Genomic DNA, 57,671 nt, shown 5'->3' with positions numbered 1-57,671 from the left:
ACGTAACCACCTGCGACCCAAATTACTAGGATGGTGGCGATGGTTAGCTCAAAGAATCCGAACTTGTGCAGCCAGTACCATTGTGGGTATTCCGCGCCGAAAAATGTGGTTAGACGATGCATGGCAATAGCGCTGATAACGGATGGGAAGGTGACGGCAGCAATTGAAGGTTGGAACTTCAAACGCATTAGGCGGATGTAACACAAGTAAATTAACAGAGTCATGGTGATGGCAATGCCCGACAATGCACCTGTTAGAATTGGGTCTGGGTTGTCGAAGTTAACCAAGTAAGCGGCTAAAGATAAGTTAACCGGAGCTGCCATGATAGCGAGTGTTGGTCTTGCTCGGCGAGGAAGATTGCCTTCGAACACCAAGCGGTACAACACCACTGGCAACATAAGGAAATAGATACCAATACAAGTGACAGCAAGTGTTTCTGAAAATACAGTGTGCCCGAACTGTGTGCCTGCTAAGGAGCTGCTGATCAAACCGACCGGATACAGAAACCAACTCGGTACAATGTTCGACATTTTGAAGTTGATGATCTGAAAACTAAAGAACAACACCATCATGGTAAAGTGCAGCAATAGCGCGCAGAACCAAACTGGATAGGCGATAGCTGGCGATATCTCGGCTAAATAGTCGCACAGAATCAATAAAGCCATGCTCATTGGTGCCATCAAGCTTCCACTTAACGGGTGGCGAATGTCATTAAGGAAGGTATTAAAGCTCGTTAAATAGCGCAGTAAAACAGGCAGCAATAATAGCGCGCCGAATGCAGCGAGGTAGGGACGAATTATCTCACCAATGCCCGGGATATATAACGCCCAAGCTTGTCCTAACCCAATAACGCCAAGTGCTAAAGACGCCTGAGATGGCGGCACATTTTTTACTTGGGTTAATCTTCTCCAGTTCAACGACTTACTCCGACTTAGTTAATTAAAGACTTTTAGAATATTTGCTTTAGTTAGAGTGTGTAGGCCTTTCATCAATAGATTTTGAGGGCACTCAACTAATTTTGAGTGGATGATACCAAGTTTAACGTTTGCTTTTTTGATTTTGATACGGAATCGGGAGATTAAGCACGTTGAATGTGTGCTTTTGTTTCATGAGTCATTTGTAATTAACATACTTCCTCTTGCTGAGGGAGGTCTTGTTGTCTTAGCTTCTCGTTTTTCAGCGTACGGTTAAGCAGCTGACTGTAAATTGGCTGCCCACCTAACATTTGAGCAATGATTACCGCACCTAAGCAGGTGATGATCAACGGCAGGATCAGGTAATAGTTATTGGTCATTTCAATAACCAACAGTATGCCAGTGATAGGCGCTCGAACAGTGGCAGCAAATAAGGCGCCCATGCCAGCAATGGCAAACATACCCGGTTCAATATTCAGTTCAGGAAAAAATGCCGCTGCGATAAGCCCGAACGCATAACCAAAGAGTGTTCCTAGCGCAAGCATTGGTGCAAAGATACCGCCTGGCGCACCAGAGCCGAAACAAAGCAGGGTAGTGAGGACTCGGCCTAAGAAAATCAGCAACAACACATTGGCGCTGTAGCTGCCATTAGTGATGTTAGGGATGATACCAATACCACCACCAGTTAATTCAGGTATATAGAGCAGCAACAAGCCAAAGCAACCGCCAAGTAGGGTGCCTGTCATCAAGTAGCGTTTACGGTCATTCTTGTGGATCGCCACAAACAGGTCTTGGGAAAGCGTTATCAGCTTATTGAAAATTACACCAAACAGGCCAAACAACACACCTAACAACAAGAACAACCAAAGTGCATCCAGTTCTGGCGGTTGGTATTGAGGCATTGTGATAACGGCAGATTGGCCATTGATAGAACGAAACACAATGTTGGCTGAAACCGCTGAGATGATGACGGCTTTGATTGATATGAGTGAGTAGCGAAACTGCGGTCTCATCTCCTCAACCACAAACATGATACCAGCCAGTGGTGCATTGAATGCGGCGGCTAAACCACCTGCGGCACCCGAAGCTAATAGTGAATGACGAGTGTCGTCATCTTTGACTCGAAAGATATCAGTGACCATACGACCGATACTGCCGCCCATTTGAACAGTTGGCCCTTCGCGGCCTAAAACCATACCAGAGCCTAACGCGCCCATGCCGCCAAAGAATTTTACGGGTAATACTCTCCACCATCGAACAGGGCGCATGCCGTCCATTGCACCTTCGATTTCAGGGATACCTGAACCGGCAGCTTCTGGAGCAAAACGGTGAACGAGAAAATAACCAATAAAGGCGAATGCCGCACTAATAAGGAAAGCAGCAAGCCACAGTGGTAAATGGCTACCGATTTCATCTTTCAGCCAATCGGTACGAGTTTCTGTGATGAAATGAACCGCAACTTCGAAATAGGTACCCACTACACCAGCAAGTACACCCACAATACAAGAAAGGAAGAGAACCGAAGCTGGGGTCTTATCTCTTGAGAGAAATTGATTAATAGCATCCCTTGGCATCTTGGCTAGTAAGGACTGCTTAATTTTCTCTCTTCTGGTCATAAAGATAAGTTTCCTGAATGAGTTAAGGCGGGGTTGCATTAAATTATACGCTTCCTCTGCATATCCTATAGCAGCAAAGATGAAAAGTTGAATTTCATTTATGGAATGTACGTGTTACATAAATGGAATCTATGGGCAATTGTGGAATCGCCGTCACAATTTTGATCGATTCTCTGGTGGTGGCTTGAATATCCCCAAAAATGAACCATAGTTAAATTGTAAAGCAACATAACGAACCGCAAGGAGAAGTGAGGTTTTACACACAATTTGGATGGATTCAGAAACAAAGTTTTAGTTCCTCGTTAAATGTTCAGGTCGATATTTAAGGCTTCCTGATTCGCGAACTCACGATTGAGTAACGAGGGTGAGGCGTACTGAGTAAGTACGCCTTTAGTTCGTCTGGAGCATTCATTTCCTCATTCCGCTTCTACTGCTTTATCTCTTCTGATTATTTTCGCGCCAACCTCTATTAACGAATCTCAGTGTAAACAATCGATTGGGGTCAACTTTTTGGTGATTGAGTATATACTCCCTTAAAAAGGAGAACTGATATGACTAAAAAAGTTCCTACAAACATCATTACGGGTTTCTTGGGTGTTGGTAAAACGACAGCCATCTTAAACCTGCTAAAAAATAAACCTGAGAATGAAAACTGGGCTGTTCTGGTTAATGAGTTCGGGGAAATCGGTATTGACGGTGCATTAATGACAGATCAAGGCGCTTTGATTAAAGAAGTGCCGGGTGGATGCATGTGCTGTACTGCGGGCGTGCCTATGTCAGTGGGTATTAATGCCTTACTTCGCCAAAAGCTAGACCGTTTATTGATTGAGCCGACAGGGCTTGGTCACCCTAAACAGGTTATAGCGACACTGACTTCCGATCAGTACACACCATATGTCGATTTAAAAGCGACGCTTGGTTTGGTTGACCCACGAAATCTGTCTAATGAAAAGTACACCTCGAATCAGAATTTTAATGATCAACTAAATAGTGCAGATGTGATTCTTGGTACTAAGGTTGACCTTGTTCATTCTGAAGACATCGATGTGTTCAATGATTGGGTGACGGATCAAACGCCAGCAAAAGTCTTCCATAAGCTAATTCACGATGGTGAAGTGCCATTGGAAGTGTTAGACATTGAAAGAGTATACGGCAGTGCTTCATCTCATATTGAAGCGCATCATCACGATCACGCTGAACAAGAGCCTCAATTCCAACTTCCTCCTGGTGAAGCTTTCATCCGTAAAGAGAATAAAGGACAGGGCTATTTCAGTTGTGGTTGGTTGTTTGGCGCAGAGCATAAGTTCGACTTCGATGCGCTATTCTCTATGTTGTCAGATCTAACGGCCGAGCGTGTAAAAGCTGTCGTGAACACCGACCAAGGTTGCTACGCATTCAATGTGGCGAATCAAGTCGTGTCTGTGAACGAAATTACGCTTGATGGCTTTGAATCTCGACTGGAAGTGATCGACTCGCAGCTCATGCCATGGGGCGATCTCGAGCAGATTCTACTCAAGCTGTGTGGCATCAAATAGCCCTGTTTTTGCTGTTTGAACCAAGGATCTTGGTGTTTACCTCGTTGAAGGCGGGATAAACACCAGATTAAATGAGAAAGTTTGCGTTATATCACGATAAATGTGAGATAAATCACTCTAATTACTTTATAGTGCTCGGCTGAAATAAGAATGTAGGCTGTCTGCTTAAGGAACCCGTAACAATGTCATTTTCCTCTCAAGGTTTTGCTCCTGAATTAGTCAAAGCGTTGACTGAGTGTGGTTATGAAAAACTCACTCCAATTCAACAAAAAGCGCTTCCAATGGCTCGTAAAGGCCATGATATTTTTGCTACTGCTCAAACCGGTACGGGTAAAACAGCGGCATTTTCATTGCCTGTTATCCAACACCTTTTGAACAGCGGTAAAAAGGCGTCTAGAGGAACGGCTCGCGGCCTTATTCTTGCTCCAACTCGTGAGCTTGCTGCGCAGATCGCTCAAAACATTAAAGACTACGTTAAATACACAGATCTAAGTGTTTCTGCGGTTTACGGTGGTAACAAGATGTCTTCACAAGTTCGTCAACTAGAACTGGGTGTGGATATTTTGGTTGCAACACCTGGCCGTTTAGAAGAGCACTTAGAAGCGGGTAACGTGTCTATTGCTAACCTAGAATTTCTAGTATTTGATGAAGCTGACCGTATCCTTGATATGGGCTTTATCAATGCCGTTCGTAAGATCATGTTGGATGTAGAAACATCACCGCAAATCATGATGTTCTCTGCAACGACTTCTACTCAGTTAAACCAACTGTCTGTTGATATTCTGCGTAAACCAAAACGTATTAGTGTTGAGCGCGAAAACTCAACGGCTGCTACTGTCGGCCACGTGGTTTACCCAGTGGATCAAGAGCGTAAAACAGAACTGCTTTCTGAGCTGATTGGTCGTAAAAACTGGCGCCAAGTGCTTGTTTTTGTTAACTACAAAGAAACAGCGAACGATGTAGTTAAAGAGCTTAAGCTAGACGGCATTAAAGCAGTATTGTGTCACGGTGATAAAGCGCAAAGTGCTCGTCGTCGTGCTCTAGACGATTTTAAAGAAGGTAAAGCGCGTGTAATGGTAGCAACCGACGTTGCGGCTCGTGGTCTTGATATCGAAGACTTACCACACGTAATTAACTACGACATGCCTTTCCTAGCGGAAGACTATGTTCACCGTATTGGCCGTACAGGTCGTGCAGGTAAGCAAGGTCACGCTGTCTCTTTCGTTAACCGCGAAGAAGAGCTGACTGTCGTTCAAGTTGAAAAACTGATTCAACAGCGCATTCGTCGTGTTGAACAACCGGGTTATGAACCGAAGAAACGTGATGCTTACATCGAGAAGCTGAACACTAAATCGGCTTACAAAAACCGCCAAGGTCGTAAGAACAACGCGAACGAAGAGACGCAAGATCAAGCAAGCGCTGAACGTCGTTTGACTATGATGAAGCGAATTAAAAACCGTCGTAAGTAAAATTACGGTTGGTAATGAAAAAGAGCCACTGTTATGTGGCTCTTTTTGTTTGTATTGATCGCAATATTGTTTATTGTCATTACTGCTTCGTTTCAACCTCGCTTCATTTCAAGCCCGATCAAGAAACAAGAACTAATAAATAAAAACAAGTCGATAAGGTAATAATATGGATAGCGCACTACTTTGGGCTTTTATTCCCACGTTTTTCTTCGTGTCAATCACGCCCGGTATGTGTATGACTTTGGCGTTGACACTTGGAATGAGTGTTGGATACAAGCGTACATTATGGATGATGATCGGTGAACTGGCTGGTGTCGCTGTGGTTTCTATTGCCGCGGTATTGGGTATCGCTTCGATCATGTTGAATTACCCATGGCTATTTACGGGCTTTAAATTTGTTGGTGCGGGTTACCTGTTTTATTTAGGCGTTCAGATGTGGCGTTCGAGAGGCAAACTGGCGATCAGTACTGACAACCAAACAACAAAAGTCAGCAATGATTGGGACTTGGTGGTTCAAGGTTTTGTCACTGCAATTGCGAACCCAAAAGGCTGGGCGTTTATGATTTCTTTGCTGCCTCCTTTTATTAACAGCAATAAAGACTTAGCACCGCAGTTGTTCATTCTCGTGTCAATCATTCTGGTTTCTGAGTTTGTTTGCATGACCTTATACGCGACAGGCGGAAAGAGCTTAAAGCATATGCTGGGCAAAGCCGACAATGTTAAGTTGATGAACCGCATTGCAGGTACGTTGATGATGGGCGTTGGTGTTTGGTTGTTCGTGAGCTAATTCTGGTTAGCCTGCAACGAGCAGAGATCCCCGACTCAGTCGTTCCTCCTTCTCGAGGGTGACGCGTACGTGGGATGATGACGACTTAGGATTACGGTGAGTTTTGAAAATTCGGATTCTTACTTAAACCGAAGAATGCATAGAATATAAAAAGAGCGATAGGGCATTTGGCCTTATCGCTCTTTTTGATTTTACTTAGCTAGCGAACAGAGACTAGATAACAGAAATGTTTCTGATCTTAGCCTGCATTGTATATTTAAACCGCGATTTCACCGCCGTCTTCTCGACGAATCACAACCGTAGATGCTCTTGGGCGGACTTTGCCTTGAGTTTGTGCGGTTGCATCTTCAGACGATGGCCAGTTTGCCGGGTGTTGAATGTTCACAAACAGTGACTTGAAATCTGGGCTGATGGTAAAGCCTGTTACTTCACATCCGTTTGGTCCCACAAAGAAACGCTTTAGCTGCGCTTGATTGTTTGCATCAATTACCGCGCTGTTGCCTTGGTCATCCGTTAATTGAGATGGAACCACTGCCAGCATTTGGTCATTGGTGTAGCCAGTGACTTCGTCTGCGCCATTATCTGTCTGAATCCATAAAATACCACGAGCATCAAACGCTAAGCCGTCAGGACTCGCGAACTGGTTCATGTCTGTTAGACCAGAGTGGTTAATAGACTTGTCTTCCACTGCTGGTGAACCAAATACGAAGATATCCCAATCGAACTCGCCTGCCGTTTTGCCTTCATCCCAACGGATAACATGACCGAACTTGTTGTCTACGCGAGGGTTTGCAGAGTTCGCTTCTTTACGCTTGTTGTTATTAGTCAGCGTTAGGTAAGCCGTACCTGTCATTGGGTCAACAGAGCACCATTCAGGGCGATCCATTGGCGTTGCACCAACAAGGTCGGCAGCGCCTGCTGTATTGATGATAAGCGCTGCTTGAGAGTCAAATGAATCACCTAGCTTACCGCCGTTTGTAGTCTTGCTGCCCAACGTTAGTGGTAGCCAAGTACCTGAACCATCATCGTTGAACTTAGCCACATACAGTGTGCCTTTGTCCATGTACTTATCACCTGCACTTAGGCGATTGCTCGGTTCTGCGTCACGCGGGTCCCAATTTGCTTCAGAAACGAATTTGTAAAGGTATTCAAAGCGAGAATCGTGACCAGAGTAGAATACGATTGGCTCGCCTTCGGTCAACTTACCAAACGTACAGCCTTCGTGACGGAAACAACCCAGTGCAGAACGTTTCTTAGCGCGAGAGTTTGCTGTGTATGGGTCGATTTCAACAATGTAGCCGTGACCGTGTGCTTCGTTACGGTAATCGTCCATTGCTGACTCACCTGTTGGTGTTACGTCAAAGCGAGCAAATTCGTCTAGGCGTTCTTGTTTGTCACCAGAAAGCGTGTCCCAACCGTAACGTGTTTTGTCGGTAGCGATACCAATACGTTCTTGCGCTGGTGTTGTCTCGCCTTTGTTAACGAAATAACCCGGCCAGTTTTCTTCACACGTTAGGTAAGTGCCCCATGGTGTGTAGCCATTACCACAGTTGTTCAACGTGCCACGAGCTTGGCTGCCTTCTTGTGAGAACTTGGTTTTGGTAAATTCACTGTGTGCAACAGGACCAGACAGATCCATTACGGTCGCGCCTGTGTAGCGGCGGTTCAGAGGATCGTTATCGACCATCACCCATTGGTTGCCTTCAAGTTTTACACGAACCACACTCACGCCGTGTGCGTTGATCTCTTTACGTACTTCATCAAGGCTAGGGCGGTTGCCTTCATCGTATGTAGGACCATTAGCGTGCAGTGCTTTTTGGTCGATGTATTCGTGATTAATCACCAACAAACCGTCGTTGCTGTTGCCATTAAGCGGGAAGAAGTGCATGCCGTCGTGGTGCATGCCCAGTGAGTTTGCTTGATCTTGTGCGTTGTTGGTTCCATCTTTTAACCAAGCATTGCCTTGCTTGTTAAGTGGAGTACCCCAAGGAACCAATACTTGTGCTGTATAGCCTTTTGGCACAACGACACTGTCTGTCAGTGAGCCTTTAACCGATTCGAATGCAAGTGTAGCAGTGCTTTTTTGCGGTGCGCTAGATGATGCTGTCGCCGCGTGCGCTGTGCTGTGGCCTGCTAAACCAAAAGCACCAAACGCCGTCATTGCACTGATGCCTAAACCGCCTTTGAGAACATTTCTTCTTGAAAGGTTCGCATCTAAAACTTCTTCGAAGGGTTTGTTTTTGCTCTTATTAAAACGAGTGCTATCAAATGTTTCCTTGCTCATCTTTACTGCTTCCTATTGGCTGATTTTATTATTCGTTATTCATGACTTACCCACCTACTAACTAATTGGTTAATAAGTTGGGTCAATGTGTGACTAATCGTGAAGCAGTTAAGTGACAGATTTTTATAGATTTGATTAAGGTTTTGTTTCTGTAGCACGATTTTTGCCATTAACACCCTTGTGTAATACAAAACTCTTGGGGATTGATGTGGAACTGTGTATAAATGCTTTATCAAACGAAAAGAGAGGCAGTTATGAAATTAGATAAAATCGAAAACAAAAATCGTCGCCTACGCAAAAAGCTATACCTAGGTGAATTCGCGATTCTGGGTTTTGAAGTAAGCTGCAAGACATCGATTACTGATTTTGATCAATACGATGTGTTCATTGATGAGTTCATTGATTTCATCGACAGCATCGGTCTGTGCTTTGGTGGCGGCGGCCTTGAGCTGTTTGAAGGTTTCTTATGCTCAATTGAGCGCTACCGTTCAGTAACAGAAGCAGAACAACTGCAAGTTGCTCAATGGCTTGAAGCTCGTGCTGAAGTAAGCAAAGTGGAAGTTAGCGAACTGATTGACGCAAACTACGCGTTCTAATTTGATGTTGTGTTGTTAGCTCGATTGAAAGGCCAAATACGGCTTAGGAAAGAGTAACAACAGTACGCTAGAATAAAGGCCGAATCGTTAAATCGATTCGGCCTTTTTGCGTTTTATTCGTTCCATTTCTATTCTTTATCTTCTTTTCTATCCCTTCTGACGTAAATGATAAATTGATATTTTTCGATTAAATATTAGTACTTTATCGCTATTTTTATTTGCAGTAATAAGTTTGGATAAACTTGTGAGAGTTTTATGAGAATTCAATGAAGTTGCTGATAGATTTGATCGTCATTCTTAGAGTCAACAACACCACAGTTCGTTCTGGCAAAGGTAACGGTATATCGCTGTTATTCGTTTTGTTGGCAACGATAGGACTCGATAAAGGATGGAATCAAAATGAATAAACGTACTCAAATCAGCTTAGTGATCAGCTCGGCTATGTTGGCCTTCGGAGCGGCTCAAGTTCAGGCTGCTGAGCTTGAAGTCACTGTCACTAATGCAACGAAAGGGATCTACTTTACGCCTATCTTAGCGGCGGCTCATGACTCAAGCTTGTTCATGTTTAGAACGGGTGAAACGGCTTCTTCGGAACTAGAGTCCATGGCCGAAGGTGGCGATATTTCAGGTTTATCTGGTGTCATTGCCAACGCGGGAGGCGTGGTGGTTGAGAACCCAGCGGCCGGCATCCTCAATCCAGGCGTCGCAACTACGTTTGATATCAGTACTGGTGATTTAGAGTACCTATCATTGGGTGCAATGTTGCTGCCGACAAACGACGGCTTTGTTGGTCTAGATAGCTGGAAGATCCCAACTCAAGCGGGCACCTACAAAGCGACTCTAAATGGTTATGACGCAGGCACAGAAGCGAATGATGAGCTGGCGGGCAGTATGCCGAACCCTCCATTCATTACCTTTGGCGTTGGTGGCACAGGTGTAGAAACGGCAGTATCAAACGCTAAGGTTCATATTCATCCAGGTAACATTGGTGATGGTGATGCGGCGGGCGGCATCAGTGACCTCGATAGCAGTAGCCATCGATGGTTAAACCCTGTTGCAACTATCACCATTGTTGTGAAGTAAGGGGGATGTATGAAAGCTAGAATTCTATTTATCGCTGCATCAGTAGCTGTGTTAGCGGGTTGTCCGGACGATGACGACGATTACTATCGCTATGATGTGAGTGTTACTAACCTCACCCACAATCAACCAATGTCACCACTCGCGGTGTTGACTCACAATACGAATTTTGATCTGTTTGAAGTTGGGCAAAGTGCCTCTGTCGATCTGGAATACTTGGCGGAAGGGGGTAGTAATGCACAATTGCTTGCGCTCAGTGACAGTGACGCCAATGTTTATCAAGGCATCTCAGGCAATGGACTGATTCTTTCAGGTGAGCAAGACACGGTGTCGATTCGTGTCGACCCAAATCAAGAAGGGTATATCTCAGTTGCTTCCATGTTGGTGAACACCAATGATGCGTTTGTCGGCGAATCCGGATTATCGCTCAAGTCATTAGCGGTGGGTGATACCTTTACCATGAACATGAATGTTTGGGATTCGGGAACTGAGCTGAACGATGAGCTTGCTGCAACCATTCCGGGACCAGCAGGCGGTGGTGAAGGTTTTAATACCACACGAGACGACACCGATATAGTGAGTTTTCACTCTGGCGTAATCAGCCAAGATGATGGCCTTACGACTTCTACTTTAAGTGCAAATCATCGTTTCCTTAACCCCGGTGCAAGAATCACCATTACTCGAACTCAGTAACAGGTTGAAAGCACGATGAAAGAATTCCTGCTCTGTTCCGGTCAATTGAAAGGTGGGCGGACTCAGAATAGAGCAGGGATCATGAATAGTGCTGCGGTAAATTTGATGGCAAACATATTGTTAGTCGAAGACGATGACGACTTGGCTGAGCTGGTGCAGATGCATCTCAAGTTCCAAGGACATGATGTTGTAAGGACCAACTTAATTGAAATGGCTCAAGCGCTATATCAGGGAAGCCAGTTTGATTTGATCGTGCTTGATCGAGGCTTACCTGACGGCGATGGTCTCGATTTTTGTCGATTGTTACGCCAGCAAGAAGACTGGACGCCTGTGCTAATGCTTACAGCAAGAGACACTGAGCTAGATAAGGTGTCGGGCTTAGAAGCTGGGGTTGATGACTATATTACCAAGCCTTTCAGCGTGCTCGAGTTTCAAGCTCGCGTGAGGAACGTATTGCGTCGCTTAAGTCACTCTGAAGCAACAGTGAAAGATTTGCAATCAATCGAATCTATAATGAGTTTTGGCGGGCTTACCATCCAACCTGAGCGTCATCAGGTTTCATTGAATAATCAAGATGTCCCACTGACAGCAACCGAGTTTACGTTACTTCACTTTTTAGCCACCCGACCGGGGCGCGTCTATAGCAAAGATGAGCTACTCAATCACGTTTGGAATACCGATCATTCTGGTTATCACCACACGGTGTGTAGCACGGTTAACCGCTTGAGAACAAAGTTGGCCATGCCGAATAGCGACGATGACTTCATCAAAACCGTTTGGGGTGTGGGCTATAAGTTCGAATCGAAAGTTTAGGCCTATGTGTCGCGTCCTAAGCTTAAGAGCCATCGAGGAAAGAACATGAGTTTCAAATCGCGTTTAGTGTTGTTTACCAGTTTGTGGTTTCTGCTCGTGAGTGTGGTGATTGCCTACACGTATCATTGGCAAAAAGAGACCATAGAACAAAGAACTAAGCAGAGCTTACACAAAGAGCTCGCGGTTCATATGCGCGATGATAACCCTCTGATGATAGGGACTGACTACAACCCCAAAGCCCTTAAATCCATATTTCATACCTTGATGTTGATTGGTCCCGATTTCGACATTTATTTTCTCGACAGCCAAGGAAATATCACGACGCACGCTGCGCCAGAAGGCACTGTGTTGGCAAGCCAGATAGACTTAGCACCCATTAGACAATTTTTAAATGACGAGCCTTATCCGATTCTTGGCGAAGACCCTATCAATCCTGATTCTCGTAAGGTGTTTTCCGTTGCTGCGATTGAAGAGTTGGGTTCAACAGTTGGGTATCTGTATGTGTTGATTGGCAGTAATCGCCATACCGTGATTGCTAATTCGCAAGTCGACACACCTTATATGGCGCTAGCAGGACTTATGCTGATCTCTATCTTAGGTTTTGCGATTGGGGCTTACCTGCTCGTGAAGCGCAGCCTCTTAAACCCTATCGAAGAAGTTACAAACAAGCTGCAACAACAAGCAGAGCAAGATTTTCGATTGGACCCGAACTTCATTCATCAAGTACCAGAATTGGTGCCGATTGCACGCTCGTATCAGTTGATGGCGAAGCACATTCAACAGCAATTTTTGCAACTTGAATATCAGTCGTCACATCGAAGACAAAGCTTATTACAGCTCAGTCATGATTTGAAAACGCCATTGTCGAGTGTATTGGGGTATCTAGAAACGTGGAGGATTCAAAACCCACATTCGGATCCACTCATAGATGTGGCATATCGCAATGGCAACAAGTTATCTGAACAGCTCCATTCGCTGTTAGATAGCGCCAAGAAAGATAACCCGGTACCCACATATCAATACGCTTCAATCGATTTCAATGGGCTGATGAGCGAATGCTTAGAAACGATACAAAGCAAATATCGCCATAAAAATGTTGAGTTGAACATTAATATGCCTATTGGAATCAAGGCTGTGGGTGACAGTGATCTGCTTGAGAGGTTGATTTTGAATCTGTTAGATAATGCATTGAGGCATAGCCCAAGTGGCACTGTGGTGTCGTTAGATGTTGGTTTTGAAGCGGATTCCAAACGGGTGAAGGTGGTGATTCATAATGAGGTTGAACTGGAAGCGCCGAATGGTTCTTTGGGAATAGGAACCAAGATCGCGCAGTCGATACTGATGTTACATCACAGCGTGCTAGAAACAACAAAGGCAGAGAACTCCTTTCAGCAAAGCTTTTATTTGCCTTCGGTATAGCTCTGTCTGCCTTCGTTTAGCTCGATGTATACTTACGTAGAACTAACGTTAAGCGTCTTTACTGTCTTCGTTGCCTTCGTTCACTTTCGCGTAGAAGTGAAGTAGCTCAGTTAATTCTTTAACCCAGCCAAACGCATCTTTAGGTGCGTTCTTTAAGATCTTTTCTACTTTCTCACAGTGCACTTCGATTGCGATTGCTTCTTCAAGGTTGAAAGAAATTGAGTAGAAGTGCCAAAGCAGTAGGCGAGTCATTCGCTCGATGTTCTGTTGCGAGTTATCCGACTCTGAGAAGGCTAGGTTTACTTCACCAAGCGCGATAGCTGTCATTCGAAGCATTGCGTCAAATTTCGCTGATTGCATGCGTTCTTCGCTGGTGACTTCTTCTTGCTCGAACGTAAACAATTCCGTCATTGCATCTTCAGGTACAAGGCGATGAATCATTCTTAAACTAAATTCTTCTAGTTCATGGCGAGGCATGGTGATTAAGCAATTTAAGGTGTAGTCGCGTTGCATGGTGTTCTCTTGGATCTGCAAAAAGGTCGGACAGTTTAATGGAGAAGCGAGTTTAGAAAAAGCAGATTTTAGATAAGCCTGCGTTGGCAGGCTTATCTGTGTACTACAAGCCCTAAAATCGATGCTTAGGGGAACTGTATTTAGGTTTGAACGCAGTATCAGGCCTTGCTATGGCTTGGCGGTTGGTACTGCATCGACTGGTCGTTTCTCATGAATATGTTGCTCGCGACCAAACTGCCGATGCAAATAGAACCAAGGGCGAGCCAAGTCATCGCATCAGGAATCTCGTTGAATAGTGGGATCGCCAACAAGGTCGCCACTGCGGGTGTTGCACTGCCAAAAGCGGCAGAGCGTTCAGCCCCTAAGGTATTAACCGCATAAAGGTAAGTGAACGCAGCGATTAAACCCGCCCCAACGCCTTGCACTGTTGAATGAACGGCAAGCTCCGTGAAGGGCCAATTAGCGATTGGTGTGTCCATTAGGTGGCTTGGGAGGGTTCCAGTCAGGATTAGGACGAGTAAAAGCAAAGTAGAACAGAGAGAAATAAAACCGGCACTGACTAACGCATTAAGATTAGCGACACGGGCTGAGATGGTGAACATCGCCCACATTAAGCTTCCGCATAAAAACAACAAATGACCTTTGGTGTATTCGAAGTTGAAGCTGCTTAAGCTACTCCCTAAAAACAACAGTATGCCGAGCAAAACCAAACCTAAACCAACAACACGATGTCGGCTGAGTGGCTGCTTAAAAAAGAGTACCGCAATTCCTGTAACGAACAGAGGAAGCGTGCCCGGAACAAGAGCACTGCCATGAGATACCGGAACAAACTGCATGGCCGTTCCGGCAACAAGCAGATAAGGTAATCCGCTACCTACGAACATACCCGTTAGATACCGTTTAGGGACGACGGCAATTGCGCTGCGTGCTTTCCACATCAAAGGCAATAACACCAAAGCCGGTATGAGAAATCTTGTGAGAGCGATATCGGCAGGTGTTAAATCTGAATTTGCGCCGCCTTTAAGAGAAAGAAAAAAGCTCGCCCAAATGAGTAGGGTGACAGTAATAGATAAGTAGCCAAGATTCATAATATAGAAGGAGAGTGGGTGATGACTCATTATGGAACAGTTGGTGTGCCACAGGTTGGCAAGTTTTGGCTAAACTTGAACTATCGTTGATGATTTCTGCTAATATTCACCAAATAATTAACGGATTTAACTAATGTTTGGCATTTACTATGGATAGAATTGATAGGCATCTTCTCGAACTGCTACAAAAAGATGGCAGGTTAACCACGGCTGAACTTGCTGATGAAGTGGGTTTATCACCTTCGCCTTGTGCAAGACGAGTCAAAAGGCTAGAAGAAAAGGGCATTATTGACGGTTATCGTGTGAGCTTGTCACGAGAACAAGTCGGCATCGCAATGAGTGTGTTTGTTGAGGTGAGCCTAAACAACCACCAAGAAGTGTCGATAGATAAGTTTGAGGCGGCTGTTGTAGAGATGGAAGAGGTGATCAGTTGCCACGTTGTATCTGGGGCTTATGACTATTTGCTAGAAGTGGTTAGCCCGAACTTGATGGCCTACGAGGCATTTACAAGAAAACTTCAAAGGCTCTCTAACGTGAAAGATATTCATACCCACCTTGCGATAAGACAAGTAAAAGGCAATGCACCACTGCCAATTTATACCGATTAAGCCAAACTCTGAGCAGTAACACGAAGGCAGAATGAGCTGAAAACGAAATGGTTTACTCCTGAAGTAGAAGCGCGGTCAATATCAAAAATCATCCATTAAGTGTCAGGCTTCAGGCAATAAAAAACGGAGCACCTCGTGAAAGGTACTCCGTATATGATAGGTGCAAAACTTAGTGATACTTAAAGTTAGAGATTGAACAATCCCCAGTTTGTGCATTAATTCTGAATGAAAAAGCATGTGAATGATAATCCACGCCGTCATTCCAAATTGTCTCTCCAAATATCTTACATAGCTCTAGCTCACTTACTGAACCGAACTCTTCCATGTGTTTAGCTACAGATAAAAGTTTACCTCTTATCTCTGCAGTCCATTCCGTGTTACTCAAGCAGTTGAAAGCCATAGTCTTTTGCATATTACCTAGCCAAAATGTTTCTTGTTATTAAGTTATATGAAGATTCATGATAACAATTTTCTGGCGTTTGTAAATCTATTTTGTGATGAATATCTCACATACTCGCTTGCATTGGTCGGAAATTGAACTTCATTGTTGATAGATAGCACATTACTTTTACAACCTATTGATAAAGCTTTGATTAACGAGTTCTTAGAATATTATGAATGGGATTGAGCATATTTATCGGAAAAGTCCAGTCGAACGAGTGAGAGAATCTAATGGTGATTTCAGTTTGATGCATCGTTTGCTGGTTGGTTTATGTGGCGCGCTTCATCAATCATCGTCGCTTCTCTGCGGTATTTTGAAGACAGCTGACGGAATTTTTCACTGAGTGTATGGAGATCTCGGGAGAGTGATTGTGAGCTTTGTACGTGCACCTTTGCGCTTTCTGCCTGGCGCGGGAGTCTTGCTTTGGTGCAGTGTTTGGCGACGGCTTGCCATGAATACGCTAGAGAGTCAGCGCCTTCAAGTTCACTAGACACAACATACGCCTGTTGTAGCAAAACCTCGGAGACGTCATACGCGGTATTCATATGACTATTGAGCTGCACATTAAACCTTTCTTCATACTTTGCCCAAAGCTCAATGATCTGCTTTTCATTAAAGTGTTTAGATAACAATGTCTGTGACTCATAGGTTGAAAGAACTTGGTTGAACTCTTTGGTGTACTGATTATAGCGACCTTCAAAAGAGAGCTGACGATCCAACAGTGTTTGCCAGTTTTCACGGTCACAATGATTCGCTAGAGCGACATTGGCACTAAAAGTTGCGCTTACAATGATAACTTTCCCCCAAAAACTCATGACTTTCCTCTACTTACCGTGCGCTCTATTGAGAGTATAGATGAGCAGCAGCATGAGTTGATGTACACTTGAGACATACCTATAACGGAAGAGCTGGTGGATTTGATGAAAAAAGCGCTGATCGCTTTACTTGTGTTGTTGATATTGGGCGGAGGGGGAGGAGCGGCATACTACTTCTTGGTCATGAATAAAGACCCAATCCCACAAGAGAAAACGGAAGAGCCGGCGTTAGAAGCTACCGAGCAATCTGAATCTGAGCTTGTACCCATCATGGATCTTCAGCCTGAACCCGAGCAGACGGAATTTTACGTTTTGGAGAGAAAGCTTGAAGTGGTCGAGCAACCTGAAATTGATGGCTTGATAACAGATTACCTCTATAAAGGGGAAAAGGTGGTGGTACTCGAGAAACAAGGCGAATGGGCACGTATCTCAGACTATATAGTCCTTAAAGAAGGCGGCCCACAGACGGCGGAATGGGTCTCTATGTCAGGCTTATCGAATGATGAAGTCATTATTTCGGAAAAAGAAAGCAAAGAGATATTGGATTCCTATTTGGTTAAGTCTGATGACCTCAAGATCCATCAAGAAAAATTCCGTAATTCGGTGGCTAAACTGATCTCTGAGGGGGAGTGTGCCCCAAGTGATTTTGAAGAATTAGGCGGATGGGTGAAATCTGTTAAGTACAGCAATCGAGATGTCTATTTTATTTATTGTGGTGGGTTGTCCCTTGAAAACAAAATTTATCTTGATGTAAATACAAATGAAATATTTACGAAGTAAGATCCCACGCTCAATTTATTAATGCTATTTACTTAAGCCCACTCATAGATTGAGTGGGCTTTTTTGTTTATTCATAATGCTCATCTTCCCCATTTAGAACGTTAATTATATTGAAGCTCATATAGAATCATTAGGAACCATTTGTTAATTTCTAATAAGAGTTTTGTTATTATTCTCGTGATCAATCATTTCAAATTCCCACATTGCATTATTCTTGAAACAAGCTGGGAGATATAGATTTATCTCGTATTAACAAAGGCTTATCTGCTTGTTGATAAAAGTAAAATTAAATAAACCTTATTAATATCAGAGCTTTGCGTTAATTTACATGTTCGTAACATTTCATTAATTTTGGGATGCAAGTCTAGTTTTTAATCATAATACGAAAATATTTTATATTTGTAATAATACTTTTTGATTTTGAGTTGTAGGGTTTAATTAAAGCAAAACGTAAAGTTTAATTATCAGCTAAGACATTATCTTATTAACATCATTGTTATTTAATTGCTTGTAAGGGATGGAACCATTAATGAAAAAGCTTGCTTTAATTACAGGGTCAAAAGGCGGTATCGGCTCAGCAATTTCCTCTAAATTAGTTGCAGACGGCTATCGTGTTATCGCGACTTATTTTACTGGAAATTACCAATGTGCCTTGGATTGGTTTAACGAAAAACAATTCACCGAAGATCAAGTGAGATTGTTTGAATTAGATGTTACCAATACTGCGGAATGTGCGCTGAGCTTAAGCAAGTTGTTAGAAGAAGAAGGCACGGTGGATGTACTAGTCAATAACGCAGGTATTACACGTGATAGCGTCTTTAAAAAGATGGATGCCGAAGCGTGGAAAGACGTGATTGAAACAAACCTAAACAGTCTGTTCAACGTGACTCAACCTTTGTTCGCTCCTATGTGTGAGAAAGGTAACTGCCGTGTCATCAACATCTCTTCCGTCAATGGTCTTAAAGGTCAATTTGGACAGACTAACTACTCAGCAGCGAAAGCTGGAATGATTGGTTTTTCTAAAGCTTTGGCTGCAGAAGGCGCTCGTAGCGGCGTAACCGTGAACGTGATTGCCCCTGGCTACACAGCAACTCCTATGGTTGAGCAAATGAAGCCTGAAGTACTGGATTCAATCAAGAACCAAATTCCGATGAAACGCTTAGCAACACCTGTTGAAATTGCAGACGCAGTGGGCTTTTTAGCGAGTGAATCTGGCGCGTACATTACAGGCGAAACATTGTCTGTGAATGGCGGCTTGTACATGCAGTAATTGGCGAAACTGAAGGGGTTGGAATGATGGAAAAAGTATTTATTGTTGCGGCTAAGCGCACTCCTATTGGTGCATTTACCGGGTCGCTAAAAAACGTATCTGCGGGTGAACTGGCTGGCGTTGCGATCAAAGGTGCACTTGAGTCTGTCGATCTTTCGTTAGATGCGATTGATGAAGTAATCGTCGGCAACGTGATTTCGGCAGGTCAAGGCATGGGGGTTGCTCGTCAGGCTTCCATCTATGCAGGGCTTCCTGAGGAAACACCAGCATACGGCGTGAACATGATTTGCGGCAGCGGAATGAAATCAGTGATGGACGCAGCGGCGCACATCAAAGCACAAGATGCTGAAGTGGTTATTGCTGCTGGCGTTGAAGTGATGTCACAAATTCCTTTTGTGGTACCAGCGAGCGTTCGTAATGGTCACAAAATGGGTGACATCTCAATGAAAGACTTACTGGTTGGTGATGGCTTAACCGATGCGTTTAATCATTACCACATGGGCATGACCGCTGAAAATATCGCGAACACGTTGAATATTTCGCGCCTAGCTCAAGATAACTATGCCTTAGAAAGCCAACAAAAAGCCGTTGCTGCGATTGAGGCGGGTAAGTTTAACGAGCAAATCGTGCCTGTAGAAGTTAAGCAGCGCAGACAAACCGTCACTTTTGATACCGATGAGTATCCGAAGTCAGACGCGACATTCGAAGGTCTGCAAAAGCTTCGTCCAGCTTTTGACCGTGAAGGGTCTGTTACGGCAGGTAACGCTTCGGGCATCAATGATGGCGCGAGTGCAATCATCTTAGCCTCAGAGAGTGCAGTAGCGAAATACGGACTGACACCACTGGTAGAGCTAACGAGCTACGCACAGTCTGGATTAGATCCAAAGATTATGGGTTTAGGCCCAGTAGAAGCCGTTTCTAAAACGCTTGATAAGGCGAATCTCACTCTAGAAGAAGTAGATTTGTTTGAATTGAATGAAGCGTTTGCAGCACAAGCTCTTGGCGTAATGTACCAATTGTCAGAGCAGCATGACTTACCGCTTGATGAGTTCAAGCCAAAGGTCAATGTGAATGGTGGTGGAATCGCGCTTGGCCATCCTTTAGGTGCTTCAGGCAATCGAATTATTGTTTCACTCATCCATGAAATGCTTGAACAGAAAACGACTTATGGCGTTGCTTCACTCTGTGTGGGTGGGGGAATGGGAACCGCTGTTTTGCTAAAAGGTATTGAAGGTTAGAGCCTGATATATCGGTAGCAAGCTTAAATATCGGATCAGCTTTTCAAAGCATCGCGAGTTAATCGATGAGCGTTGGCTGAAACGATAGTGACACAAATTTATTAAACTATGTATTCATCAGGAGTTACTTATGTACACGGATATTTTCAAAACAATTACTGACCAAACTGAAAAGCAATTTGAACCGTACTTAAAGTTCAACAAGTTGGTTGCAAAGAACGTCCAAACGATGACAGAACTGCAAATGAATGCAATGCAGACTTACACGAACATGGGTCTTGCGCAAATGAAAGCAGTGACTGAAATCAAAGACGTGACTAGCCTAACGGCGTTCAACAGCCAGCAACTAGCAGCGCTAACTCAATTGTCTCAACAGATGATGAGTGATAGCTCAAAAATGCAAGCTGCTGCAAAAGAGTTCAAAGAAGATGTTGAAACACTAACAACTGAAAACTTGAAAACAGTTACACCTGCATAAATAAAATCGCCATCGAGTCAGCACAGTGTTTACTGTGAGGCTCGGTGGCGATTTTCCGATTATTGGAGTCATGTTATGTTTCAACACTTCTTTTCGGACTACCTTGTTAAACTTCAACAAACAAACCAGCAATGGTGGGAAAACTTTGAACAAAACAAGGAAGCCGCGCAATCTCCCCTAAATCAAGCGATGCAAGAGTTGAATTTTGATGATGCGTCAAAAATCTTCGAGCAAGCCGCTAACCAACCCGCCGTTCTCCTTCAGTTACAATCCCAGTGGTGGGAACAGCAACTTAAGATTTGGCAAAATGCCGCACTGATGGGTAATACCGAAAGCGTCATTACTGAAGAGCGCAGTGATAAACGCTTTATTGATGAAGCGTGGAAAAATGACCCGTTTTACAGCTTTATCAAGCAGTCTTATTTGTTATTCAGCAAAAGCTATATAGACACCATTAATTCAATCGAAGGCATAGACGAGAAAACCAAGGAACGTGTGGCGTTCTTTTCACGTCAGGCTATCAATGCTCTTTCTCCTAGTAACTTCATTGCGACTAACCCAGAGTTGATGAAGCTAACGCTTGAGCGCAATGGTGAGAACTTGCTAGATGGGCTAGAGCAGCTAAAAGCTGACGTTGAAGCGAGCGCGGATATCCTCAAGATCCGTATGACCAACAATAATGCCTTCCGATTAGGTGTTGATGTTGCGAACACGGAAGGTGATGTCGTTTTTCAAAATGATCTGTTCGAGCTTATTCAATACTACCCAAAAACACCTCAGGTGAACGCCACGCCTTTGTTGATCGTTCCTCCATTCATCAATAAGTACTACATTCTCGACCTTCGTGAAAAGAACTCAATGGTTCGTTGGTTGCTTGAGCAAGGGCACAGCGTCTTCATGATGTCTTGGCGCAACCCAGGTGAAGCGCAAAAAGACTTAGAGTTCGGTGACTATGTCACGGAAGGCGTAGCGAAAGCCGTGACGGCAATTGAAGATATCACGGGTAAAGAGCAAATCAATGCTGCAGGTTACTGCATTGGTGGTACTGTTCTCGCTTCAACGGTCGCTTACTATGCTGCTAAAAGAATGAAGAAACGCATCAAAACTGCGACCTTTTTTACGACTCTATTAGACTTCTCTCAGCCGGGAGAGGTTGGCGCATATATCAATGAAACGATCATTAACGCCATTGAGAAACAGAACGATGCTAAAGGATTCATGGATGGTCGTTCATTAAGCGTGACATTCAGTTTGCTTCGTGAAAACAGCCTGTACTGGAACTACTACATTGATAACTACCTAAAAGGCAGCAGCCCAATGGAGTTTGATCTGTTGTACTGGAACAGTGACAGCACTAACGTTGCAGCTAAATGCCATAATTTCTTGCTGCGTGAGCTTTACCTTGAGAATAAACTTGTTCAAGACAAAGGCGTGAAAGTAGGCGGTGTCTGGATTGATCTCAATAAGATAAAAATACCAAGCTACTTCATTTCAGCGAAAGAAGATCATATCGCGCTTTGGCAGGGGACTTACCGTGGTGCCTTGAATACCGGTGGCAACAAGACGTTCGTGCTTGGTGAATCTGGTCATATCGCGGGTATTGTTAACCATCCAGATAAGAAGAAGTACGGGTTCTGGCTGAATGACAACCTAGACGACTCGGCGGATGAGTGGCTAACTAATGCGACTCATAATGAGGGGTCTTGGTGGACACACTGGAATCAGTGGCTACAAGGTTTTGAAACTGACGAAAAAATCGAACCTTTCAATCAAGGCTCAGAGCTTAATCCTGTGATTGGCAAAGCGCCAGGCAACTATGTAAAACAGGTGCTGCCGATTGTCGATCAAGAGCAGGTTGATAAAGAGACCGCAGAGAAAGAAGCGCCAGAAAACGAAGCTTAGGGCGTTAAGTCACATTCAATTATAAAGATACACAACGTCAGATAATAAAAAAGCCACTGAAATCAGTGGCTTTTTCGTATCAACTCATATCAGAATTATCTGGTAGAAGTTGATGGAATCTCGATTGTTAATCGATTTCTTTGTCTTTACCCATAGATAAAATCCAAAGAGATACGGCTGCAACACCTGCAAAGCCACCAAGAATGATAACTGGCATAGCGCTGTAACCTAGGATGTGCCAAATTACGCTTTCTAAAGTACTCATTCAATCGCTCCTTATTGCCAGCCTTCAACGCCGTGCATGTCTGGTAGTTTGTGTGCAATACCTTTGTGACAGTCTACACACGTTTTTTCACCAGAAGCTAGCGCAGTCGAGTGTTGTTTCGCACTACGGGGGCTCTGCTCTGAGAAGTCCATGTAATCGAACTGGTGACAGTTACGACACTCAAGTGAATCGTTCTTCTTCAATCGAGCCCATTCGCGTTCCGCTAGGTGAGCACGACGTGCTTTGAACTTTTCTTCAGTATTGATGGTTTTCGCAATAAAGTGTGCGTATAGCTCTTTAGATGCTTGAACCTTACGAACAATTTTATCTGTCCATTCATGAGGAACGTGACAGTCTGAACAGATAGCACGAACACCAGAACGGTTAGAGTAGTGAATTGTCTCTTGGATTTCAGCAACGATAGGTGCGTGACAGCCAGAACAGAATTCTTCCGTGTTGGTTGCCTCCATACCCGTGTTGAATGCACCCCAGAACAAAAGACCACCCGAGAAACCCAAGAACAAAACAACGCCTACGGCTGCTTTGCTTGGTGTCGCAAGTCTTTTCCAAAACGCTTTAAGTAATTTTATCATATATAGCCTCTCTTACAGTCCGGCTACGATTAACGCAGTGAATCTACAGGTTTGAACTCGTTCTCAACTAGTGGCTTAGCATTAGCTTGAGGTACGTGACACTGTAGACAGAAGTAACGACGAGGTGATACGTCTGCAAGTACCGCATCTTCACGGTTCATGTAGTGAGTTACACTCACTTTAGTAGCACCCATTTCTTTTGCGTTTTTCCAGCTGTGGCAAGAAAGACACTTGTTAGCGTTAAGAGAAACTTCATAGCTACGAATAGTATGAGGCACTAGAGGTGGTTGGTATACGTAGTCACTCTCAAGTACTTGGTCACGAGGGAACTTTTTGAAGTCATCTGCTGCGCGAGTTGCTTCAAGTTCACTTGCACCACGTAGAGATTCTACGCCACCAATGCCGCCTGGGTTATCCAGTTCAGCTTCAGCTTGAACTGCACCAGCTAGCAAAAGACCAGCTGATAGTAGGGCAGTAATCAGTTTTTTCATGGTTAATTTCTCCGCCTAAAGGCTAATTCTTTGAGTGGACTACTTCTTTCAAAAAGTAACGAAAAAAGCAGTCGCAATATTAAAAACGTCAGATCTACGAGCTAAGTGGTAAGAACATATTGTCCTTAAGCGACCTTAGTGATCTTAACTGGACACTTCTTGTAATCCGTCTGTTTAGATAGAGGATCCGTTGCATCCAAGATCAACTTGTTGATCAGAATTCTTGCATCAAAGAATGGTACGAATACCAAGCCTTGTGGTGGACGGTTACGACCACGAGTTTCAACACGAACGCGTACTTCACCACGTTTGTTTTCGATAAGAACTTCATCACCACGGCGAAGACCACGAGCTTTAGCATCAGCAGGGTGGATGTAACAAAGTGCATCCGGTACTGCTTTGTAAAGTTCTGGTACACGACGAGTCATAGTACCTGTGTGCCAGTGCTCAAGAACACGACCTGTACATAGCCACATATCGTATTCATCGTTTGGTACTTCAGGTGGCGCTTCGTATGGTGCATTGATGATCAGTGCTTTACCATCTGGTTTGCCGTAGAAGTCCCAATCAGAACCTTTCTTAGCATATGGATCTGAACCTTCTTTAAAGCGCCATAGTGTCTCTTTACCGTCAACAACAGGCCAACGTAGACCACGAACTTGGTGGTAGCGATCGTATGGTGCTAAATCGTGACCGTGGCCGCGACCAAAGGCTGCGTATTCTTCGAATAGACCTTTTTGAACGTAGAAACCTTGAGCTTGTGCATCGTCGTTAAGCTCTTGAGCTTCAGACAGTGGGAATGCATCAACGTTGCCGTTTTTGTAAAGCACGTCGTACATGGTTTTGCCACGGTACTCAGGCATTTTCGCAACCAGTTCTTCACCCCAAACTTCTTCAATAGTGAAGCGCTTAGAGAATTCCATGATTTGCCATAGGTCAGACTTAGCTTCACCTACAGTTTTCACTTGTTGGTACCATGCTTGTGTACGACGCTCTGCGTTACCGTAAGCGCCTTCTTTCTCAATCCACATTGCTGTTGGAAGGATGAGGTCAGCCGCTTGAGCTGTTGCCGTTGGGTACGGGTCAGAACATACAATGAAGTTATCTGGGTTACGGTAACCTGGCAGACGTTCAGTGTTGATGTTTGGACCCGCTTGCATGTTGTTGTTACACATTACCCAGTAAGCGTTGATTTTACCGTCTTTCAACATACGGTCTTGAAGAACAGCGTGAGCGCCGGGTACCGGTGGAATGGTGCCTTCTGGAAGTTTCCAGATATCTTCTGCAATTTTACGGTGTTTAGGGTTAGCAACCACCATATCGGCAGGTAAACGGTGAGCGAATGTACCAACTTCACGCGCTGTACCACACGCTGACGGTTGGCCAGTTAGTGAGAATGGGCTGTTACCTGGAGTAGAAATCTTACCTGTAAGAAGGTGGATGTTGTACACAAGGCTGTTCATCCATACGCCACGAGTATGTTGGTTCATACCCATAGTCCAAAGTGACATTACTTTGATGTTTGGATCGGCATATTGCTTAGCCAGCTTGATAAGGTCTTCTTGAGATACACCTGACATTTCAGACGCTTTCTCAACTGTGTATTCAGCAACAGACGCTTTGTAGTCTTCGAAAGAGATAGCAGTCATTTCGCCTGAGTTAGGGTTTGCGGCTGCTTTCTGTAGTGGATCATCGTCACGCAGACCGTAACCGATGTCTGTCGTTGCTTGCTTGAAGTTCGTGTGCTTGTTCACGAAGTCCCAGTTAACCGCATCGTTTTGGATGATGTAGTTTGCGATGAAGTTTGCGATCGCAAGGTCAGACTGAGGGTTGAAGATGTAACCCGTGTCTGCAAGCTCGAAAGAACGGTGGTAGTAAGTAGACAGTACGTTTACTTTAACGTGTGGGTGGCTTAGACGACGGTCTGTAATACGAGTCCATAGTACTGGGTGCATTTCTGCCATGTTTGAACCCCACAGTACGAATGCGTCTGCGTGTTCAAAGTCATCGTAACAACCCATTGGCTCATCAATACCGAAAGTGCGCATGAAGCCTACTACAGCAGAAGCCATACAGTGACGAGCGTTTGGATCTATGTTGTTTGAACGGAAACCCGCTTTCATCATCTTAACGGCTGCGTAGCCTTCCATTACTGTCCATTGGCCTGAACCGAACATACCAACACCTGTTGGACCGTTCTTCTTCAGTGAAGCTTTCCATTTCTCAGCCATCACGTCGAACGCTTTGTCCCAAGATACGGGTGCGAAATCACCATCTTTATGGAACTCACCGTCTTTCATGCGAAGTAGAGGAGTCTCAAGACGGTCTTTACCGTACATGATTTTTGAAAGGAAGTAGCCTTTAATACAGTTAAGGCCTTTGTTTACAGGAGCTTCTGGATCGCCTTGAGTCGCAACCACTTTACCGTTTTGAGTACCTACTAGTACTGAACAGCCCGTACCACAAAAACGACAAGGCGCTTTATCCCACGTGATTTTTGTTTGATCAGAGCTAGCAATCAGGTTGGTTGCTGTTGCCGGTAGAGTTACACCTGCAACGGCTGCCGCTGATGCAGCTGCGTTTGCTTTCACAAACGCACGTCTTGTCATTTTCATACTTCACCCTCAAGTTGAGAATTGTTGCTTCCAGTTTCTAAATCCGTTTCGTCCAGTCCAGTCTCGATTTGGTGATAAACCAAAGCTGTCCCTAAAACGTTCGTAATATTATTAATTTCTTCGATGGTGTCCGTTACAAAACCTTGGTTCTCGGTTTCTAGGACCACGATGATTTTGCCTTCAGGGCTGCTGCCGTAAATCTCTGCATTATCGAATTGCTCGATTTGTGCTTTGATCTCGTCTAGATGCTCTGGGCTCACATGCACGACTAAACTTGATATATGCACTTCATTTAGTGCCATAAATTGCTCTCGTTATTTTTGTTTTATGCATTACTCACAAGAATAGCCGAAGTAGGGCAAATTGCTACGCAGGCCCCACAACCGCTACACTCATCTAACTCGATTTTTGGTAGAGCAACACTGCCTGCTCTAAGTTCAAATTGAATGGCCATAGGTTCACACATGTCACCACAGCTTCGGCATTCAACATTTTGTTGCGCTAAACACTTATCAGAGATTTGTGCTTTTGCTTGCCAAGGCTCTCCTTGCTTTGGCTTAAAAATGGGTTCGGGACAAACATCTGCACATTGATAGCAGAACGTACACTCATCAATAGAGAAATCTACAGTGGGAAAACCACCATCGCCTACAATGATTATCTTAGTCTCACAACTCTCGATGCATTTACCGCAGCGAGTACAGTCATCTGTAAAGCTTTCTAGGCTGTCAATCCAAGGCAAACGAATCTGGCTTGAGTCAACTTTTCGTCTTGAAAAAAGACGGCGTTTTGATAGATCTACCACTAGATACCTATAGATGTTACTAAGATGTTGTAATTGTAGGTCATTATTCTATTAATATCTTGTAATGAGTCCTCACAAGTAGTGTAGTTTTAGAAACAATTGTATAAATACCCCCTAAGGGCTAATTGGGGGCATATATTGTCTTAGATCAATAAATTACGGAGCGAGTGATCACATATTGAATGGAGCTATGATTTTTGATGTGTGACAATACGATATCGCTGGCAAGTCATTTATCAATAGGAAGGCACTTTTGCTTATAAAACCGGTTTCATCTGTAACAAGTACGATAGCAAAATCTTTGCTCTCTATACTGCTGTTGTCGGTTGCTACGACTGGCTTTGCCATCTTTACTTTGGCTTCAAGTTTGAATGATGCGGAAGCGGTTAACGTGGCCGGTTCAATGCGAATGCAAAGCTACCGTTTAGCCCATGATATTCAAATAGAATCTGTCGATTATGAATCTCATATTCGTGAATTCGAAAGTTCTCTTTACTCGCCATCCATGACCAATTTGGTCAGTTGGAATGTTCCGACAGACATCACAGAAGATTACTATTTAATTATCGGCCGTTGGCATGAGCTAAAACAGGTCTTGAATAGCGAAGAGCGCGATCACTATCTCGTGTTGGTTGAAAACTTCGTGGCTGAAATCGATGGCTTCGTTTATAAGCTGCAAGAGTTCTCTGAAGACAAGTTAATAAAGTTAGCGTGGGCTGGTGGTATCGGCCTTGGTGGGATTCTGGTCATATCTCTTTTTGTTGTTCACTTTGTACGTAAACAGGTTGTTAAACCGCTACATGCTCTTGTCGGTGCGAGCCAAAGAATCAAAAACAGCGACTTCGAGGTAGAACTCAAGGTGACCAGTAACAACGAAATGGGCATTTTGACCAAAACCTTCAACTCGATGGCCAAAGATTTAGGCGTGCTTTATCGAAACCTTGAAGATGTGGTGGATGCAAAGACGATTGAGCTGCAAAATGCGAACCAGTCGCTGCAGGCACTTTATAACTCGTCACAAGAGCTCACGGTGACGCGTATTGCTCCTGAAAACTTCCGAGCTATCTTGCAGCATCTCGTGAGCTTGGAAGGGATTGGATCACTGAGGCTCGAGATTGTCGATAACTCAGGCCGTTCATTGATTATGGATGAAGGTTACGATTCGAATTTAGACTACGAAAAGTTTGAGATGAAACTCGACGATAACGAACTTATTCTCGGCTATTTATACTGTTCATATCACCACGGGCACTCAACTAAAGCTCTGATCGAAAGCTTCATTCAACTGCTATCGAGAGCGATCTACTACAATCGTGCTCAAAAGAAAGCTGAACAGCTTATTATCATGGAAGAGCGTGCCACGATTGCACGTGAACTCCACGATTCATTGGCTCAATCACTGTCGTACTTGAAAATTCAAGTTACACTATTAAAGCGTGTGATTGGCAAACTGCCAGAGCAACAGCACCGAGAGCAATCTGAACAAATCGCGTCTGAGATCGGAAACGGCTTAGCCGACGCTTATACCCAGTTAAGAGAGCTACTCACCACATTTAGGTTGACCATTAAAGAGGGCAACTTTGGAGACGCCTTAAGTACCATGCTTGAGGCGCTCAGCGAGAGAACCGATGCGAAGATTAACCTCACTAATAATCTCTCATCGATCGAGCTTGATGCGCATAGTCAGGTTCACTTGCTTCAATTGATTCGTGAAGCAACAATAAATGCAATAAAACACGCCAATGCCGACTTGATAGATGTATGCTGTATCGATGAGGACGGTGAAGTATTAGTCGTGATAAAAGATAATGGAGATGGCTTTGACTCAAGTAGTTCCAAGGTGAACCACTACGGGATGAGCATTATGCAGGAGCGTGCGGCAAGACTGAATGGCGACTTGACGATTGAAGCGGCGCAAGGTGAAGGCTGTACAGTCATATTGAAATATAAAAGTTTGAAGGAAGTTAAAGTTGACGATTTGTAAAGTAATGCTGGTTGATGATCATCCATTGATGCGCAGAGGTATAAGCCAATTACTGAGCTTTGAAGACGAATTCGAAGTGATTGCAGAAGCAAGTAACGGCACTGAAGCGGTTGCTCTTGCTCATGAAGAAGAACCTGATTTGATCCTTTTGGATCTCAATATGAAGGGCATGTCTGGTTTAGATACCTTGAAAGCACTTCGCACTGACGGTTCTAGCGCAAACATTGTTATTCTAACGGTTTCTGATAGCCCTGCAGACATTGAAGCGATTGTAAAAGCAGGCGCTGATGGCTACTTGTTGAAAGACACTGAACCCGATGAGTTAATTGAACTGCTTAAGCAAGCACACAGCGGTGACAAGGCTTACAGCAGTGTGGTTGCTCGTTACCTAAATGATGCTGGAAGCCGCAATGATATCTTCGAACAACTGACTGAACGTGAAATGCAGATCCTTCAAGAAGTCGCGAAAGGTTACCGTAATAAGCAGATCGCCGATCACCTGTTTATTTCTGAATCGACAGTTAAGGTACATATGAAAAGCTTGTTGAAAAAGCTGCAAGTGCCTTCCCGTACCGCTGCAACGGTTCTGTATCTAGAACGCTATGGTGAAATGAAGTAGGGCTTGTTCCTTTGAGATAACACTATTTCAAGCCTGACTGTTTATACATTTTGTACATGTCTCGATAGTTTTAACGATGTTGAGAAAGTGACATTAAAAAAGGCGCTGAACTTATTAAGTTCAGCGCCTTTTTGTTTACGCATTTTATATTCAGTATTGGTGTTCGTTTGTTCTTCGTTCTTTGAGATTAGAAACTTAAGGCTTACGCCGACATTGGAACCAATACAAGCGTACCGAAGATAACCGTAATAAGACCACAGATTACGGGTACAGACGTACGTTTTACGACTTCAAATGGGCTGATTTTACCCATACCAGAAGTCGCTACGATTACGCCAGATACTGGTGAAATTGTACGACCTAGGTTCGATGCTTGAAGCATTGGGATGATTAGGAACGCTGGGTTCAAGCCCATTTTCGCCGCTAATGATGGAGCCAGTTCTACGAATGCATAGAAAGGTGCATTACCTGAACCTGTCGCAATTGCCGCAGCAACCGTTAGACCTGTGAGGATAAGCATCAATGCGATGCCGCCTGCGCCTGCAGATTCGGCAAGACCGATTAGGTTATCAATTGCACCGATAGACATTAGACCTTGAGCAAATACGCCCGCCGCAACCAACAGCATTACCACGCCTTTGAACGCGTCAGCCATGCCTTGGTAGCAAGAGTCTAGATCTTCTAGTGTTTTCTCGCCGTCAAACTTCTTAACAACGTAATCGATAACTGCGCCTACGAAGATAGAACCTACCACAATAGTGTAGATATCAAGTGAAAGCCCTGGAATCGTACGACCGTTGAATAGGAAAACGCCGATGATAGGTAGGAATGGAAGTGCAGCGTAGAAAGCCGGCGCCGTTGTTTCGATTTCAGAAACGTCTACTTTTTCCATTGGTGTGTTTTCTTTCTTATCTAGGTATTTGTTCCAGAAGAAAGCCGCACCCGCCATCACGATGATCGCACAGATAGAAACAGGCAGTACCGTTTGAACAGCAAACACATCAAGAGACATGCCTGATTTTTCTGCCGCGATAACCACATCACCAGACGTTGGTGAAAGAATGATGGCTGCAGGTGACGCACAAACTGCAACTGCCGCTGGGCGAGAAATACCCATTGCCGTCATCATTGGGAATAGGGTTGCCATCAATAGCACACCAAGACCCGTTGCAGAACTTACTGCTAGAGACATCAGACACGCTACGATGTAAGCCGCAACAAGAAGTACATAGGGAGATTTGATCGCAGCAAGCGGTTTAGAGAACTGTTTCACTACCACGTTGTTAGCACCAATGTGCGTCATGTAAGAAGCAAAACCACAAAGAAGCATGATTTGCATGCCTAGGCCGCCCCCGCGGTACTGAAGCATGTATTTAACAAATTCTAGTGAGTCGGTAACCATGTTACCTGTTGAAGCTACCTTAGCTGGTAAGACTGTGTGACCAATAAGGCCGGTGATAAGAAGTAGGGCAAGGCCAGCAGTTAGTAATACACCCGCCGCTTTATAGCCTTTTACAATAAAGTAACCAACAGCAATAGTAATCACTAATCCGATCAAGAGCTCTAACATAGAAATCTCCACAAAGTTTAAAAAATATAAGAAAGTGTTTCAGAATATGACAATGAATGTACAGAAAACTGCACTGTGGCACGAGGCATAGTTGAGGTTGATATGATCTAAGACAAACATTTTTTTCGATGTTAATTGTGGTTGTAAATCGTGAATAACTACTGTTGTTTAGATGTTAATAAACAAATTTTGTGGCTTGTTAGAATATAACTTGGATCACCTTTGGTTGTTCTATTTGCATATGGTGGTGTTATTTTATAAATCGCGAGTATTTTTTGTACTTTGGAAGGAAACGTGTAACGAAGTGGGTATTTATCGGAGTAAAGAGGTGAGAATCTTAGCTTTTAAGCTTACTTACATTTAAAGATTACTTATGTTTAACGCCTACTTACTTCCCATAAGTAAGCGCTAAAACACAAGTTATAATAAGGCGATTCTTCAGCTTCTTCGTTTAACTCAGAACCTTCATTTAATACGACTTCGTCCTCGAGTACCACTTCTTCAACTTCTTCTGCGAATAGGGGCATAGAGAAAGCGATTAGAACTAAAGGTAGCTTTGGTAGGAATCGTGTGTATGAAATTGTATTTGCTAATGGGTGCGATGTTCGTGAGATAGTGTGTTTCGACATAATGGTTTTGTATATAAAGTGATTTAACACGACGAACTAAGTGTTAGTCTGATGAGTAGACAGTGATCGAATCGAACCGTTGGCATTGTCGGCGCAGGTTCCATCGCAATCGACTCCCAATTCATTTTTGGGGTCGGAATGGTATGCACGGATTGGATTAAGTGGAGGTGCTGATTGAATAAGCTCACTTCACTTACAGCGTCCTCAAGTTGTTTGGTATTCATCTGCATTCCTGTCGACTGTTGTTCTTGTAATTTGGCGCTTAGTTTATGGTCAAAGCGCCAGAACAGTATTTAAATGAATGTGAATGATCTTTCGTGAGGTTACTTGATATTGGTTTAGGAATATTTGGGTAGGAAAGTTGGTTTTATGATTGAGTTAACAGCATAGAAACACAGAGAACAAGGCGCTCTCTGTGTTGGTCATTTTGCTATTATCGAAACTCGCTGATGAGCATTATCTCTGGCGTCTGGCGACCAAAGTGAATCGGTAATCGTTAGATGTGAAGTAGTTGCGGCTGTATTCAAATACTGTGTTGTTAGCTAGGTAACCACGAGTACGTTTTTCAATAATCGGTTGAGCAGGGTCAATACCTAACTGTTTAGCAACGTCTTCAGGCGGAAGAATCGGTACCAATTCCTGCTCACTTCGATCAATCACCATGCCTTTGGTGTTCTCAATAAAGTCGTATTTTGATGTCTGCATCACTTGATAGGTGAGATCTGGGAATAGAGCAACAGGTAACCAAGTTTCTTCAACCGTGATTGGATTGTTGTCTATGAAACGAACACGTTTTACGTAGAAAACCAATTCGCCTTCTTTGATATCTAAATGTTCAGACATCGCCAAAGAACACGGCTTCATTTCGAAGGCCAGAACTTCACTGTGTGTAACCACATTCAAATGCGCCCACTTTTCTTGAAAGCTCGACTGTTTGTAGATGTCGTAATTGATCTTGTTCTCTTTTACGTAAGTGCCGCTGCCTTGAACGCTTTCAAGCTCATCGTTTTCGATCAGTAGTTTCAGTGCTTGCCTAACCGTTACGCGGCTTACCGAGAATACTTCACGCAATTGCGCTTCCGTTGGGAGTGCTTCTCCAACTTTATATTCTCCAGAACTGATCTTTTCTCTTATTGCATCGGCGATTTGGCGATACATAGGGAGTCTTGCCATTTTTGCCTCATTTGTGCGCTAGGACAACTAGACTTTGATTAACAACCTGTACCTTAAATACGTAAATTTGCTCTATATAAGCTTTGCTTTAAAGGTTAGTGTGAGCATCGTATCGGCGTTTTGTAGTACATATAATACAAATTAAACGATACATAACAAGCTTTCTTAAAGGATTTACCAATACAGTTTTAAATACAAATTAAATACAAATATGTATTGATGAGATCGTGGTCACGGATTAAATGTCTTGAGGTTGTATTATTCATCTCGTCGACAGGGACGACTGTCGTACTAATCTGTGACTATGGGACAAAGGTTATGAAACTTACTACTCTAACGAATAAGTCGCTCGTAAATCTGCAAACTACGTTTAGCAGTCGAGAAGAAGCGATTTACGCACTTGCTGACCAACTGAATCAGCAAGGCAAACTGCACAACAAACAAGAGTATCTTGATGCAGTATTTGCTCGTGAAGAGCAAGGCCCGACAGCGCTTGGCGAAGGCCTAGCAGTACCGCACGGCAAGACTGACGCGGTTAAAGAAGCTGGTTTCGCTGTTGCAACATTGAAAGAAGACATGAAATGGAAAGGCCTAGATGAAGACGAAGATGTGAATCTTATCTTCCTAATTGCCATTCCAAATGCAGAAGCGGGTTCTACCCACATGCACCTGCTGACCGAACTGACAACCACATTGGTTGATGACGATGTTCGTGAAGCAGTATTAAAAGCAACAACCGCTGATGAAATCTTCGCGCTTCTTGATGGCGACAATCAACAAGAAGAAAAACAAGACAACTTAGATACAAATGCACCGACAATTGTATGCGTTACTGCTTGCCCTGCAGGTATTGCTCATACTTATATGGCGGCAGAATACCTAGAAAAAGCCGGCAAAAAGCTTGGCTACAAGGTTCATGTTGAAAAGCAGGGCGCAAACGGTATTGAAGATCGCTTAACTGCGGAACAACTTAATAATGCTGTAGCGTGTGTGTTTGCTGCTGAAGTTGCGATTAAAGAATCTGAGCGCTTTAATGGCATTCCTCGTGTTGAAACCCCAGTTGCAGAACCGATTAAGCACGGTGAACGCATTCTTAATGAAGCGATTGAAGAGTCGAAAAAAGGTAACGGTGCAGAACGTAAAGTTGCTACCGATGACAAACCGAAGAAACTACCGTTGAAAACTGAGCTTAAACAAGCACTGCTTTCTGGTATTTCTTACGCGGTTCCTCTTATCGTTGCTGGTGGTACTGTTCTTGCGGTTGCTGTTCTTATCGCGCAAATTTTTGACCTGCAAGAGCTCTACGCAACAAAAGATTCTTGGCTATGGATGTATCGCAAACTAGGTGGCGGCCTACTGGGTACATTGATGGTGCCAGTACTGGCGGCTTACACAGCTTACTCATTAGCAGATAAACCGGCACTTGGTCCTGGTTTTGCCGCAGGTATTGCAGCAAACATCATTGGTTCAGGTTTCCTTGGTGGTGTCGTTGGTGGTTTGATTGCGGGTTACGTGATGCGCTGGGTGAAAGAGCATGTTCGCTTGGGCCCTGCATTTAACGGTTTCCTTACTTTCTACCTTTACCCGGTGATTGGTACTTTGGTAGCAGGTAGCTTAATGCTGTTTGTTATCGGTAAACCTGTTGCGTTCCTAAACCAAGGTCTGACGGATTGGTTGAACGGTATGTCAGGCACTAACGCTCTGCTTCTAGGTGCGATTCTTGGCCTGTTTGTATCATTCGACTTGGGTGGTCCGGTAAACAAAGCCGCTTACGCATTCTGTTTAGGTGCAATGGCGAACGGTGTTTATGGCCCATACGCAATCTTTGGTTCAGTAAAAATGGTATCAGCGTTCACCGTAACGGCTTCAACCATGATTGCTCCACGCCTATTCAAAGACTTTGAGATTGAAACCGGTAAATCTACATGGCTACTTGGCCTAGCGGGTATTACCGAAGGTGCAATCCCAATGGCGATTGAAGATCCAATCCGTGTAATCGGTTCATTCTTACTAGGCTCTGTGGTTACAGGTGCAATGGTTGGTGCGGCAGGTATTGGTCTATCGACTCCGGGCGCAGGTATCTTCTCTATCTTCTTGTTACACGATTCCGGTTTGGGCGCATTCTCTGCTGCTGCTATCTGGTTCGGTGCTGCGATTGTCGGCACAGTGATTTCAACCATTACTCTTCTGATGTGGCGTGGTCACGCTGTAAAAAAGGGTAAGTTTGAAGCAAGTACTGCAACACAGAACTAACTGAATTTTGAGTTAGCTCCTAACTCACTACGAAATCAATATATAAGAAATAACAAACAACTGGCTGTCCTAAATACCTGTGCTCCTAACGGTTTTATTCACACAGATTCTGGGCGTGGTTTTCTGCACCCTAAATTTAGTGGCAGCCAATTTTAACCCCTTGAAAAAATTTAATTTAGTCGTATTTGGGTTCGAACTTTAGTTTTACTCGAAGCGACACATTTAGGTAAATGATTATGACTACATCACGCGTACATATTACTCCTCACATGCACTGGGATCGTGAATGGTATTTCACAACAGAAGAGTCTCGTATTCTTCTTGTGAACAACATGGAAGAAATCATGAACCGTCTGGAGAGCGATCCAGAATACAAATACTACGTTCTAGATGGTCAAACCGCCGTTTTAGAAGACTACTTCGCAATCAAACCAGAAAACACAGAGCGCGTAAAAGCATTGGTTGAAGCGGGCAAGTTAATTATTGGCCCTTGGTATTCTCAAACCGACACAATGCAAGTTTCTGGTGAGTCAATTGTACGCAACATGATGTATGGTATTCGTGACTGTATGAAGTTTGGCGATGCAATGAAGATTGGTTACCTACCAGATTCATTCAGCATGAGCTCACAGCTGCCAATGATCTACAACGGCTTCGACATCACGCGTGCAATGTTCTGGCGTGGTTGTTCAGAGCGTCATGGCACCAACAAAACAGAATTCTTATGGCAGTCTAATGACGGCAGTGAAGTAACGGCACAAGTGCTTCCGCTGGGTTACGCGATTGGTAAATACCTTCCACAAGACGAAGAAGGCTTGCGTGCTCGTTTAGATAAGTACTTCCCAGTGCTAGAAAAGCCTTCGGTGACTAAAGATATCTTGCTACCGAACGGCCACGACCAAATGCCGATTCAAAAAGACATCTTTGAAGTAATGGACAAGCTTCGCGAAATCTACCCAGATCGTGAATTCTCAATGAGCCGTTACGAAGAAGTGTTCGAGAAAGTAGAAGCGGCGCGCGACCAACTCGACACAATCAAAGGCGAGTTCAACGACGGTAAATACATGCGTGTTCACCGTACGATCTCTTCTACGCGTATGGACATCAAACTGATCCACGCAGAAATCGAAAACAAGATTGTAAACATCTTAGAACCGCTAGCGTCTATCGCTTGGACATTAGGTTTTGAATACCACCACGGTTTGATTGAGAAAATGTGGAAAGAGAGCATGAAGAACCACGCTCATGACTCTATTGGTTGCTGTTGTTCAGACAAGGTACACGCTGAAATCTTAAACCGTTACATCCTTGCTGACGACATGGCGACCAACCTGATTCACTTCTACAAGCGTAAGATTGTTGACCACATGCCAGATCGTGAAGGTTGCGACAAACTGGCGATGTTCAACCTTTCTCCATACGAGCGTGAAGAAGTGGTTAACACCACTATCACTATCCGTGCTCAAGAGTTCTCTATCTTTGATGAAAACGAAAACCTAGTTGAGTACTTCATCCAAGACAAGCGCCAAATTGACCCGGGTAAAGTAGACCGTCAAATCGTTCACTACGGTAACTACGACCCGTTCATGGAGTTTGATATTCAAATCAAACGCATTGTGCCAGCGATGGGCTTCACCACGTTACACATCCAAGGTAACGAGAAGGGTGCAGTAAAAGTTGCAGAACAAAAAGACTACTTACTAGAGAACGAGTACTACCGAATCAATGTAAACGACAACGGTACTCTGACTATTTTCGATAAAGAGACAGAGCAAGTATTCGACCAAGTACTTCGTTTGGAAGACGGTTCTGATGACGGTGATGAGTACGATTACTCTCCATCTCGTCAAGAATGGTTACTGTATTCAGACGAGTTCCCAGTCGAAACATCGATTGACCACCAAGGCTTCCAATCGGTAGCGAACATCGCTTTCCGAATGAACGTACCTGCAAACCTTGCAGAGCGTGAAGAACGCACGGGTCAAAACGGATTCGTTGAAGCGCAATGCCAAGTGGTATTGAAGCAAGGTTCTCGCCGCATTGAAGTACGCATGGAACTAGACAACCAAGCCGACGACCACCGTGTACGTGTCTTAGTACCAACGCCATTCGTTTCTGAAACTGTGGTTGCAGACAACCAGTTCGGTTGTATTACTCGACCAACCAATGACCCTGCTATGGCGGTTTGGGAAGAAGAGAAGTGGAAAGAAGCACCGATTCCGGTTTACCAACTGATGAACTTCGCTGCATTAGAAAACGGCAAAGCGGGCATGGCGATTATGTCGAATGGTCTACGTGAATTTGAGGTGATTGCATCTCAAGGTGACGAAAACCGAGATACCTTCGCACTGACACTGTTCCGTGGTATCGGCGTGTTGGGTAAAGAAGAGCTATTGCTTCGCCCAGGCCGTCCATCAGGCATCAAGATTCCGACACCAGATTCGCAAGTGCGCGGTAAGTTAGTGTGTGAATTCACGTTGTGCGGTTTCTCTGGTAACCATATTGACGCGAACATCATGGCGCAAGCACGTGACAATGTCACTCAAATCGAATGCTACAACAAGATCCCTTACAACGCGATGAAGCTCAACGTGGGTGAGCAGAACCTACCTATGAGTTTTAGCCTTCTGTCTAAGCAACAATCAGGCGCGGTGTTGAGTGTGCTGAAGAAAGCGGAAGACGAAGATGCGTTGATCATGCGTGTCTACAACCCGGCAGAAACAGGTTCAGTGTCAGATTCAATCTCCTTCACTCAAACCGTTTCGAGTTGGAAAGAGACAAGCATGGACGAGCGAGTACGCGAAGGTGATGTAGCATCTGAAACCTTTAGTGACTTGTCTTTTGGCGACTTATCTTTTGGTGAATTGGCATCTTGCCAAGCAAAAACATTCCAAATCAAATTCTAATTTCAATCACCCGCTCACCTTGGTGAGCGGGAATGGTGAACGACAATGAAAATTGTAATTGCCCCCGATTCATTTAAAGAATCACTCGACGCTCATCAAGTTGCGTCTTGTATTGAGCGTGGGTTTGCTGACGTTTTCCCTCACGCAGAGTTTGTGAAAATGCCACTCGCCGATGGCGGAGAAGGCACGGTAGACGTCTTGCTAGACGCGCTTAATGGTAAGAAACAACAGCTGCAAACGACGGATCCAATCGGTCGCGAATGTACGGCTTATTGGGCTTCACTTGTACAACAGGTTGATGGCAAAAGCGTAAACACTGCCTTGGTAGAGTTTGCCCAAGCGTCGGGTTTAGACCGATTAACCGTAGAAGAAAGATCACCTCTCACAGCATCGTCTTACGGCACCGGGTTGTTGATTAGAGATGCGCTAGATAAAGGCGTAGAACAAATCATTATTGGTTTGGGCGGCAGCGCAACCAATGATGCAGGTGCTGGCATCTTACAAGCGTTGGGAGGCAAGTTATTTGATAAGCAAGGCAACGAGCTATCTGGTGGCGGTGCTGCACTAAGTCAATTAGCAAGTATCGATCTTGATGGACTGCACCCGAGATGCAACGAAGTGACGTTCGTGGTCGCATGTGATGTGAATAATCCACTGTGTGGTGAAAGTGGAGCAAGTGCCGTGTTTGGTCCACAAAAAGGGGCTTCACAAGCTCAAGTTGAACAACTTGATACTGCGATCGGTCACTTTGCCGATATCGCTCAAACACATACGGGTATTAATCATCGTGACACAGCTGGTTTTGGTGCTGCTGGTGGTACACCTCTGGGGTTAAGCCTTGCATTCAATATCCAAATTAAAGCGGGTATTGAGATGGTATTAGATGCTTTGGATGCAGATAAGGTTCTTGAAGGTGCTTCACTGGTCGTGACCGGAGAGGGGCAGATGGACAACCAAACCCTGCAAGGTAAAACACCTTTCGGTATCGCTCAGAGAGCTCAAAAGCTGAGTATTCCAACCATTGGAATTGCGGGCTCTTTGGGGCAAGACGTTGAAAAGCTTTACGGCTCAATGTCTAGCTTATTTGGAACCGTACGTTCACCTCAGTCTTTAGACCAAGTTTTATCAGAAGCGAATCAAAACCTGACTCGCACTGCCCGTAATATCGCCGCCACGCTCAAGCTTGGCAGCCAGATTTTTAATGAGAAGTAATTATGTCTCTATTTAAACTCGACAACGTTATTCAAAACTACGCGTGGGGAAGCAAAGACTCCATCAACCAACTGTTTGGTATTGTGAACCCAAACCAAGAACCGCAAGCAGAAATTTGGATGGGTGCTCATCCTAATGGTTGCTCAAAAGTAGGTGATACCGGTGAGTCGCTTTCTCACATGATCGATGAAAACAAAATCGATGTCTTAGGCGGGTACACGGCGGCACGTTTCGGTGAATTACCTTTCCTGTTTAAGGTGTTGGCCGCTGAAACTCCGTTGTCGATTCAGGTTCATCCGAATAAGCGAAAATCTGAATTAGGTTTTGAGCGAGAGAATGCACTTGGCATCCCTTTGAATGCGTCTAATCGTAACTACAAAGATCCAAACCACAAACCTGAGCTAGTTTATGCGTTGACCTTCTACAAAGCGATGAATGGCTTCCGTCCAATCGACGATATTATTGCCTTGTTCGAAGAAGCCGATATTCCTTCGTTAGCGATTGAACTTAATGTGCTTAAAGCCAATGCCGACAGTGATTCTCTGAAGTCTTTCTTTAGCGCAATTATGTCTCTTGAAGGTGACCGCAAAGCGTCTGCGCTTAATGAGCTTTATGCTGCACATGCGCGACCAGCTAAAACGGTGATGGGACGTGAAGCTTTGCAATACAGCATTGAATTCAAACAGCACTATCCGGGTGATATTGGTTTGTTTGCCCCGTTGATGCTCAACACGGTTGAATTGGCGCCGGGTGAAGCGATGTTCCTGTTCGCAGAAACCCCACATGCTTATGTTCAGGGCACAGGCTTGGAGATCATGGCAAACTCAGACAATGTGCTGCGTGCGGGTCTCACACCCAAATATATCGATGTCCCTGAGCTTATCGACAACACGATCTTTGAGCCGATTAAGCCAGAAGATATTCGTCTTAAGCCTGTATTGAAAGAGGGCAAGATGAGCTATCCGATTCCAGTGGATGACTTTGGCTTTGATATCTTGTCTGCGACCGATGAAAGTAAGTCACAGTATTTACGTAGCGCAGAGATCTTGTTCTGCGTGGAAGGAGAGGCGAGCGTGACTTCAGAAGGACGTACAGTTTCTCTTAAACCCGGAGAATCGGTCTTTGTAAGTAGTAATTCAAGTGTTTACCAATATCAAGGGAATGGCATTTTGGCTCGTGCTTTTAACTAGTGCCCCCGTGCTAGCGATCAGCAAAAGAAATGTCAGAGTGCCACTGTAAAGAGGTACTCAATATTGGATTGATGGTTGTTACCTATCTGTCTTTGACAGTCATGATTATTGACCATACCCGCTACTCTGGCGGGTTTTTTCATTGTTAGAATGAGCAAATATAAGCTTGTTGAAAAGACAAACCCTGCGATCAGAGCAGGGTTTTTTATTGAATCAGTACTGAGTGATGGGTTAGGCAATGTGCGTCATTTTATTAAGCTCAAAGGTTTCAATACAACCTTCAGTCGCAGCCATGTAGTCAGCGATGTGTTGGCTCGCTAAGTGTTTCTCTAGATGAACTTCAGACTCCCAGTTCTCATGAAAAACGAAGTGATCAGGGTTACTGTTATCTTGGTGCAGATCGTAGTTAATACAGCCGTCTTCAACACGGGTTTTATCGATCAATTTAATCATCTCAGCTTTTACAAGCTCAGTTTTGTCTTCTTTAGAGAAGATCGTTGCAATAATAGTCAGTTTGCTCATTTTCAATTCCTTCGCTTTAAACGCGGTAAGTTTAAGTAATATAAGTATAAATTCAGAATGAAGAAAGAGTTCTGAAATCCAATAACTATGGTTCTTACCATCCACAATTCAAACTCGAGAGCATAGGGCCAGAGCCGAGTAGGTTATGCTTATTAAAAAAAAGCCCTCATAGCAATATGAGGGCTTTTGAATAAGAATCAAACTGTGTTGTTACTGGGGTGTTAAGCGTACTGTCTTACCTTAAGCGTATTGCTCAACCGTCATTGCCCAATTTTTCTTCTGTTGTTCGAAATTCATTTTGATTTGCTGATAACGAACCTTAAGAACAGAGTGTTCGTACTTCTTCACAACGTCTTCGCGCTTGCTTTCAAGTAGCTGTTTTTTAACTTCGTAATATTCGTTCATGTTTGATACTAGAGCATCAAACTCTTGTTGAAGCTTCTCTGCGATTTGTTGCTTGTCGGCACGATGCATGATTTTTTGCTGGGTGCGTTTAAGTAACATTGACGCTTCAGCTTTCTCAATACGAGCTTGAGGGGTTTTCTTAAGCTTACTTGCCAGTCCCATCAACGAAGCACTCTTAATCAACCATTTTGTTGGATCGTATTGCCACCAGTAGATGCCGTTACGGTAGTCGTTCTCAAAGATGTGGTGGAAGTTGTGGTAGCCTTCGCCGAAAGTGAGTACTGCTAACACACCGTTATCACGCGCTGTGTTTTTGTCAGTAAAAGGTTGGCTACCCCAGATGTGAGCAAGAGAGTTAATAAAGAATGTTGTGTGGTGGTTAAGTACCAAACGAACTGCACCTACGATTAACAACATGCCAATTACGTCACCGTAAATAACACCTAAAGCGATAGGAACACCGAAGTTCATTAGTAATGCCAACAGAACATAGTGCTTGTGCTGCCACATAACAATCTTGTCTTTTTTAAGGTCACGGCAGTTTTCGTAGTTTTCGTACATTGAAGTGCTGTAATTACGAATCATCCAGCCAATGTGTGAGTACCAAAATCCACGTTTTGCAGAGTATGGGTCTTTGTCGTTGTTATCGACATGCTTGTGGTGAACGCGGTGATCAGAAGACCAGTGTAGCGCGCTGTTCTGCAAGGCAAATGCACCACCTAGTGCAAACAGGAATCTTAGGCTTGAATGCGCTTCAAACGCTTTGTGTGACCATAAGCGGTGATAACCCGTCGTGATTGAAAGGTTACAGAACGTAAAGCAGATTGCTAGCCATATCCAGTGCTCTATACCATAGCCAAAAAAGTAGCCATAAACGGGAGCCGCTACAACAGCAAGCAGCATACTAAAAGAGAACACAAAAATATTGAGCCAGATTAATGGCGGCTTTTTTGTAGATTGTTTGTCGGCACTATTCATTAGCAAATTTCCAATTGGGCTTACATCTGTGCGCTAGAATATCAGCGTACACGTGTAAGTCAATATTGAAAGTGTAAACGTGTATTAGTATGTTTTGCTTAAATATTGTATAAAGGTAGTGTGAAATGTAGTAGCAAGTCATAAATGGAAGTACTAAGGGCTAATAAATGGAAATTAAGGTAGCTGAATATAAAGATTATGAGCGGATTGCCCAATTACACGCGGATAGCTGGAAGCTATATTACCGTGGCATTCTTGCTGATGATTACTTAGAAAATGATGTTTTGGAGGACAGATCTGTTATTTGGCAGACTCGTTTGATTAACCCTCCTTTCAACCAACATGTTTTATTGCTTGAAGAAGGTGGTTTACTGGTTGGTTTCGTCTGTGCGTTTGGTAATCACAACTTTGAGCGTGGCACGTTCATTGATGCGTTACACGTAGACAATAATTATCGCGGTCGAGGTGTAGGTAAGCGCTTATTGTCTGAATTATCGAAGTGGTTGCAGCAATACTATTCGGACTCAGGGCTTTACTTAGAGGTGATGTCTGAGAACCATCAAGCGATAGCTTTTTATGAAGCGATTGGTGGTAAAGAAGAACTAGAGCAAGTTTGGAACGCACCATGCGGCAGCCAAGTGAATGAGAAAGTGATTTCTTGGAACTCTCCCGTTGAACTTGAACAGAAAACAGCAAGCGTCGTGTATTCTTAGTCGATTCTTGTTGAGTACTGTTTTTGTGCTGAGTAGCAGATTCTTATCGAAGCTAATTTAAAGCAGAAGAACAAAGACAAAAGCCCCGAGCATTAAATTGTTCGGGGCTTTTTTGTGTGAATTGGTGGTCATTAAATGAATCGCTAAGGCGCGTGAAATACTGGGTAATTAGTGACACCACGTGATCTTATTTCTTCCGCCTTTCTTCGAAATGTAGAGTGCTTGGTCGGCGTCGTCGATAAGCTGCTCGACAGAACCAAGGGCCTGAGGCGCATGTTTCACACCGATTGAAATCGTTACTTCTAACCTAAGGCGAGCAGGGGATTCTAAAAGGGAATTAACGAGCGATTCAATTGAAGCCTCGTTTTCTCCTTGGACCATCACCAAAAACTCTTCACCGCCGTATCGAAAGCAGTTACTGCTGGTCGGTAGTCGTTTTTGAATCTCATCGGCCAGTTCTTTAATCACCATGTCGCCCATTTGATGACCGTAGGTGTCGTTAATCGATTTGAAATGATCAATATCTATCATGATCGATGTAATGGATCGCTGACGGTTTATGCTCGGTTCTATCACCTGATGAAGGTAAAGGCGGTTGTAGCAGCCCGTTAGTGCGTCTTGATAGGAAAGGGCCTCAAACATATTGGATTGTTTGCGAAGCTGAATCGCTTGTTTGCGCAGTTGCTCGGATTGAGCGAAACGTTTGTGTACTTCCAGGTCACGTCTAATACAGGCCGCTGAGATTAGGATGTAAGCCGAGATATAAACGGAAATTGTTTCTATTTCATGTTTTGGCTCTGCTTCATAAAGCAGTGGTGCAAGGCCGATGAGATAAGCCAAAAAGATAAACGACAGCGTAGAGATACTGTATTTGGCTGACAGTCGTGAAAACGTACCAATGTAGATCATGACTAAAATGATACCGCCTTGGTAGTCGAAGTTGTTCAACTCAATGGCGAGCCGACCGACATAAACTAGGAAAAGCGAGCTAATTACAAGGAAGACACTTTCTACGGGCTCTAAAACGTTGGGTTTGTTGGTGATGCAATATCTGGCAGCTGCCATCATCAATAGAAAAAGTATGACTCGGGAAGTGATAGGTGTAAGGCTCTCACTACCAAAGTGGATGTAGTCAGTGATGATGAATGCACAGAATATTGAGATCGGGATGTAGATAAAATTTATGTACGGCAAATAAATTTCATTATCGAAATAGGTTTTAAATCTTTGATTCTTGAACCCAGAATAAGAGCGCATTGAGATATTAGCCGAGATTGATACACAATAATTTGCGTAGTATGTCACAGTGTTTGGGATTGTAAACGACCGTTTCTATAGATTTGTCAGTATGTTAGCTAGATCAACAAACGGTAGCAGGCAATATTCACGCTCTATTATCGATAGAACGTGAATATCTAGAGGTAGGTGTAAGAGTGGTAAACAGAAACTAAAGCAGATTATAAAAACTAATCGCGATTAACGCTTGTTCTTCAAGTAACGCTTACGGCGCTCTTCTTTTTTCTTAATCTGTTGTTCGGCTTTCAGTGCAGCCGCTTCTTCAACTTCGATCAGCTCTTGTGTGATCATTTCTGGCAACTCAAGCGTTACCTTACCTAAAGTGCCATTACGCAATTCGTGAAGCAGAATTTCTGAACATTTGTGAATGTCGATATGTCCACCGGCACGAAGTGCACCACGCTTACGACCAATCGCTTCCATCAATTCGATGTCAGACTCTGGCAGCTCTTCAATTTGGTAACGCTCTTGCAAAAGGTTAGGGTACTGCTTTGCTAGGTATTCTACTGTGTAGAATGCCACTTCATCGTATTCCATTGCTGTATCTTTTACAGCACCTGTTGCAGCCAAGCGGAAGCCACTGTGTGGGTTTTCTACTTTAGGCCAAAGGATTCCAGGTGTATCAGAAAGGATCACGCCATTCTGTAGGTTGATACGTTGTTGACGACGAGTTACCGCAGGTTGGTTACCAGTAACCGCAATCGTACGTCCAGCCAAGCAATTGATGATGGTCGATTTACCCACGTTCGGGATGCCCATGATCATTGTACGAATGTTTTTGCCCATCTGTTCACGGTGCGGCGCCAGTTTACGTACTAGCTCCATAACGTGGTTAACTTCTTCTTTTACACTAGTCGTAATCGCAATCGCTTTAACGCCTTGCTCTTTCTCGAAGTGCTCAATCCAACGTTGAGTCAGTTCAGGATCTGCAAGGTCTCGCTTGTTCAGCACTTTTACACAAGGCTTATCGCCGCGCAGTGAAGAGATCATTGGGTTTTCACTACTGAACGGGATACGAGCGTCCAGTACTTCGATGATCACATCAACTTGTGGGATAACTTCTTCGATTTCTTTGCGGGCTTTATGCATGTGACCCGGAAACCATTGAATAGACATAGAGATAAACCTTGATAAATATATTTGCTGCACATTGTAAGGGTTGGATGATACGTGTAAAGGTATATCTATCCCGACCTTCAACGAGCTCAGTGAGTTTGCTTGAAGTATAGGCGACTTGGTGATGTTTATTTAGCTGATGATCGACCTAATGAAGGTGGGAGCCGCTAATCTTGTGAAGCGTAAAAAGCTGCTATGTCTCTCAAGTCTTGATCATTAAGCTTACTCAGTTGTGCTCGCATAATCGCCCTGCCTATCTCCGTTTTGATACGCTTTCATTGTATTAAAGAGATAGGTTGGATCTTGACCAGAAAGCTTAGGATAGGAGTTATTAGTCGATTGACTGGTACGGTTATGACAAAAAACGCAGCTTGGTGATTTAACTTTACCTAGTTCAGCGTCGCCAAAATCAGAGGCATGAAGGTTAGAGGAAAGAGCTAGCAATATTAGAGCGAAGGTTGGGTAATGCACGTTTTTACTCCGGTAAAAACATGATCATAAAGCTTCCCCTAAGGGGAAGCTCAAGTCTTATTTGTTCTGGGTGAACATTTAGTATGGCTTAAAGCGCATTTTCCAACTTAGTTAGGAAAGTAGCGATGTGTTCTGAACTGATATCTCTATGAGTAACAAATCGAACAGGATTCCCTGGTGACATCGTAATGCCTTGTTCGCCCAGTTCGCGTGCGATTCGGTTGATATCCACAGACTCATCTAACTTAGCAAATACAATGTTAGTTTGAATGAAATCAGGGTTAACAGAAAAACCTTCTAGCTTGTTTAAACCAATCGCTAGATTTTTTGCATTGTCGTGGTCAGCTTTAAGTTGAGCCACGTTCTCCGTGAGCGCCATTTTTCCTGCTGCGGCAAGAATACCTGCCTGACGCATACCGCCACCCACCATTTTACGTAGGCGGCGTGCTTTAGCGATGTACTCTTTACTACCAAGAAGTAGAGAGCCAATCGGCGCGCCTAAGCCTTTTGATAAACAGATCGTCATTGAATCGAAGTGTTGTGCGATCTCTTTAATGTGAACATCCAGTGCTACTGCTGCATTGTATACGCGCGCGCCGTCGAGGTGCATTTGCAGGCCGTGTTGGTTTACGAACTCACGTGCTTCCGCTAGATAAGACATTGGCAGCACTTTACCATTGATCGTGTTTTCTAAACTAAGAAGCTTGGTACGAGCAAAGTGGCTGTCGTCGGGCTTAATCGCAGCGGCAAGCTTTTTAAAGTCTAAAGTACCGTCTGGGTTATTCTCGATTGGTTGAGGTTGGATAGAACCAAGGACCGCAGCGCCGCCAGCTTCGTATTTGTAGTTGTGCGCCTGCTGGCCACACAGATATTCATCACCACGCTCACAATGCGCCATTAAGCCAAGAAGGTTGGCTTGTGTACCTGAAGAGGTAAACATTGCCGCTTCAAAGCCTGTCTCATTTGCTGCCCACTGTTCTAGTTCGTTGACGGTTGGGTCATCGCCATAAACATCATCGCCCACTTCTGCGTTTGCCATTGCGTCACGCATAGCTTGCGAAGGTTTAGTTACGGTATCAGAACGAAAGTCCATGTTTCTCTCCTAGAGTACTTTAGGTAGCCATATAATTGGCTATAGATGGCCACATAGTTGGGCTTTACTTAAACAAGCGATAGTTTTGGTATCAGTGATTTGATCGTGTCGTATTTTATCGTGCAGTTCTTCTAAACTCAGTTCGATCACTTCTATTACTTCATCGTCATCGCATTCAAAGCGGGTAGTGAGGCTTAAGTCTTTTGCGACAAACAGATGTTGTATCTCATCACAGAAGCCAGCCAAAGGGGTGACTTGCCCCAAGCTTTGAAAAGAAGTTGCACTGTAACCTGTTTCTTCTTCCAGTTCGCGTTGGGCACATTGAAGAGGTGTCTCATCTATTTCCATCGTGCCTGCGGGTAGTTCCAAAAGCCATTTCTTTAGAGAAGGGCGGAACTGGTTAATGAGGATGATTTTTCCAGACGAAGTGATAGGAAGAATAACTGCCGCGCCAGGGTGATTGATTGTTGTATGTTTTACCACGACGTTCGTAGGGAGCGTCACGTTCTCTTCTATGAGAGAAATACTTTTCCATTTATGGATAACTTTACTCATGCAGTCTGGCCACATTCCTTGCCAATTTTTCGTATAACGGAAGACGTGCACCACCATAACGTCTATGGTGTCGAAAATAAAAGAAAAATTAGGCTTAGCAATAGATTTAGTTTCACGCCGTTCGTGATGTTACTCTCATAATTGGAATCTATGATTGCGCCAAAATTACCGACGTAACCATCTGATATAAATGCAACTCAATAATAAAATACACTTGTAACAAAGTGCTAACAAATGTATAAAAACATATCTACACTCTCAATTGTTCAAAGATTTTCGGAGTAACGCATGAACCCTTCTATTTCTTCACATGCTGACAAGGCGCTACTCTCTGAAAGAATCAATAAATTAGCGCATGCTCTCTCTGATGGAGTCTATGAAAGAGAAGACACGATTAAGCTATGTTTACTGGCTGCATTGGCTGGTGAAAGCGTGTTTCTATTAGGCCCTCCGGGCATTGCAAAAAGCCTTATCGCAAAACGTCTTATTCAGGCTTTTGACAACAGTAGTTATTTTGAATATTTGATGACACGTTTCTCTACGCCAGAGGAAGTGTTCGGCCCGCTAAGTATCCAAGAATTAAAAGACAACGGTCGTTATGTAAGGCTGACCGAAGGTTACCTACCAACAGCACAAGTTGTATTCCTTGATGAGATCTGGAAAGCCGGCCCTGCAATCCTAAACACGCTACTTACTGTCGTTAACGAAAAGACTTTCAAAAACGGCAGTGATATTGAACGTGTACCGATGCGTCTACTAGTATCGGCATCCAACGAACTTCCAGATGAAGACAGCGGCTTGGAAGCACTTTATGACCGTATGTTGGTACGCGTGTTCGTGAACCGTATTCAAAACAAACAAAACTTCAAATCGATGCTGACGACGGGTACTTCTCAAGAAGCGGTAATTCCAAAAGGTTTGGCGATTACGGACATTGAATACCATCAATGGCAGAAAGAGCTCGATAAGCTGGAACTGACAGACAATTCGTTTGATAAGTTGTTTGAACTAAAAACCATGCTTGAAGAGACGGTTAAGAAGCAAGGCTCTGCTTCAGAGTCAGAATTGTATGTATCAGACAGACGCTGGAAGAAGGCCGTTAAACTATTGAAAGCGAGTGCGTTCTTCAGTGGTCGCGATAGCGTGAACCCGCTGGATATTATGCTTCTGCAAGATTGTTTGTGGCATAGCCCAGAATCACGTGATGTGGTTCGTAGCGTGGTGAAAGACTTTGCATTGAACCGAGCGTTTGATCAACAAGAGTCGAAAGCTCAAATTGAAATGTCTCGTGAAGAGTTAGAAGAGATTCAAGACGATGTTGAATCAACGTTGTCGGTGTCACTTTCTATGGAGTCAACCAGTGGCTTGTTGCGTAAAGATGTTTACCAGAATGACATCAAGAACGCGAAAATGTACAGCGTGGGCAGTGCTTACAATCTAGTGAAACTGGTTATGCTGCAAAGCAACATGTCGGTTTCTGAATCTGAGAAAGGCGATAGCCGTTGGGTATACGTAGCCAAAGACGATTTTGATCGTGTTCTTAAAGAAGGTCACGGTGATATTTACGGTTACGTAAACGAAAATAAAAACCTATGCCGTTTAAAACTCGACTTGGATGCATCAAACCAATTAGTGATTAAAGACATCGCCAATCGCTCTGTATTGGTGAGTGTGGTTACTACTGACGGTTTAGACCAAGAACTGTACAACAAGTGGTTGAGTGGCGCTGAGAAAGCCTTAGAACAGTTAACTGAAGCTGAATTCAAGTTAAAACGCGTTCGTACTGAATTCCATGATGCATTACCTCATAACTATATTGACCCTGATTTACCAAAAGCGATGGAAGCAAGTTTGCAATCGGTAACGCAAGATCTTGAAACCACGAAAGTGAAGAGTGCCAAGATCGCTCAGCGTATTAAGTTTATGAGCCAGTACTTCGAGTAAGAGGAGAGCATATGTTAGGAGCAGACGGCTTAAACCTCGCTTTGATGGTAGCTGATTCCGGAATCATTGATACCGCGATGAATGATCTCATCGCTCGTTCTCAAGTCATGATGGCTGCAGAGAACAAAGGTGTGAAAACATCAGTGAAAAACCACTTAGTTAAATGGCGCGGTAAAGTTAAAAAACGCGTTACTAAGGTGTGTGAAACTGATCGATTCCAAGAGGAAATCGCCCTTTACCAAGAAGTGATTTACTGGGATGAACCTCAGTTCTTTGATGAGATTGACAGCGTTATCAAAAAGCTGGAGTGGCACTCAGCGTTTTATCTACAAGCTCGACGCCTTATGGAGAACAACAAGGGTGTTTATAACGCGATGTTTCCACACTACTTTTGCGACCAATGGTACCAATCACTTTCTGATGCGATTAAACAAGCTCAAGTAACTGAACTTGAAACAAGCAAAGAAAAAGTCTTAGCCGATCTTTATCAGCGCATGGAAACCATGAAAAACATGGATAAAGTGACTGAGTCGGGTGATGAAGGCAGTGTAGGGCGCTTGTGGGACATGGCTTCTGCCAAATTAAGCAAAACAGACCTTACCATCATGAAACGTCATGCTGAGTTCTTGAATAAGCACAAGGGCTTGCAAGAGATCGCTGAAAAGCTAGGCCGTATGGCTGGTGAGGAAGATGATCCTTCGCTACACAAAGCCCCTGTAGAAGAATTGCAGGTGGTTGAAGAGAAAAGCGATGAAGCGGTCGATGATATTGTCGGGATTCATGAAAGTGATGACCTTAACAAGATGCTGCCAAACGAAACCATGTTCTTAGCTTATCCTGAACTTGAGGTTATCTTTTACAAGCACTTGGCCGACAAGCGTTTACTGAGCTATCGCTCGCAAGGTAAATCACGCACGTTACGCAAAGTGAAGGCGCAAAAACCAGATAGCAAGAACATCGATATTGAAAAGGGCCCGTTTATCGTCTGTGTGGACGCTTCGGGTTCTATGAGTGGTTTCCCTGAGCAGTCTGCTAAAGCAATGGCTTATGCCTTAATGCAAATTGCTCTTGCAGAAGAGAGAGACTGTTATGTGATTCTTTTTTCTTCTGAGCAGATTACCTATGAGTTAACCAGGCAAGATGGCCTACGTGAAGCGAGCGACTTCTTAAGTTACTCATTCCACGGCGGTACGGATTTGGAACCTGTTCTCATGAAGTCGATTGACCTAATGACTGGTGATAAATACAAGAATGCCGATTTAATCGTACTTTCTGACTTTATTGCGCCGAAACAATCAGACGAAATGATTGCTCAGGTTGAAAAGTTGAAAGAACACAAAAACCGTTTCCATGCGGTTAGTCTTTCTAAGTATGGCAACCCTCAACTTATGACTATGTTTGACCACTGCTGGGCGTATCATCCGAGTCTTGTCGGTCGTTTCATGAAGAAGTGGTAGCGCTAGAACATCTTGTTTAACTCGATTTTGCTGTGTGTTTTTTGATTAAAGAGATCGAACATGCAGCAATTTGATTTAAATGTCAGCAAACGGAATTTAAATTCACTTTTTTGTTTGACTATCTCCCCTCAATCCGTAAAGTAGGCACCCGAACACAGCGGTGCGGCTTACTTAAGTCCCTAAAGTGTTGAATTAAAAAAGGCGCCTTGGCAGAGTGGCTATGCAGCGGATTGCAAATCCGTGGACCTCGGTTCGACTCCGGGAGGCGCCTCCATTCTTTTTCTTAGCTTGATAAGTTAAGAGATATTAAGAATGAAAATGCGATACTAGCTCAGTTGGTAGAGCGCAACCTTGCCAAGGTTGAGGTCATCGGTTCGAACCCGATGTATCGCTCCAAATTTTGTAGTGTTGATTCATTTTGACATTAAGATGGTGTTTTACTTTTCAGTAATCGGCATCGCAATAAAAAATTGCGTGCCCTGGTGGTGGAATTGGTAGACACAAGGGATTTAAAATCCCTCGACGTTCGCGTTGTGCCGGTTCAAGTCCGGCCCGGGGCACCATCTATTTGATTATTACCTCGCTTGGCATTGATCAAAAGAGTTGTTCTCTTAAAACACTATTGAAGGCGCCTTGGCAGAGTGGCTATGCAGCGGATTGCAAATCCGTGGACCTCGGTTCGACTCCGGGAGGCGCCTCCATAATTCAGAAAAAACCAGTCCTAGTGACTGGTTTTTTCGTTTCTGGCCCCGCTAAAAGCTTCCTACGTACCCATTTCAATGCTTATCAAAGAAATCTTTGTTACGGATATACTTGCTCATCAAGTGGTAAGAGAAAGGTCTTATCAGCCAACTAAAGATAGAGCGACCAAGGCGGATTAATGTAGGAGTGTTCTCATAGATTCGTCCGTTATAAAGCCAAAGCACTTTACCTACATGCCAATAGAGCAAAGGAACCGGTGGCATGAAGGTCACGATGTCGATGTCACAGCAAATTCGGTAGGTCTTCTTACTCATGCGATAGTGCTTTCGAAAGCTCCAATCACCAATGGCGGGTTGGCCAAAAGTCACTATTCGTTTAATACAGCCTGGGTACTTTTGATCAAAGTAATCAGCGAAGACACAACCGATAGCGCCTCCGGAAGAGTGGCCAGTAATAGACACTCTTTTTCCTTGTTCGATGAGAGGTGTGAGCGTGGCTTCCAAGCGCTCAATAACGGTTAAGCCAAGCTTATCTTCATTACGACTTGGCTGGCTCTCTTGAAACATTAGATGGTAGAAACCCGCATGCACACGATAATTGAGCCCAATTCTCTTACAGCTTCTTGTCCATAGAGCAAAGGTTAGTAGCCAATCTGAGATACTGTGCGATCCTTTGATTACCACAACCACTTCATCTTTGTCGCTACTCCACAACACTCTAATCATGGTTTTACCAAACTGGTTCTTGATGATGCGTTGTCCATTAGGGTCAAAACCATAGCGAGTCTGCTTAAAAACTCTAGGGTAGGCGAGGTTACAAAGAACGGCATAGCGCTCATATTGATATCGTTTTAGTGGTTTCACATGTTTACTTCTTAATAAGAGTTACTTCAAACTCTAATCGTTGAATGTGAAAAGCACATGAAAACGCCATTTGCTTGGTTTAAAACAATAAAATCACCGCATTCAATTGGTATTTGAATCAATGGTTGTCAGTGATTTGTCCGTTTAAATTAGAAATCCAAGTATAAGAACCGTACAAGCTGCACTAAATTTATTCTTTTGAGTTCGATAATTAATCACTTGAATTAAAAGATAAAATTTATTGTTGACGAATTTTTTCCTTCCGTTAAAGTACACCTCGTTCTCACGGCTTAGGTCGCTGAGAGATGGTGTTTTTACTTTTCAGTAATCGGCCTCGCAAGATTGCGTTGCCCTGGTGGTGGAATTGGTAGACACAAGGGATTTAAAATCCCTCGGCGTTCGCGCTGTGCCGGTTCAAGTCCGGCCCGGGGCACCATCTATCTAGCTTCTACATTTTGAGTAGAGTGATGAACAAAGAGTTGTTCTCTTAAATCACTATTAAAGGCGCCTTGGCAGAGTGGCTATGCAGCGGATTGCAAATCCGTGGACCTCGGTTCGACTCCGGGAGGCGCCTCCATTCTTTCTCTTAGTTTGATAAGTTAAGAGATAATAAGAATGAAAATGCGATACTAGCTCAGTTGGTAGAGCGCAACCTTGCCAAGGTTGAGGTCATCGGTTCGAACCCGATGTATCGCTCCAAATTTTGTAGTGTTGATTCATTTCGACATTAAGATGGTGTTTTACTTTTCAGTAATCGGCATCGCAATAAAGAATTGCGTGCCCTGGTGGTGGAATTGGTAGACACAAGGGATTTAAAATCCCTCGACGTTCGCGTTGTGCCGGTTCAAGTCCGGCCCGGGGCACCATCTATTTGATTATTACCTCGCTTGGTATTAATCAAAAGAGTTGTTCTCTTAAAACACTATTGAAGGCGCCTTGGCAGAGTGGCTATGCAGCGGATTGCAAATCCGTGGACCTCGGTTCGACTCCGGGAGGCGCCTCCACTATTCAAAGTTGAAAGGCCAGCAGAAATGCTGGCCTTTTTGCTATCTGAAATTCTAAACCCTCATGCTATGTTCAAACTTCCACGTATGCTCTCTAATCAGTAGCACCACTAGGAACAAGCTATATCAGATCACTTTTGTGCCGGTCTTTTCCTTATGTAAACCTATCATTTGCTAAACAACCAACAGCATCTGTTAACCAATTGCGCCGTTTGTGAGTGGAATGAGTGGGGAATGGAAAAGGGCGACTGTCTTTTGCGTCATTAAATTCTTCATATTTATACATAGTTGCTCATGATCCTGTAACGCTTTCATGAGTTATTACACTTATTATGACCACAAATGAAAATGATTGTCATTTACTTGTGTTACTGCTAACCTATTGTGAAACTTTACAACATCTTATCTACTGCACGAAAGTGTATATAAAACCCCGCTAAACCTTATTAAACCTACGGTTATTAGTTTGCTTCGTATGATAAATCAGCAGATCTACCTCTTTTGTCCTACCCCTTTAGGGTAGTTCGATTTCGTAATTGATTTACATCATATTTTCATTTTCTTTCATAATTCATTATTCGCTCAGTTAAGAAATATATAACCTTCAGGAATTCTTATGAGCAAGATGAAGCTAGTCGTAATCGGTAACGGGATGGTCGGCCATCGCTATATCGAAGATTTAGTCGAGAAGACAGACGTTGCTAACATGGACATCACAGTCTTCTGTGAAGAGCCTCGCGTAGCCTATGATCGTGTACACCTTTCTTCTTACTTTTCACACCATACTGCGGACGAACTTTCTTTAGTTAAAGAAGGCTTCTACGAGAAACACGGCATCAACATGCTGATCGGTGAGCGTGCTATTAACGTTAACCGTGAAAAGAAAACAGTTTACTCAAGTACTGGTCGTGAAATTCAATACGACAAGCTAATCCTTGCTACAGGTTCATACCCATTCGTTCCGCCAATCAAAGGTAACGAAGGTAAAGACTGTTTCGTTTACCGCACAATCGAAGACTTGAAAGCTATCGAAGCAACCGCTAAGAATTCTAAATCTGGTGTGGTTGTTGGTGGTGGTTTGCTTGGTCTTGAAGCTGCAGGCGCACTAAAAGCTCTTGGTGTAACCACGCACGTTGTTGAGTTTGCTCCAAAGCTAATGGCTGAGCAGCTTGACCAAGCGGGTGGTAACCAACTTCGTCAAAAAATCGAACGTATGGGCGTTAACGTACATACAAGTAAGAACACGCTTGAGATTGCTCCTGAAGGCACTGAAGCTCGTAACGTAATGCGCTTTGCAGACGGTACAGAGCTAGAAACTGATTTCATCGTATTCTCTGCTGGTATTCGCCCACAAGACAAACTTGCTCGTCAAATGGGGCTGGGTATTGCACCACGTGGCGGTATCGAGATTAATGATCACTGTCAAACGACAGACAAAGACATCTACGCAATCGGTGAGTGTGCGTCTTGGAACCAAACGTTCTACGGCCTAGTGGCTCCTGGTTACAAAATGGCAACGGTAGCGGTTGACCACGTTGTTGGTAACGAAAGCACATTTGAAGGTGCTGACATGTCTGCGAAGCTTAAGCTTTTGGGCGTGAAAGTAGGCTCTATCGGCGATGCGAACGGTCGTACTCCTGGCTGTAAGAGCTACGTTTACCAAAACGAAGAACAAGAAGTTTACAAGCGTCTAATCGTTTCTGAAGACAACAAGAAGCTGCTTGGTGCAGTAATGGTTGGTGACACGTCTGACTACGGTGATCTTCTACAGCTTATGCTGAACGAAATCGACCTACCAGAACACCCAGATGCATTGATTCTTCCTGCTCATGCTGGTGCTGAAAAGCCAACACTTGGCGCGGATTCTCTTCCTGAGTCTGCTGTTATCTGTTCTTGTTTCGATGTGACTAAAGGCAAGATCGCTCAAGCGGTTGCTGAAGGTCACCACACAATCGGTGATATCAAAGCAGTAACAGGCGCAGGTACTGGTTGTGGTGGTTGTATTCCACTAGTGACTTCAGTACTAAACGCTGAACTTGCTAAAGCTGGTGTTGAAGTGAAGAACGACGTGTGTGAGCACTTTGCATACTCTCGCCAAGAGCTTTTCCACCTAATTCGCATCGAAGAAATCAAAACGTTCGATGAGCTATTAGAGAAATACGGTAAAGGCTACGGCTGTGAAGTATGTAAGCCTCTAGCAGGTTCTATCCTTGCTTCTTGCTGGGGTGAACACATCCTTAAGCCTGAATTAGTGAAGCTGCACGATACCAACGACAACTTCCTAGGTAACATGCAAAAAGACGGTACTTACTCTGTAATCCCTCGTATGGCGGGTGGTGAAGTAACACCTCAAGCACTAAGCGTTCTTGCTGATGTTGCTGCTGAATACAACTTGTACACCAAGATCACAGGTGCACAACGTATCGGCCTATTTGGTGCTCAGAAAGATGACTTACCAGCAATCTGGAAGAAGTTAATCGCTGCAGGTTACGAAACGGGTCAAGCTTACGCAAAAGCACTTCGTATGGCGAAAACATGTGTAGGTTCTACTTGGTGTCGTTACGGCGTTCAAGATTCAGTTGGCCTAGGCGTGATGATCGAGAACCGTTACAAAGGCATCCGTACTCCTCATAAGATGAAGTTTGGTGTGTCTGGCTGTACTCGTGAGTGTGCTGAAGCTCAAGGTAAAGATTTAGGTATTATTGCGACTGACGCAGGTTGGAACATGTATGTATGTGGTAACGGTGGTATGAAACCTCGTCACGCAGACTTACTGGCAAGCGACCTAGACCAAGAAACGCTAATCAAGTACATCGACCGTTTCATGATGTTCTACATCCGCACGGCTGCGCCACTACAACGTACTTCGGTATGGATGGACAACCTAGAAGGTGGTGTTGATTACCTACGTGAAGTGATTGTAGACAACAAGCTTGGTATCAATGACCAACTTGAAACTGACATTGCTGGCCTAGTTGATAACTTCGCTTGTGAATGGACAGATACAATCAACGACGAAGCTCAACTTAAGCGCTTTGCACACTTCATCAATGCTGATGACCGCGATGATAACGTTGTGTTTGTTGAAGATGGTCGTGAACAACACCGTCCTGCGACATTCACTGAGAAACACCCTGAAGCCATTACTTCAAAGCATCAGGGCGACATCATTCACGTAGAATCTGTTTAATTGGGAGACGACATCATGGCATTTACCAAAGTTTGTAAGATCGAAGACATTATCCCAGGTACAGGTGTTTGTGCGTTGGTTGGTGGTGAGCAAGTAGCTGTATTCCGCCCAACGAAAGCTGAAGAAGTATTCGCGATTAGCAACACAGACCCTTACTTCCAGTCAAACGTGTTATCACGTGGCTTGATTGTTGAGCACAAAGAAGAGCTTTGGGTAGCAAGCCCACTTAAGAAGCAACGCTTTAACCTAGCAACAGGTGTGTGCATGGAAGACGAGAACTTCAACGTGAAAGCGTACAAAGCTCGTGTTGCCAAAGGCGCTGTAGAAATCTCTGCTTAATCTTCGGATGAGTAAGATTTGATAGTTCAAGGGTTCTAGTTCTCGATATTGCCTTAACTCGGCAACTAGAGCCTTTTCCTATCCAATTTTAACTTTTAATTTAAACTTTTTAAGGACAACCTTATGTCTCCTGATTACAAACCAGCTGAATTTGTTCAAACGATGATTGATGTGGGTGAAGCGAAAACGAAAACAAGTACTCGCGATCTTCTGATTCGAAGCACTATGGCTGGTATCATCCTTTCTCTAGCGGTTGTTGTTGCTATTACAGCAATGGTTCAAACCGGTATTGGCCTTGTTGGCGCACTTGTGTTCCCAGTTGGCTTCGTCATTCTAAGTGTAATGGGTTATGACCTAGTAACTGGCGTATTCGGCCTT

General features: G+C 43.9%; 51 protein-coding genes, 9 tRNA genes and 1 pseudogene (2 of these 61 only partly in view). 36 read left to right on the top strand and 25 right to left on the bottom strand.

Features of this window, described 5'->3' with window-relative positions; genetic code table 11:
* Together AB4482_RS03450 and clcA are read right to left on the bottom strand one after the other, a co-directional pair.
* Positions 1 to 884, bottom strand: partial view of a TDT family transporter gene (locus AB4482_RS03450; protein ID WP_050634251.1) — the 5' portion only. It extends 64 nt beyond the left edge of the window; 884 of the gene's 948 nt are visible here — the first part of the coding sequence; it begins with the start codon at positions 882 to 884; its stop codon lies off the left edge, out of view.
* Positions 885 to 1,123: 239 nt separating this feature from the next.
* Positions 1,124 to 2,530 (bottom strand): H(+)/Cl(-) exchange transporter ClcA, encoded by a 1,407-nt coding sequence (clcA, locus tag AB4482_RS03445; RefSeq protein WP_372180558.1) that lies wholly within the window; start codon positions 2,528 to 2,530, stop codon positions 1,124 to 1,126.
* A 551-nt stretch (positions 2,531 to 3,081) separates the two neighbouring features.
* On the opposite strand from clcA, the gene AB4482_RS03440 reads away from it, so the two are divergent.
* From AB4482_RS03440 to AB4482_RS03430, 3 genes are all read left to right on the top strand, one after another.
* Complete coding sequence (locus tag AB4482_RS03440; protein WP_372180557.1) at positions 3,082 to 4,065, top strand: GTP-binding protein; 984 nt, start codon at positions 3,082 to 3,084, stop codon at positions 4,063 to 4,065.
* Positions 4,066 to 4,247: 182 nt separating this feature from the next.
* A complete protein-coding gene (locus tag AB4482_RS03435) occupies positions 4,248 to 5,534 on the top strand; it encodes a DEAD/DEAH box helicase (RefSeq protein WP_372180555.1) in 1,287 nt (428 codons plus the stop codon).
* A 166-nt stretch (positions 5,535 to 5,700) separates the two neighbouring features.
* On the top strand, positions 5,701 to 6,321 hold the full coding sequence (locus tag AB4482_RS03430) for a LysE family translocator (protein ID WP_017064486.1): 621 nt from the start codon (positions 5,701 to 5,703) through the stop codon (positions 6,319 to 6,321).
* 256 nt (positions 6,322 to 6,577) lie between these two features.
* Here the strand turns inward: AB4482_RS03430 and AB4482_RS03425 are convergent, their stop codons facing one another.
* Positions 6,578 to 8,605: a PhoX family phosphatase gene (locus AB4482_RS03425; RefSeq protein WP_372180553.1), complete on the bottom strand. Its 2,028-nt coding sequence runs from the start codon at positions 8,603 to 8,605 to the stop codon at positions 6,578 to 6,580.
* Positions 8,606 to 8,859: 254 nt separating this feature from the next.
* On the opposite strand from AB4482_RS03425, the gene AB4482_RS03420 reads away from it, so the two are divergent.
* The 6 genes from AB4482_RS03420 (at position 8,860) to AB4482_RS03395 (ending at position 13,206) form a co-directional block, all read left to right on the top strand.
* Positions 8,860 to 9,201: a YggL family protein gene (locus tag AB4482_RS03420; protein ID WP_017062629.1), complete on the top strand. Its 342-nt coding sequence runs from the start codon at positions 8,860 to 8,862 to the stop codon at positions 9,199 to 9,201.
* 266 nt (positions 9,202 to 9,467) lie between these two features.
* Positions 9,468 to 9,608: a hypothetical protein gene (locus AB4482_RS03415; protein WP_017067451.1), complete on the top strand. Its 141-nt coding sequence runs from the start codon at positions 9,468 to 9,470 to the stop codon at positions 9,606 to 9,608.
* Positions 9,601 to 10,284 carry a spondin domain-containing protein gene (locus tag AB4482_RS03410; protein WP_372112853.1) on the top strand — a complete coding sequence of 228 codons (684 nt, stop codon included), beginning with the start codon at positions 9,601 to 9,603 and terminating at the stop codon, positions 10,282 to 10,284. Before AB4482_RS03415 ends, AB4482_RS03410 begins: the two co-directional genes overlap by 8 nt.
* A gap of 9 nt (positions 10,285 to 10,293) precedes the next feature.
* Positions 10,294 to 10,974: a spondin domain-containing protein gene (locus AB4482_RS03405; RefSeq protein ID WP_372112852.1), complete on the top strand. Its 681-nt coding sequence runs from the start codon at positions 10,294 to 10,296 to the stop codon at positions 10,972 to 10,974.
* Between the two features lie 81 nt (positions 10,975 to 11,055).
* Positions 11,056 to 11,787, top strand: a complete 732-nt coding sequence (locus AB4482_RS03400) for a response regulator transcription factor (protein ID WP_372112850.1) — start codon at positions 11,056 to 11,058, stop codon at positions 11,785 to 11,787.
* Positions 11,788 to 11,832: 45 nt separating this feature from the next.
* Entirely contained in the window at positions 11,833 to 13,206 is a 1,374-nt protein-coding gene (locus tag AB4482_RS03395) for a sensor histidine kinase (RefSeq protein ID WP_372112848.1), read from the top strand.
* A 48-nt stretch (positions 13,207 to 13,254) separates the two neighbouring features.
* Here AB4482_RS03395 and AB4482_RS03390 read toward each other — a convergent pair whose 3' ends face one another.
* Positions 13,255 to 13,719 (bottom strand): hypothetical protein, encoded by a 465-nt coding sequence (locus AB4482_RS03390; protein ID WP_017062624.1) that lies wholly within the window; start codon positions 13,717 to 13,719, stop codon positions 13,255 to 13,257.
* A gap of 158 nt (positions 13,720 to 13,877) precedes the next feature.
* A complete protein-coding gene (locus AB4482_RS03385; RefSeq protein WP_017064490.1) occupies positions 13,878 to 14,807 on the bottom strand; it encodes a DMT family transporter in 930 nt (309 codons plus the stop codon).
* A gap of 149 nt (positions 14,808 to 14,956) precedes the next feature.
* Between AB4482_RS03385 and AB4482_RS03380 the strand changes: the two genes are divergently transcribed.
* Positions 14,957 to 15,415 (top strand): Lrp/AsnC family transcriptional regulator, encoded by a 459-nt coding sequence (locus tag AB4482_RS03380; RefSeq protein ID WP_017062622.1) that lies wholly within the window; start codon positions 14,957 to 14,959, stop codon positions 15,413 to 15,415.
* A gap of 169 nt (positions 15,416 to 15,584) precedes the next feature.
* Here the strand turns inward: AB4482_RS03380 and AB4482_RS03375 are convergent, their stop codons facing one another.
* Together AB4482_RS03375 and AB4482_RS03370 are read right to left on the bottom strand one after the other, a co-directional pair.
* Positions 15,585 to 15,827 (bottom strand): hypothetical protein, encoded by a 243-nt coding sequence (locus tag AB4482_RS03375; RefSeq protein WP_017062621.1) that lies wholly within the window; start codon positions 15,825 to 15,827, stop codon positions 15,585 to 15,587.
* A 269-nt stretch (positions 15,828 to 16,096) separates the two neighbouring features.
* A complete protein-coding gene (locus AB4482_RS03370) occupies positions 16,097 to 16,672 on the bottom strand; it encodes a hypothetical protein (RefSeq protein WP_136979883.1) in 576 nt (191 codons plus the stop codon).
* Positions 16,673 to 16,768: 96 nt separating this feature from the next.
* Between AB4482_RS03370 and AB4482_RS03365 the strand changes: the two genes are divergently transcribed.
* From AB4482_RS03365 to phaC, 5 genes are all read left to right on the top strand, one after another.
* On the top strand, positions 16,769 to 17,452 hold the full coding sequence (locus AB4482_RS03365; protein WP_017064492.1) for an SH3 domain-containing protein: 684 nt from the start codon (positions 16,769 to 16,771) through the stop codon (positions 17,450 to 17,452).
* A gap of 529 nt (positions 17,453 to 17,981) precedes the next feature.
* Complete coding sequence (locus AB4482_RS03360) at positions 17,982 to 18,722, top strand: SDR family oxidoreductase (protein ID WP_017062618.1); 741 nt, start codon at positions 17,982 to 17,984, stop codon at positions 18,720 to 18,722.
* 26 nt (positions 18,723 to 18,748) lie between these two features.
* Positions 18,749 to 19,960: an acetyl-CoA C-acetyltransferase gene (locus AB4482_RS03355; protein ID WP_372180569.1), complete on the top strand. Its 1,212-nt coding sequence runs from the start codon at positions 18,749 to 18,751 to the stop codon at positions 19,958 to 19,960.
* Positions 19,961 to 20,090: 130 nt separating this feature from the next.
* Positions 20,091 to 20,438: a phasin family protein gene (locus AB4482_RS03350; protein ID WP_017062616.1), complete on the top strand. Its 348-nt coding sequence runs from the start codon at positions 20,091 to 20,093 to the stop codon at positions 20,436 to 20,438.
* 75 nt (positions 20,439 to 20,513) lie between these two features.
* Positions 20,514 to 22,340 carry a class I poly(R)-hydroxyalkanoic acid synthase gene (gene phaC, locus AB4482_RS03345; RefSeq protein ID WP_372180551.1) on the top strand — a complete coding sequence of 609 codons (1,827 nt, stop codon included), beginning with the start codon at positions 20,514 to 20,516 and terminating at the stop codon, positions 22,338 to 22,340.
* A gap of 127 nt (positions 22,341 to 22,467) precedes the next feature.
* Here the strand turns inward: phaC and AB4482_RS03340 are convergent, their stop codons facing one another.
* The 6 genes from AB4482_RS03340 to napF all read right to left on the bottom strand — a co-directional run bounded on the left by AB4482_RS03340 (position 22,468) and on the right by napF (position 27,109).
* Positions 22,468 to 22,605, bottom strand: a complete 138-nt coding sequence (locus AB4482_RS03340; RefSeq protein ID WP_010430103.1) for a TIGR02808 family protein — start codon at positions 22,603 to 22,605, stop codon at positions 22,468 to 22,470.
* Between the two features lie 11 nt (positions 22,606 to 22,616).
* Positions 22,617 to 23,198, bottom strand: coding sequence for a NapC/NirT family cytochrome c (locus AB4482_RS03335; protein WP_009845456.1), 582 nt, complete (start codon positions 23,196 to 23,198; stop codon positions 22,617 to 22,619).
* 29 nt (positions 23,199 to 23,227) lie between these two features.
* Positions 23,228 to 23,689 carry a nitrate reductase cytochrome c-type subunit gene (locus AB4482_RS03330; protein ID WP_017062614.1) on the bottom strand — a complete coding sequence of 154 codons (462 nt, stop codon included), beginning with the start codon at positions 23,687 to 23,689 and terminating at the stop codon, positions 23,228 to 23,230.
* Between the two features lie 125 nt (positions 23,690 to 23,814).
* Positions 23,815 to 26,304: a periplasmic nitrate reductase subunit alpha gene (gene napA, locus AB4482_RS03325; RefSeq protein WP_372055219.1), complete on the bottom strand. Its 2,490-nt coding sequence runs from the start codon at positions 26,302 to 26,304 to the stop codon at positions 23,815 to 23,817.
* Positions 26,301 to 26,606: a chaperone NapD gene (locus AB4482_RS03320; RefSeq protein ID WP_019824440.1), complete on the bottom strand. Its 306-nt coding sequence runs from the start codon at positions 26,604 to 26,606 to the stop codon at positions 26,301 to 26,303. Before AB4482_RS03320 ends, napA begins: the two co-directional genes overlap by 4 nt.
* 23 nt (positions 26,607 to 26,629) lie before the next feature.
* Complete coding sequence (gene napF, locus AB4482_RS03315; protein WP_017062611.1) at positions 26,630 to 27,109, bottom strand: ferredoxin-type protein NapF; 480 nt, start codon at positions 27,107 to 27,109, stop codon at positions 26,630 to 26,632.
* 253 nt (positions 27,110 to 27,362) lie between these two features.
* Here napF and narQ point away from each other — a divergent pair, with 253 nt between their 5' ends.
* Both narQ and AB4482_RS03305 read left to right on the top strand, forming a co-directional pair.
* Complete coding sequence (gene narQ, locus AB4482_RS03310) at positions 27,363 to 29,093, top strand: nitrate/nitrite two-component system sensor histidine kinase NarQ (protein WP_017062610.1); 1,731 nt, start codon at positions 27,363 to 27,365, stop codon at positions 29,091 to 29,093.
* Positions 29,080 to 29,712, top strand: a complete 633-nt coding sequence (locus AB4482_RS03305) for a response regulator (RefSeq protein WP_017062609.1) — start codon at positions 29,080 to 29,082, stop codon at positions 29,710 to 29,712. The genes narQ and AB4482_RS03305 overlap by 14 nt, the downstream gene beginning before the upstream one ends.
* A 202-nt stretch (positions 29,713 to 29,914) precedes the next feature.
* On the opposite strand, the gene dcuC is transcribed toward AB4482_RS03305, so the two are convergent.
* The 4 genes from dcuC to AB4482_RS03285 all read right to left on the bottom strand — a co-directional run bounded on the left by dcuC (position 29,915) and on the right by AB4482_RS03285 (position 33,084).
* On the bottom strand, positions 29,915 to 31,282 hold the full coding sequence (dcuC, locus tag AB4482_RS03300) for an anaerobic C4-dicarboxylate transporter DcuC (protein ID WP_017062608.1): 1,368 nt from the start codon (positions 31,280 to 31,282) through the stop codon (positions 29,915 to 29,917).
* A 377-nt stretch (positions 31,283 to 31,659) separates the two neighbouring features.
* Positions 31,660 to 31,911 carry a hypothetical protein gene (locus tag AB4482_RS03295; protein WP_133151380.1) on the bottom strand — a complete coding sequence of 84 codons (252 nt, stop codon included), beginning with the start codon at positions 31,909 to 31,911 and terminating at the stop codon, positions 31,660 to 31,662.
* A gap of 23 nt (positions 31,912 to 31,934) precedes the next feature.
* Positions 31,935 to 32,135: a hypothetical protein gene (locus tag AB4482_RS03290; RefSeq protein WP_080582262.1), complete on the bottom strand. Its 201-nt coding sequence runs from the start codon at positions 32,133 to 32,135 to the stop codon at positions 31,935 to 31,937.
* 232 nt (positions 32,136 to 32,367) lie between these two features.
* Positions 32,368 to 33,084 carry a GntR family transcriptional regulator gene (locus tag AB4482_RS03285; RefSeq protein WP_372180550.1) on the bottom strand — a complete coding sequence of 239 codons (717 nt, stop codon included), beginning with the start codon at positions 33,082 to 33,084 and terminating at the stop codon, positions 32,368 to 32,370.
* Between the two features lie 318 nt (positions 33,085 to 33,402).
* Between AB4482_RS03285 and mngA the strand changes: the two genes are divergently transcribed.
* The 4 genes from mngA to manA all read left to right on the top strand — a co-directional run bounded on the left by mngA (position 33,403) and on the right by manA (position 40,645).
* The gene (gene mngA / locus AB4482_RS03280; protein WP_372180548.1) at positions 33,403 to 35,337 is read left to right on the top strand and encodes a PTS 2-O-a-mannosyl-D-glycerate transporter subunit IIABC; all 1,935 of its coding nucleotides are present in this window, start codon (positions 33,403 to 33,405) and stop codon (positions 35,335 to 35,337) included.
* A 236-nt stretch (positions 35,338 to 35,573) separates the two neighbouring features.
* The gene (mngB, locus tag AB4482_RS03275; protein WP_372180547.1) at positions 35,574 to 38,243 is read left to right on the top strand and encodes a mannosylglycerate hydrolase; all 2,670 of its coding nucleotides are present in this window, start codon (positions 35,574 to 35,576) and stop codon (positions 38,241 to 38,243) included.
* Between the two features lie 45 nt (positions 38,244 to 38,288).
* Positions 38,289 to 39,455 (top strand): glycerate kinase, encoded by a 1,167-nt coding sequence (locus tag AB4482_RS03270; protein ID WP_372180545.1) that lies wholly within the window; start codon positions 38,289 to 38,291, stop codon positions 39,453 to 39,455.
* Between the two features lie 2 nt (positions 39,456 to 39,457).
* Positions 39,458 to 40,645 carry a mannose-6-phosphate isomerase, class I gene (gene manA / locus AB4482_RS03265; protein ID WP_102393144.1) on the top strand — a complete coding sequence of 396 codons (1,188 nt, stop codon included), beginning with the start codon at positions 39,458 to 39,460 and terminating at the stop codon, positions 40,643 to 40,645.
* 231 nt (positions 40,646 to 40,876) lie between these two features.
* Here manA and AB4482_RS03260 read toward each other — a convergent pair whose 3' ends face one another.
* Together AB4482_RS03260 and AB4482_RS03255 are read right to left on the bottom strand one after the other, a co-directional pair.
* Complete coding sequence (locus AB4482_RS03260) at positions 40,877 to 41,167, bottom strand: putative quinol monooxygenase (protein ID WP_372180544.1); 291 nt, start codon at positions 41,165 to 41,167, stop codon at positions 40,877 to 40,879.
* A gap of 240 nt (positions 41,168 to 41,407) precedes the next feature.
* Positions 41,408 to 42,550 (bottom strand): acyl-CoA desaturase, encoded by a 1,143-nt coding sequence (locus tag AB4482_RS03255; RefSeq protein WP_372180542.1) that lies wholly within the window; start codon positions 42,548 to 42,550, stop codon positions 41,408 to 41,410.
* A gap of 167 nt (positions 42,551 to 42,717) precedes the next feature.
* Here AB4482_RS03255 and AB4482_RS03250 point away from each other — a divergent pair, with 167 nt between their 5' ends.
* Positions 42,718 to 43,263, top strand: coding sequence for a GNAT family N-acetyltransferase (locus AB4482_RS03250; RefSeq protein ID WP_048613495.1), 546 nt, complete (start codon positions 42,718 to 42,720; stop codon positions 43,261 to 43,263).
* A 168-nt stretch (positions 43,264 to 43,431) separates the two neighbouring features.
* Here the strand turns inward: AB4482_RS03250 and AB4482_RS03245 are convergent, their stop codons facing one another.
* From AB4482_RS03245 to AB4482_RS03225, 5 genes and pseudogenes are all read right to left on the bottom strand, one after another.
* Positions 43,432 to 44,457 carry a GGDEF domain-containing protein gene (locus AB4482_RS03245; RefSeq protein WP_372180540.1) on the bottom strand — a complete coding sequence of 342 codons (1,026 nt, stop codon included), beginning with the start codon at positions 44,455 to 44,457 and terminating at the stop codon, positions 43,432 to 43,434.
* A gap of 282 nt (positions 44,458 to 44,739) precedes the next feature.
* Entirely contained in the window at positions 44,740 to 45,675 is a 936-nt protein-coding gene (gene ylqF / locus AB4482_RS03240) for a ribosome biogenesis GTPase YlqF (protein WP_029405588.1), read from the bottom strand.
* Positions 45,676 to 45,842: 167 nt separating this feature from the next.
* Positions 45,843 to 46,146, bottom strand: a pseudogene (locus tag AB4482_RS03235) (c-type cytochrome).
* 88 nt (positions 46,147 to 46,234) lie between these two features.
* Positions 46,235 to 47,239: a low-specificity L-threonine aldolase gene (gene ltaE, locus AB4482_RS03230; protein WP_372180539.1), complete on the bottom strand. Its 1,005-nt coding sequence runs from the start codon at positions 47,237 to 47,239 to the stop codon at positions 46,235 to 46,237.
* A gap of 39 nt (positions 47,240 to 47,278) precedes the next feature.
* Positions 47,279 to 47,794, bottom strand: coding sequence for an NUDIX hydrolase (locus AB4482_RS03225; protein ID WP_017062564.1), 516 nt, complete (start codon positions 47,792 to 47,794; stop codon positions 47,279 to 47,281).
* Positions 47,795 to 48,082: 288 nt separating this feature from the next.
* On the opposite strand from AB4482_RS03225, the gene AB4482_RS03220 reads away from it, so the two are divergent.
* The 6 genes from AB4482_RS03220 (at position 48,083) to AB4482_RS03195 (ending at position 51,896) form a co-directional block, all read left to right on the top strand.
* Positions 48,083 to 49,738, top strand: coding sequence for an ATPase RavA domain-containing protein (locus tag AB4482_RS03220; RefSeq protein ID WP_017067123.1), 1,656 nt, complete (start codon positions 48,083 to 48,085; stop codon positions 49,736 to 49,738).
* An 11-nt stretch (positions 49,739 to 49,749) separates the two neighbouring features.
* The gene (gene viaA, locus AB4482_RS03215) at positions 49,750 to 51,195 is read left to right on the top strand and encodes an ATPase RavA stimulator ViaA (protein WP_017064542.1); all 1,446 of its coding nucleotides are present in this window, start codon (positions 49,750 to 49,752) and stop codon (positions 51,193 to 51,195) included.
* A gap of 200 nt (positions 51,196 to 51,395) precedes the next feature.
* Positions 51,396 to 51,469 (top strand) — tRNA-Cys (locus AB4482_RS03210).
* Between the two features lie 46 nt (positions 51,470 to 51,515).
* Positions 51,516 to 51,591 (top strand) — tRNA-Gly (locus AB4482_RS03205).
* Positions 51,592 to 51,671: 80 nt separating this feature from the next.
* A tRNA-Leu gene (locus AB4482_RS03200) sits at positions 51,672 to 51,758 on the top strand.
* Between the two features lie 64 nt (positions 51,759 to 51,822).
* Positions 51,823 to 51,896: transfer RNA gene (locus tag AB4482_RS03195), tRNA-Cys, on the top strand.
* 75 nt (positions 51,897 to 51,971) lie between these two features.
* On the opposite strand, the gene AB4482_RS03190 is transcribed toward AB4482_RS03195, so the two are convergent.
* Positions 51,972 to 52,760, bottom strand: coding sequence for a lipase family protein (locus tag AB4482_RS03190; protein WP_017064543.1), 789 nt, complete (start codon positions 52,758 to 52,760; stop codon positions 51,972 to 51,974).
* 349 nt (positions 52,761 to 53,109) lie between these two features.
* Between AB4482_RS03190 and AB4482_RS03185 the strand changes: the two genes are divergently transcribed.
* The 8 genes from AB4482_RS03185 to AB4482_RS03150 form a co-directional block, all read left to right on the top strand.
* Positions 53,110 to 53,196: transfer RNA gene (locus AB4482_RS03185), tRNA-Leu, on the top strand.
* Between the two features lie 67 nt (positions 53,197 to 53,263).
* Positions 53,264 to 53,337, top strand: a tRNA-Cys gene (locus AB4482_RS03180).
* Between the two features lie 46 nt (positions 53,338 to 53,383).
* Positions 53,384 to 53,459: transfer RNA gene (locus tag AB4482_RS03175), tRNA-Gly, on the top strand.
* An 80-nt stretch (positions 53,460 to 53,539) separates the two neighbouring features.
* Positions 53,540 to 53,626, top strand: a tRNA-Leu gene (locus AB4482_RS03170).
* 64 nt (positions 53,627 to 53,690) lie between these two features.
* A tRNA-Cys gene (locus tag AB4482_RS03165) sits at positions 53,691 to 53,764 on the top strand.
* A gap of 616 nt (positions 53,765 to 54,380) precedes the next feature.
* Entirely contained in the window at positions 54,381 to 56,954 is a 2,574-nt protein-coding gene (nirB, locus tag AB4482_RS03160; protein ID WP_017062560.1) for a nitrite reductase large subunit NirB, read from the top strand.
* Positions 56,955 to 56,969: 15 nt separating this feature from the next.
* On the top strand, positions 56,970 to 57,293 hold the full coding sequence (gene nirD / locus AB4482_RS03155; RefSeq protein ID WP_017069123.1) for a nitrite reductase small subunit NirD: 324 nt from the start codon (positions 56,970 to 56,972) through the stop codon (positions 57,291 to 57,293).
* 123 nt (positions 57,294 to 57,416) lie between these two features.
* Positions 57,417 to 57,671, top strand: the 5' end (the start) of a protein-coding gene (locus AB4482_RS03150) for a formate/nitrite transporter family protein (protein ID WP_017062558.1). 561 nt of this gene lie beyond the right edge of the window; only the first 255 of its 816 coding nucleotides appear in the window; its start codon is at positions 57,417 to 57,419; its stop codon lies beyond the right edge, outside the window.

Source organism: Vibrio sp. 10N.222.55.C7 (assembly GCF_041473335.1).
Classification (GTDB): domain Bacteria; phylum Pseudomonadota; class Gammaproteobacteria; order Enterobacterales; family Vibrionaceae; genus Vibrio; species Vibrio crassostreae_C.
Note: the sequence above shows the minus strand (reverse complement) of the source record. Positions and strands in the feature narration are given on the sequence as shown.

What these genes read in the sequence shown, in the direction of transcription:
- AB4482_RS03285 (WP_372180550.1), bottom strand. Translation starts at nt 33,084, where the DNA reads ATGGCAAGACTCCCTATGTATCGCCAAATCGCCGATGCAATAAGAGAA.
- AB4482_RS03415 (WP_017067451.1), top strand. Translation starts at nt 9,468, where the DNA reads ATGAAGTTGCTGATAGATTTGATCGTCATTCTTAGAGTCAACAACACC.
- AB4482_RS03220 (WP_017067123.1), top strand. Translation starts at nt 48,083, where the DNA reads ATGAACCCTTCTATTTCTTCACATGCTGACAAGGCGCTACTCTCTGAA.
- AB4482_RS03380 (WP_017062622.1), top strand. Translation starts at nt 14,957, where the DNA reads ATGGATAGAATTGATAGGCATCTTCTCGAACTGCTACAAAAAGATGGC.
- viaA (WP_017064542.1), top strand. Translation starts at nt 49,750, where the DNA reads ATGTTAGGAGCAGACGGCTTAAACCTCGCTTTGATGGTAGCTGATTCC.
- AB4482_RS03260 (WP_372180544.1), bottom strand. Translation starts at nt 41,167, where the DNA reads ATGAGCAAACTGACTATTATTGCAACGATCTTCTCTAAAGAAGACAAA.
- AB4482_RS03250 (WP_048613495.1), top strand. Translation starts at nt 42,718, where the DNA reads ATGGAAATTAAGGTAGCTGAATATAAAGATTATGAGCGGATTGCCCAA.
- nirB (WP_017062560.1), top strand. Translation starts at nt 54,381, where the DNA reads ATGAGCAAGATGAAGCTAGTCGTAATCGGTAACGGGATGGTCGGCCAT.
- mngA (WP_372180548.1), top strand. Translation starts at nt 33,403, where the DNA reads ATGAAACTTACTACTCTAACGAATAAGTCGCTCGTAAATCTGCAAACT.
- napA (WP_372055219.1), bottom strand. Translation starts at nt 26,304, where the DNA reads ATGAAAATGACAAGACGTGCGTTTGTGAAAGCAAACGCAGCTGCATCA.
- AB4482_RS03290 (WP_080582262.1), bottom strand. Translation starts at nt 32,135, where the DNA reads ATGAATACCAAACAACTTGAGGACGCTGTAAGTGAAGTGAGCTTATTC.
- AB4482_RS03425 (WP_372180553.1), bottom strand. Translation starts at nt 8,605, where the DNA reads ATGAGCAAGGAAACATTTGATAGCACTCGTTTTAATAAGAGCAAAAAC.
- AB4482_RS03375 (WP_017062621.1), bottom strand. Translation starts at nt 15,827, where the DNA reads ATGCAAAAGACTATGGCTTTCAACTGCTTGAGTAACACGGAATGGACT.
- AB4482_RS03385 (WP_017064490.1), bottom strand. Translation starts at nt 14,807, where the DNA reads ATGAATCTTGGCTACTTATCTATTACTGTCACCCTACTCATTTGGGCG.
- AB4482_RS03435 (WP_372180555.1), top strand. Translation starts at nt 4,248, where the DNA reads ATGTCATTTTCCTCTCAAGGTTTTGCTCCTGAATTAGTCAAAGCGTTG.
- nirD (WP_017069123.1), top strand. Translation starts at nt 56,970, where the DNA reads ATGGCATTTACCAAAGTTTGTAAGATCGAAGACATTATCCCAGGTACA.
- ltaE (WP_372180539.1), bottom strand. Translation starts at nt 47,239, where the DNA reads ATGGACTTTCGTTCTGATACCGTAACTAAACCTTCGCAAGCTATGCGT.
- AB4482_RS03390 (WP_017062624.1), bottom strand. Translation starts at nt 13,719, where the DNA reads ATGCAACGCGACTACACCTTAAATTGCTTAATCACCATGCCTCGCCAT.
- dcuC (WP_017062608.1), bottom strand. Translation starts at nt 31,282, where the DNA reads ATGTTAGAGCTCTTGATCGGATTAGTGATTACTATTGCTGTTGGTTAC.
- AB4482_RS03330 (WP_017062614.1), bottom strand. Translation starts at nt 23,689, where the DNA reads ATGAAAAAACTGATTACTGCCCTACTATCAGCTGGTCTTTTGCTAGCT.
- AB4482_RS03430 (WP_017064486.1), top strand. Translation starts at nt 5,701, where the DNA reads ATGGATAGCGCACTACTTTGGGCTTTTATTCCCACGTTTTTCTTCGTG.
- AB4482_RS03355 (WP_372180569.1), top strand. Translation starts at nt 18,749, where the DNA reads ATGGAAAAAGTATTTATTGTTGCGGCTAAGCGCACTCCTATTGGTGCA.
- AB4482_RS03350 (WP_017062616.1), top strand. Translation starts at nt 20,091, where the DNA reads ATGTACACGGATATTTTCAAAACAATTACTGACCAAACTGAAAAGCAA.
- AB4482_RS03320 (WP_019824440.1), bottom strand. Translation starts at nt 26,606, where the DNA reads ATGGCACTAAATGAAGTGCATATATCAAGTTTAGTCGTGCATGTGAGC.
- ylqF (WP_029405588.1), bottom strand. Translation starts at nt 45,675, where the DNA reads ATGTCTATTCAATGGTTTCCGGGTCACATGCATAAAGCCCGCAAAGAA.
- AB4482_RS03405 (WP_372112852.1), top strand. Translation starts at nt 10,294, where the DNA reads ATGAAAGCTAGAATTCTATTTATCGCTGCATCAGTAGCTGTGTTAGCG.
- clcA (WP_372180558.1), bottom strand. Translation starts at nt 2,530, where the DNA reads ATGACCAGAAGAGAGAAAATTAAGCAGTCCTTACTAGCCAAGATGCCA.
- AB4482_RS03225 (WP_017062564.1), bottom strand. Translation starts at nt 47,794, where the DNA reads ATGAGTAAAGTTATCCATAAATGGAAAAGTATTTCTCTCATAGAAGAG.
- AB4482_RS03270 (WP_372180545.1), top strand. Translation starts at nt 38,289, where the DNA reads ATGAAAATTGTAATTGCCCCCGATTCATTTAAAGAATCACTCGACGCT.
- AB4482_RS03335 (WP_009845456.1), bottom strand. Translation starts at nt 23,198, where the DNA reads ATGATAAAATTACTTAAAGCGTTTTGGAAAAGACTTGCGACACCAAGC.
- AB4482_RS03255 (WP_372180542.1), bottom strand. Translation starts at nt 42,550, where the DNA reads ATGAATAGTGCCGACAAACAATCTACAAAAAAGCCGCCATTAATCTGG.
- AB4482_RS03440 (WP_372180557.1), top strand. Translation starts at nt 3,082, where the DNA reads ATGACTAAAAAAGTTCCTACAAACATCATTACGGGTTTCTTGGGTGTT.
- AB4482_RS03410 (WP_372112853.1), top strand. Translation starts at nt 9,601, where the DNA reads ATGAATAAACGTACTCAAATCAGCTTAGTGATCAGCTCGGCTATGTTG.
- AB4482_RS03370 (WP_136979883.1), bottom strand. Translation starts at nt 16,672, where the DNA reads ATGAGTTTTTGGGGGAAAGTTATCATTGTAAGCGCAACTTTTAGTGCC.
- manA (WP_102393144.1), top strand. Translation starts at nt 39,458, where the DNA reads ATGTCTCTATTTAAACTCGACAACGTTATTCAAAACTACGCGTGGGGA.
- mngB (WP_372180547.1), top strand. Translation starts at nt 35,574, where the DNA reads ATGACTACATCACGCGTACATATTACTCCTCACATGCACTGGGATCGT.
- AB4482_RS03340 (WP_010430103.1), bottom strand. Translation starts at nt 22,605, where the DNA reads ATGAGTACTTTAGAAAGCGTAATTTGGCACATCCTAGGTTACAGCGCT.
- AB4482_RS03360 (WP_017062618.1), top strand. Translation starts at nt 17,982, where the DNA reads ATGAAAAAGCTTGCTTTAATTACAGGGTCAAAAGGCGGTATCGGCTCA.
- AB4482_RS03420 (WP_017062629.1), top strand. Translation starts at nt 8,860, where the DNA reads ATGAAATTAGATAAAATCGAAAACAAAAATCGTCGCCTACGCAAAAAG.
- AB4482_RS03395 (WP_372112848.1), top strand. Translation starts at nt 11,833, where the DNA reads ATGAGTTTCAAATCGCGTTTAGTGTTGTTTACCAGTTTGTGGTTTCTG.
- AB4482_RS03295 (WP_133151380.1), bottom strand. Translation starts at nt 31,911, where the DNA reads ATGTCGAAACACACTATCTCACGAACATCGCACCCATTAGCAAATACA.
- AB4482_RS03400 (WP_372112850.1), top strand. Translation starts at nt 11,056, where the DNA reads ATGAATAGTGCTGCGGTAAATTTGATGGCAAACATATTGTTAGTCGAA.
- phaC (WP_372180551.1), top strand. Translation starts at nt 20,514, where the DNA reads ATGTTTCAACACTTCTTTTCGGACTACCTTGTTAAACTTCAACAAACA.